The sequence below is a fragment of the Cyclobacterium sp. genome (genome assembly GCF_014762705.1).
Lineage (GTDB): Bacteria > Bacteroidota > Bacteroidia > Cytophagales > Cyclobacteriaceae > Cyclobacterium.
On record NZ_JABURL010000013.1, the window covers coordinates 57,672 to 115,342 of the forward strand.

Sequence of the window (57,671 nt, forward strand, 5' to 3'; positions counted from 1 at the left end):
CCAGGAAGGTATTGTTCAAACCCGCTGGAAGGAAAGGTGGAACAATCCTTATTTGATGCAAGAGTTGGCCACAACTAGTTTTGATCGGGTACAGGCAATGACTAAAATACAAGTGGGTTGGGAGATTGCTAAGGACCTGCGCTTTACAGGAAGATACCTACGAAGCCAATTAAACCAAAGAGCCGTAAATCAAAGACCATGGGATACAGTTGATTCAAAGAAAGGGAATTTTGACATACAAAACTCCAGTTTTAGAGAACAAAACTGGGAGGGTATTATTTCTTACAATACAACATTTGGAGATTTTGACCTACAAGCCAATGCTGGCGGAAATCTGCGATATAATTATAAGGAAAATATTCATAATTCGACAACTAACCTGGTTATTCCCGGCTTGTATACCATTAGTAATGGAGGTCCGGGTTCGGTCATTTATACCAACTTTTTAAGTAAAAAGAAAGTGAACAGCCTTTTTGGGCAAAGCTCAATAGGCTATAAAAATACGGTATATCTTGACCTGACGGCTAGAAATGATTGGTCAAGTACATTGCCAAAAGAGAACCGCTCGTATTTTTACCCATCAGCTTCTATAAGTGTGCTGATAAATGAAATGTTTGATATGCCAGCTTGGGTTAGTCTTGCCAAGATACGTGCAGGTTATGCTCAGGTGGGAAATGATGTAGATCCTTACCAAATTCAAAGATATTATAATTTTGGTGCAGATTGGGGAGATACCAAACGCGCCAGTATTGACAAGGTGGCTAAAAATGCCCAACTAAAACCGGAAATAGCTACGTCAAAGGAAATTGGAGTTGACTTATCTCTGTTTAATAATAGATTAACGCTGGATGCCACCTACTATACGATGGATAATAAAAATCAGGTACTTGGCATTAATACCCCCATTACTTCAGGAGCGAACAGCAAACTTATCAATGCAGGATTGGTAAGAAGCAATGGCTGGGACATCACGCTAGGCACCTCTATTCTCCGGCAACAGGATTTTTCATTTGATTTGGGATTAAATTTCACTAGAAATAGAACCACTATAGTAGAGCTGGCTGATGGGGTCGAATACTTTGGCTACAACCAGGGATACGCTTATTTCTATACCTATCCAGGGGATCAGGTAGGAGATATTTATCAAGCTCCTTACTTTAAAGTGGAAGATCCTAACTCTGAATACTATGGTCATGCCATCATATATAGTAATGGTAAACCTGAAAGGGATCAAAATCCAGAAAATTTTGAAAAAATTGGAAACTACAACCCTGATTTTATTCTGGGTATAAACCCCAGCATACAATATAAAAACTTTAGCATTTCTGCAGTTTTTGATTGGCGATCAGGAGGTGAATTCTATTCAGAGACGTTGCGGCAAGGAAAGAATGATGGCAGGTTTCCAGAATATATCAACGGAAGTGTAGATTATGACCCCAATGTAGACATTGTACAACAAATCAAAGATAACCCTGAGAAATTCTCACATGAATGGGTTGGAGGACGAGATGCTGAATATGGGGGCTTTCCTTGGCAAGACGAGCAACAACGAGAAGCCAGAAGCTATATCAATGCTGATGGAGAAAAAGTATATGTAAATGATGCCAGCTTTGACGTTGGTGTGAGGGAAGATGGCGAAGGAGGTTATATCGAGAACTTTGGCGGTCCGGGAACCATATGGCTAAGTCCCTATAATGCGCAAAAGGGCGCTGATAGATACCTGGCATCCGCTAATCTGTACAGCGCAACTTATGTGAAGTTAAGAGAATTGTCTATTACCTATCGGTTTCCGACGTCTATTGTAAATAAAATGAACCTTCAAAATATGTCTCTATCGCTGTTAGGCCAAAATTTATTTATCTGGACAAAACACAATGTATTCATCGATCCGGAAACGGCTTATGTCGCCAGGGGAAACAGGAATGAACCGGGGTATGAGTTTTACTCTGTCATTCCTCGTACCCGTAGCATAGGTGTGAAATTAAATGTTGGGTTTTAATTATAATAAATATTGATCATGAAGAAAATTATAATAATAATATTAACCATTACTTTCATTCCAATTCTAAACTCATGTAGTGATTTTGATAAATTGAATGTAAGTCCTAATGATGTGAACCAGGTTGATCCAAATTTTCTATTAACTACAAATACATTTAATTTGGCTAGTACGTATAGTGAGTTTGGTTATTGGGGTTCAAGGATTCCTTCCTTATTGCAGTATTATCAAGTGGGTGATGGTTATAAATCGGAGGAATTAAATGCGCTGTATTGGACGCCAGGACAAAGTAGTCCATGGGAATCTATCTACTCAAATTTAGTTGATGTCCAAGCGATGTCTGACCTCAGTATTGAGCAAGGAAACGTTTTTACGGAGGCAGTAGCTTTGGTATATCGGGCCGCATTAACGGACTTAGTCACAAAGATTTATGGAGATGCTCCCTTTTCAGAAACAAATCAGCTGGAGGAAGGAATTGTTTTTCCAAAATACGATCAGCAGAAAGAGATTTATGAAACCCTGTTGATTGATTTGAAAACAGCAAAAAATATGATTGAAGGGATTTCCGGGTCTGAAGTTCCTGTATTAGATGGGTATGACTTGTTGTACGACGGAAATAAAGATAAGTGGGTGAAATTTATTAATTCTCTCAGAATCAGGATGTGTTTGCTATTAAATAAAAAGAGGAATGAATTAGGTGTCGACATAGATGCAGAATTTCAGGATGCTGCTCAAAATGTTTTCATAAGTAGTGATGATAATGCTGTGCTGGATTACCTTGGAAATTCTGCAGCTACTTCTTTTCGGGGCGGGCAATTTAGGTCTTCTGAACTTACTTATGCTAGAAGAATGGGCTTAGGATTTCTTAATTCTTTAAGAGATCAAAATGATCCCAGATTGTATAGGTGGTTACGACCTGTTGAAAAGAAATGGGATAAGGATATTGCTGCAGCAACAACGATCCAATATACGGATCCGCTAGGACAGACTTTCCCAATTGAAGTATTGCCATACCCTACTGGTTATGATGATCTGGACACAAGTCTGTACGTTGGTCTACCAGTTGGCAGCCAGGCTTCATGGACAGCCTATAATGCCGGTCCTCAAGCCACATCTGTAGAGCCCAAAACTACTCCGTTTAATAGTCGTCTTAGCGATATATATTATCAAAATGCAAATCAATATGTTGGCATGAATATTATCACCTATTCTGAAGTTGAATTTATATTGGCAGAAGCAGCAGCTATTGGGGCATTTGGTGTCAGCGATGCAGAAGGTCATTATAAGAAGGCTATTGAAGCTTCTATGGGTGAATGGGGAATATTTGGTGACTATGTAGGAGGCTTTGATTTTGAAGATTTTTACAGTCAGGAAGAAGTCGATTTGAGCCAAGCAACAAATGAGCATGAGCGCATTATGACCCAAAAATACATATCAATGTTTTTCAGACCAGAGCCATGGTTTGATTGGCGTAGAACAGGTTATCCGGATCTTGTACCTCCTGCTGATGGTGCTCAGCCTGCAATTCCTATCAGGTACCATTATGATACGCCCACCCCTCCGGATCCTCAGTATGTTGAAAAATACAAGGAAGCTGTCAATCGTTTGGAAAAATCTCAATTTGTCCAGGTGCCAACAAATGACGATACCCGCTCACGAATGTGGTTACTGCAAGGTACAAATAAACCGTATTAATTATTTATTTACCTCCAATTAGTTAAAGAGGGTTTACTGAAACTGATATCAGTGAGCCCTCTTTTCTATATGAAAAGCAATTAAATGGCGCTGAGGTTGGTATAGCGGAGGAACCAACATGTCGGAGAGGAAGAAGAAATGAGGGATGGACGATGGCCCAAAGCTTGATTTTGAGTACCAAAAAAACTCCTCCCGCAAGCGATAAATTTACAATTCTAAGAGGAAAGTTTAAATCGATGGTTTCCTATTAACCCAAAACGTAACTTACATGCCATTGCCCAGGGACTGAACGTAAAAAGATGATCAAATAGGAACATTTTAGCGAAGAACCTATGATTTAAAAAATAACATTTCTATTGATGGTATGGGCGTGATTGGTTTCATTTTATAGCTTTTCATAGGCTGTTCTAAAATCATTATACATAGTAGTTACAATTTGTTTGGGGTCGCCGTCGGTCAAGCTTTCGAAAGAAATGTAACCAGTATAATTTACTTCTTTTAATATTATTGCAATCTTTTTCATATTAACAGGTTCCGCAACCCCATCCACATAAACCAATTCTTTAATAAACCAGTAATTTGCATATGGTGCCAATTTTTGAATTTCTTTATATGGATCGCCTTTTCTTAAACTACCAATATCCAAAATTAATCCAAACCAATCCGAGTTTACTCTTTTAAAAATATCGATGATTTCATCAGCTTCGTATAAAAAATCATTGTGGTGTTGCATACCTACCATAACGCCTGTATCTTCAGCATATCTAGCACACGCTTTAAAGTCTGACACCATCCATTCTTTAACCTCTTCTCTGGAATACCCTTCGTGTTTTCCATTTCCAGTAAAAATCCGCATAATGGAAGCTCCAAGTTTTGATGATACTTGCAACCAATTTTTTATCAATTCAATATCAGAAGCTCTTGAAGTTTTATCTGGATTCACAAAGTTATTCCTTACCCCGGTCCATGAAATATTTAATCCTAATTGTAATGCTTTCTTCTTTAACTGAAACAATGTTTTATCATCTGGTATTTCAGGATAATCAGTAAAATAATAGCCTGTTAAGTCAACTGCATTTAAACCTAGCGTAGAGGCAAACTCCATCATATCAAAAAATGTCATTTCACCACTTCTTAGCAAGGCATTGAAAGTATAGGCATTGATGCTATATTGTAATCTGGTCGGGGCTAAGGTTGTAATTAATGGGCTTGAGAACAGGCTGCGAGAACCTAATAAAATTGGTGAAAATGCCGCGCTACGTAATAAATTTCTTCTTTTCTTATTCATATTTACGATCCATTTTGGGGTGCTTAGCAAACATTTCCACTAACGACTAGTGCACAAAATTAGGCAATTGCGAAGCACCAAACCTCTTGTTAAGCACAGCGTTTGATACGAGCTAAAACCCTTGGATTTGCAGATATTTTGCCTATTTCATATACACCATCTGTGTGCCTTGAATGGTGAATATAGGTCAAAAAGTTAACTGTTCCAACGAGTGAAATCTGTACCGAAGCATTTCGGTAGCCTTAAGCGCGGGGATAACCCTAGTGCTGTCGGGTCATCCTGACCGGGACTATTGAAATCGCAACCGGTTATAACTCCAAAAGTTAAATAAAGAATAGATACAGGATAAAATGTCTTGAGACTTTTTACAATCCTAAAGATACTGATCTTTATTCGGTTCCGCCTACCGGGACTACAACAGATGGGTGCGACTATTTAAACATGAGCTTGATCTATTTTCATAATAAAACTATCATTCCGAGGCGCTTAGAGTGGGTGTGTGCGGAGCAAGCCGAGGAAATCTGCAGGAAAACCGGACTGTCACACCCTAGTACCCACAAAAAGGGTTCGCAGGGGCGATGTAGTTGGGTTTTAAGGGAGTCCTACTTTGGAACAGGGTAAATTTGGACAACTGGTAAGTAATTGCTCGGAAACAAAGGTCTTGTACAACCTTTAATTAGGCCATTTGTACATTCTCCCCTAAATAAATCTTTTGAGTTGTCCGGAAAATTCAGGCTTGATACCTGCACCCGCAAGAAAAGCCCGGGTTTTTAAGCTTAAGACTTTGGTATTTTATTTGAGGCAATTACAGGCAAACCACAAAGGATGTCAGCTCCAAAGGCCCAAACAAACGAAAAACTCAAGAAAACGCTCAATTTACCCCTATTGATTTTTTATGGGGTAGGGACGATTCTTGGTTTAGGTATCTATGTGCTTTTGGGAAAGGTAGGTGGGGAAGCCGGAATGCTGGCACCCTTTGCTTTTTTATTTGCAGCCATACTGGCTGGTTTCACAGGCCTGTCTTACGGGGAATTGTCTTCCCGTATTCCAAAAAGTGCAGGAGAGGTAAATTACATAGATGAAGCCTTTGGAAAAAAACACCTCTCCATGGCCATGGGTTGGTTGATTGTTTTGTCGGCCATGGTTTCTACAGCTACTGTTGTGAATGGCTATGTGGGGTATGTGCATGTATTTGTAGAGATCCCTGATTGGCTGGTCATTATCAGCATTACCCTCCTCCTGGGTGCTGTGGGGGCAAAGGGAATTTCAGAATCTGCAATTTTGATTACCGTGATTACCATTATTGAGATATCCGGACTTTTTCTGGTAATTTTCATCGCCGGTGATAACCTGGCCTCCTTTTCAGCCCGCTGGAATGAATTTATTCCGGGAGCAAACAGTACAGATTGGGAAAAGATTTTATTGGGTGCCTTCCTTGCATTTTTTACCTTTATAGGCTTTCAGGATATGGTAAATGTGGCTGAAGAAACCAAAAATCCCGAAAAGCACATGCCCATCGCAATCATGGTTTCACTTGTTATTTTAACGGTGCTCTATATGTTGGTTGCTGTAATAGCAGGTCTGGGATTATCCCCTGAAGAATTGAATCAAAGTGAGGCTCCTTTGGCTGATATCCTGGCCAAAGAAGGAGAGAATTATCCCAAAATCATCAGTGCCATTGGATTAATTGCCATCGTCAATGGTGTCCTGGTCCAAATAGTGATGAGTGCCCGCGTGCTGTACGGCATGGCTGAGAAAAAAATGGCTCCTGAAATTTTTGGCAAAGTCAATTCCAGGACCAATACACCTATTTGGTCAACTGTTTTTGCCACCTTTTTTATCCTGATCCTCGCCCTGTCTTTTGATCTTAAGAATTTAGCCATTGCTACCAACTACATTCTGATCCTGGTTTTTATTTTGATCAACCTTGCCCTGATAGCCATCAAAAAAAAAGAACCCCATCCGGAAGGAATCAAAACCTTCCCTATAGCCATTCCCGTTTTGGGTGCTATTTTCAGCTTTGGGATATTGGTTTTTCAAGCCTGGTCATCGATTTCAAACGCCTGAATTTTGGAAACTCTTTTATTATATATAGGAATCGTAATAGTTGCTTCCGCTGTAGTATGGCAGGCCAGTGGACTTTTGGAAAAATCGGCCCAGGCATTATCCAAACACTACCAATTACCTCCCCTGGTTCAGGGGACCATCATTACTGCGGTGGGTTCCAGTTTTCCCGAGCTTTCCACTACGGTGGTTTCCACGCTGATACATGGAGAATTTGATCTGGGTGTTGCTGCCATAGTAGGTTCAGCTATTTTCAATATTCTTTTTATACCCGGCCTGTCAGGAGTCCTTGCAGGCAAAATTTCAATTGACAGCATTTTGGTCTACAAGGATGCCCAGTTTTATATCACCTCCGTAGCCGTTCTTTTATTGACCTTTTCTATCGCCGTAATTTACTATCCGGTAGAATCAAATCAAATTGAAGGAGAAATCACGCGGGGTATAGCGCTTATTCCAATAGCTTTGTATTTTTTATACCTGTTTTTACAGCAACAAGACACCAAGGAATTTCAAAGGGAAATGAAGGAAAACTCCCGAAAACCAGTGGAAGAAAAAGGCATAGGGAAAGAATGGATGAAATTGCTGGGCAGTTTGGTATTGATTGTTGTGGGGGTAGAGGGATTGCTTCGATCGGCTATTTTTTTTGGCGACTATTTTCAGACACCCAATTTTTTCTGGGGAGTGACTGTTGTGGCTGCTGCTACCAGCATACCAGATGCATTTGTAAGTGTTAGGGTGGCCAGGGCCGGAAAAGGTAATGTGAGTATTGGGAATGTCTTGGGCAGTAATATTTTTGATTTACTGATTGCCATTCCGGCAGGCGTTCTTATTGCCGGATCTTCGGTTGTGAATTTTTCGGTAGCTGTCCCAATGATGCTTTTTCTCACCCTGGGAACCATCGTGCTGTTTGCCTTTTTACGCACGGGCCTCTATCTCAAAAAATGGGAAAGCTGTATGTTATTACTGCTTTATACCTTTTTTATCCTCTGGATGGCCCTGGAAAATTTCAATCTGGTCAACTGGGTGCCGGATTAAGTCAGGTACTTTTGTAAGCACTACGGACTGTGCCGATTATCTGTTGGAAGCCACTGGCATCCACAGGGAACCGGTACTCAGAGAGGGACCTCTGGGAATGCAGCAGCTGGGGGCATCCACTCAAGGGAAATTTAAAATCCTGGCTTTTGCCGGCAACACCGCTCCCGATCACATCGACCACCTGCACGGAATGTTTCATTTTATCAGGCTACTTGAAAGTAAAAGTCGATGACTACTATAGCTTCAAGTTTGAATTTTGGGAACAGGTGTTTTATTTGACAATAATATTGTTTTTAAAACCTGTTAATCATTCTTCAACAATCGTTTAGTTGGATAAAAATCTGGGTCCATAAAAATCAGTATCTTTAGGCGTTTTGAAGGAGTTTGAAGAGTTTGCTGAGGAATTCCCGTCGATTCCAAGCTGAATTCCCTCAAATCCCACTTTAAAATGACAGACCAACGAATGAAATAAAATCCAACAAAAGGGTATGCAAAGTTAATCGCAATACCAGGCTATAGCCCTTATTCCGAGGCGTATACGGCAGGCAGAAACCAACCCTAAAAAACCAGACCAGGAATGACAACATACATTTCAATTTTAAGAGGAATAAATGTAAGCGGTCAGAAACCCATCAAGATGGACGCTTTGAAAAAATTGTATGAAAACCTCAACTTTAGAAACATAAAGACCTATATCCAAAGCGGGAATGTCATTTTTTGTTCAACAGAAAATGACCCCAAAGAACTTGAAAGGATAATCTCATCAAAAATCGAAATTGAATTTGGCTTTGAAGTTCCTGTAATTGTTCTAAATGCCAAAACATTAGAAACCATCATTGAGAAAAATCCATTTGCAAAGGATGATCGAAAAGACAGTTCATTTTTACATGTCACCTTTTTGGCGGACAATCCAATTCCGTTTAGCAAAGAAAGTATCCTGGAAAGGAAAGCGCCTAACGAAGAAATAGATTTTACTCAAAATGCTGTTTATCTGTATTGTCCAAATGGATACGGAAAAACAAAACTTAACAATGGTTTTTTAGAAAGTAAACTAAAAGTAAAAGCAACAACACGAAATTGGAAAACAGTAAAGAAACTCCAACATTTAACTTTGGAAGAAAATGAAAAATAAATATTGAACCTGGCTACGATAAGTGCCATCAGGTGTTTTTTATTTGTGGATTTCCCCTTTCTATTTGGTAAATTTGATGTATGAATATTGGAGACAAAGTAAGGTTACTGCATGGAAAGGAAGAAGGAGTCATCACCAGGCTGTCTTCCGGAGGACAGGTGGAGATAGAAATTGAAGATGGTTTTCGGATTCCTGCCCTGAAATCGGAGGTGGTGGTCATTGATGCGGCCGAAAAGGAGTACTTCGACCGGGGGGAGGAAGGGGAGAAGGAAAGCTACATACAGCCCGTCAGGAAAACCGACCCTTCCTCCAAATCTGCGGGTATTTTTCTGGCTTATGTTCCTTATAATGACCAGATTCATGACCTGATCCTGATCAATCATACCAAAAAGCAATACTTGTTTTCGGTGGAGGAGCTCTCCGGGAACCAGGCCAAAAATATTGATGCTGGAGTCATTCAGCCGCAGTCCTTTCGAAAGATTACGGAAAAAATGCTGCAGGATTTTGAGCAATGGCCTGCCATGAAATTCATGTTGGTGCACCTCAATAAAAAGTTTGAGCTGCAGGAACAGGACACCGAGAGACAAGTAAAGTTTAAAGCCAATAATTTTTTTAAACACAAGGGCAAGGCTCCTGTAATAGACAAAGAGGGATTCCTGTTTCAGCTAAACGACCATGAAAAGGCCTTGAATGTTAAAAAGTTGAATGAAGAATTAAATCCAGTCGGAAAAGAATCCTATCCTCATTTGCAGGTTAAACGGCCTCCGGCATCCATAGATCTTCATATAGAAAAATTGAGCAGCGAACATGATTTAATGAGTAACAGTGAGATGCTGCAATTGCAAATGGAGATTTTTCAAAAAAACCTGAACGATGCACTGGCCAGCGGTATGGACGAAATCACTTTCATCCATGGTATAGGCAATGGGGTACTTAGAAAGGAAATACATCGTTTCTTAAGTCAACTCAATGGGATCAAATATTTCAAAGACAGCCAGAAAACCAATTTTGGCTATGGTGCGACCACTGTAAAAATTCATGAGTAGCCATGGCATCCACCTTACCTCAGATCATGCAGGCTTTTGACAGGTATTATGATGCCGGCAAGGCCGTATTTGGCGAGCTTTCAAAAAAAATAAGGTCCAAAAAAGCCCTTGAACTCGAAGATCAGTTGTTTTTTATCAGGGTGTTTTTGTTGGTATTGGATCGTGCCAATTTCAAGGAAAAGCAACGTGTAAACCAGTCCTTTGGGCCATTTAAGGAATTGTACAAGCAGCTCCGTAAGGTGCAGCACATCAAAATGATCCAGGAGGGCTATGACCTGCATTTTGGGGATAATAAAGGCCTTTATGCGGAATATGGAAAGGCCATTGCAGCGGATAAAAAAAGTATCTATACCCATGTATACGAAATTATCTTATCCATACCGCCGCAGGACTGGGAAAATTTGTACCATGATGTCTTACAATACGCCAAAGGCTTGTCTATATTGACCATCAATACAGCCATGACCCAGATTATCAATGAAGAAATAGAATACTTTTCTTTTGATGCCAAGACCAAACTTGACCCCCAATCCATTCATGATATTTTTAAAGGAATAAAAAAGGTAACCTGTCTGGAAAAAACCCGGTTGAATATTGGATTAAATACCATTTTCACTCCCTTGGTTCACGAACAGATCATTTTATTGGAAGAGGAGATGCTTGCCTGGCATAAAAACCAGCTGCTGCTGCAGCATTTGGGCAACTACCTGGCTAAAAAAGAGAAGGTAAGTAAAAAATACCATGCGGTACTTACTCAGATTCAGAAAACACACAGGGGCCTGACACAAAAGATCGAAGACAAGTGCAGGCAATTATTTGTGAAAATGCTTCATTAGACGGCTTCCAATGCTTTGGAGATGTCTTTTTTAAGATCCTCCGCATCTTCGATGCCCACACTTAACCTGATCAAAGAGTCAGAAAGCCCGACTTTTTCCCTTTCTTCCTTTGGTATACTGGCATGAGTCATGCTGGCAGGATGCCCGCAGAGAGATTCCACTCCTCCCAATGATTCTGCCAACACGAAAACATTGAATTTTTCCAAAACCTTAATTGCGTCCTCCAGCCTGTTATTGATCAGTGTGAAGGATATCATTCCTCCAAAATCCCGCATCTGTCTTCTGGCAATCGAATGATTGGGATGATCTTCAAATCCCGGCCAATAAACCTTATCTACCTTGGGGTGATTTTTAAGGTAAGCGGCTATGGTTTTACCATTTTGACTGTGCCTTTCCATCCTCAGGTGTAGTGTTTTGATCCCCCTGAGGACCAAAAAACAATCTTGTGGGCCGGGTACCGCCCCACATGAATTCTGCATAAATGCCAGCTCTTCCGCAAGCTTGTCCTCTTTTACCACTATGGCCCCCATCACCACATCAGAGTGGCCGGCCAAATATTTGGTAACAGAATGCATGACAATATCGGCCCCATCATCCAGAGGGTTTTGAAGGAAGGGAGTGGCAAAGGTATTGTCTACCCCAAGCAGAACCCCGTGTTTTTTTGAGATTTTACCCAGTTCCCGGATGTCGATGATGTTCATCATGGGGTTGGTAGGCGTTTCTGCCCAAATAAGTTTGGTGTTTTTATTGATCAGGGACTCCACCTGTGTGCTGTCCTCCATTTTGACAAAGTGGAATTTGATGCCGTACTTGGAAAAGACCTTGGTGAAAATCCGGTAGGTGCCTCCATACAAATCGTTTGTACTGATGACCTCATCTCCGGGTTTGAGCAGTTTGAGGATACAATCTATGGCCGCCATACCGGATCCAAAACACAAGCCATGGTTTCCGTTTTCCAGGGCGGCAAGGTTTCGTTCCAGGACCTGTCGGGTTGGATTTTGCGTTCTGGAATATTCAAAACCCTTGTGATCACCGGGTGACTTTTGTACATAAGTGGAGGTTTGAAAAATTGGAGTCATGATGGCCCCGGTACTTGGATCAGGTTTAATACCTGCATGAATCGCTTTGGTTCCAAATTTCATATATAGATAGAATAAATTAACAATCAAGTCTGATCAGGATTGAATTCATTGCATCCTGATCAGACTTGATTGAATTAAAGTTGGGATTTTTTTTAGCTTTGTCCAAAGATGAGTAAAAAACCGCCTATTTTCAAGCATTTCTCTGTTATCTATCGCAGAAACCCACTGGTTTTAGCTGCTATTTTTTGGGCGGGAATTGTACCTTCACTTGGAGCCTTGCTCCTGGTCCGATGGCTTTACAATAATTGGAGCAATTTGGACATTCCTTCTATTCTTCAATTTGAAACAGCCTTAACCTATAGTTTTATAGGGGCATTGATGATGGGCTTGGCATTGGTCCCGACTACCTTTTTTTCGGTGGTCAGTGGTTTTGTTTTTGGATGGACAGCTTTTCCATTTTTGGTTTTGGCTTATACCCTGGGCAGTGCCATCGGGTATCAGTCCGGGCGGTTTTTGGAAAAAAACAGCCTGGAATGGTTGCTCAAGCCTTATCCAAAGGCCAAAGCCATGATAGAAAGTAAAAAAGACCGCATGGGTTGGCTGATATTTTTTGTCAGGATAAGCCCGGTAATACCCTTTGCCGTATCAAATTTGGTTTTTGCGCTGATGGATACCGGGCTGAAAAGGGTGCTATGGTTTGGGTTATTGGGCATGCTGCCCAGAACGTTCCTGGCTTTTCTTACCGGGGCGTTGGCAGGAGATATTCAACAGGCAATCAAAGCCAAAACAGCCTCCTGGCAGTATATCGTTATTGTTTTTCTGTTGGTAATAAGTGTCTGGGGGATTTATGACTTTTTCGTAAACAAGGATTCACTGAAAAAAAATCACAGGTTCAAACGCTCCAGGGAGTAACCTTTCTTTTTAAGCAGTTGGATCAGCCCTGTATCCCCTGCCAAATGTCCGGCACCGACAGCGAAAAACATCGATCCTTTTTTCATCATTGTGGCCATGGGATCAATCCAATTTAAATTTCTTTGGTCCAGGAGTACTTCCTGATAATCTTTATATTCCGGACTTTCCGAAACCAATTCCAAAAGTGCCAGTATGTCTTCTTCTTTGTAAGAGGCGATGAGTTTTTTAAATTCTCTTTTCCCTTTTTCAATATTGTCGGCATAGGTGTAAAAACTCCGGTATTGTTCTTTCAGCGGGATAAGGTCAAAAAGCGATAGCTGATCGTTGACGGACTCCAAACCTACTATTTCCATGTCATTCGTTTTGGCCAGTGCCATAAGTTCACTTTCAAATGCCTTTGTTTCGCACTCAAGTAGATTGGGATATATCAGGGACATCAGCACCATGGGCCTCATTGTTTTGAGCATGTCCATATCCATGCCTGTTCTTTCTTTTAAAAATGTCCGGATTTCCTGGTATTCCTCCTCAGAAAGAAAATCCGTGATTTTTTGTCCGTCCTCATTGTATATATTGGCCATCATGGCCATTTGCAGGGAGGGATCATCCATATCGATTTCCAATACCAGTGCATTGGACTGGGCCAGTTTGTCACTTACCCGCTCACTCATGGCAAAGTCTTGTTCACAGATCAGATGGATGGTGCCAAAAAGGTAGGAGGAAGTACTCAGCCCATTGCCTGATATTTTCCAAAAAACGCCTTTTTCCTGGCCAAGGACCGAAAATGATCCGATAAGGATCAGCCCCAAAATAAAAATCGATCTCTTTAGCATAGTAATCCTAACTTTTACAACCTATCCACTGAAGGTGTTGTCCAGGTGGCGGTCACTTGATTTGACGTTTTCAAACTCCAAAAACTGTTCCCAAAACGGTTCTTCCGGCAAAGCGGCCCTCAGAAATATTTTTTCTTTTTTTACCGGATGAATGAAAACCAAATGAAAGGCATGCAGGTTAATGCTCAGGTCAGGGTTGGCTTTGGAAAAGCCGTATTTGACATCACCTCTTATCGGGCATCCTATAGCGGCCAACTGCACCCTCAACTGATGGGGTCGCCCTGTGATCGGACGAAGTTCCAACAACCAGTGGTCATTGAGCTTGCCCATTCTTTTATAGTTCAATTCAGATTTCTTGGATTCGGGGACCTCCTTATCAAAAGCTTTGGATATATTCTTTTCATTGTCTTTTACGAGCCAATGGGTCAGCTTAGCCATCTCTTCCCGGGGTTTCTTTTTGACTATGGCCCAATAGACTTTATGGATTTCCCTTTTTCGAAACATGCTTGTCATTCGTTCCAATGCCTTGGAAGTCCTGGCAAATACCACAATCCCACTTACCGGCCTGTCCAGCCGGTGTACAGGATGTAAAAAAACAGCTCCGGGCTTTTGGTATTTATTGGCGATGTAATCTTTGCAATAATCTGTCAGTGTCTTATCGCCGGTTTTATCCCCCTGCACCAAAATGCCGGCAGATTTATTGACTACCAACAAGTGGTTGTCCTCAAAAATAACATTAAACGGTCTTTTCATTTTCCTGCTAACCTTTAGGATTAAAGTTCTGAAGTATTGTGGAATTCGATGTCCGGAAAATTATCCTGTACCATCTGCAACCAGGCCTTGCTTTCGGCCATAAATACCAGTTTGCCATCTTTATCTTTGGCGATGTGTCTTTGCTTTGACCGGACAAATTCTTCCAGTTTCTTTTTATCCTTACTTTTGATCCAACAGGCTTTGTATAAATTCATTGGAACAAAGTCTGCAGAGGCATTGTATTCGTTTTTAAGCCTGAATTGGATCACCTCAAACTGTAATTGTCCCACTGTACCTACCACTTTTCTGGATCCGATTTCAAAGGTAAACAATTGGGCCACACCCTCCTCCATTAACTGCTGTAAACCTTTGTCCAGCTGTTTGGTTTTCATGGCGTCTTTATTGACCACCTCGCGAAAAATTTCAGGAGAGAAACTGGGTATACCCTTAAACTGCAGGTTTTCCCCATCTGTAATGGTATCTCCTATTTTAAGATTTCCGGTATCGTACAGGCCTACAATATCACCCGGGAAAGCCTCCTCAATGATTTCCTTGTCCTGGGCCATAAAGGAAGTGACATTGGAAAAGCGAAGGGCTTTGGGTCCTCTCACGTGATTGTAAGGTTTATTTCGCTCAAACCTCCCCGAACAAATTCTCAGGAAAGCAATACGATTGCGGTGTTTTGGATCCATATTGGCGTGGATTTTGAAAATAAAGCCGGTAAACTTATCTTCATCCGGATTTACTTCCCGCTCTTCGGTCTGCCTGCTTTTGGGGCCGGGGGCTATTTGTATAAAAGTATCCAGCATTTCCTTTACTCCAAAATTATTGACCGCCGAGCCAAAAAATACAGGAGCAACTTTTCCCTCCAGGTATTCCTTTGGGTCAAAATCAGGGTAAACCCCTTCAATCAGGTCTACGTCTTCCCTAAGTTGATCCGCCAGGGTTTTTCCTATCATCTCATCCAGTTCTCCTGAATTCAGGTCTTCGATGACAATCCTGTCATCACTAACTTTACGCTGGCTGGGGGTAAAAAGGTTCAATTGCTTGTCGTAAAGGTTATATACTCCCTTGAAGGATTTCCCCATGGAAATGGGCCAGGAGAGGGGTCTCACTTGTATGTTTAGTTTTTGTTCTACCTCGTCCAACAAGTCATAGGGGTCCTGTCCTTCTCTATCCAGTTTATTGATAAAGCAGATGACCGGGGTTTTTCTCATCCGGCAGACTTCCATTAATTTTTCGGTCTGAATCTCTACTCCTTTGACACAGTCGATGACCATGATGACCGAATCTACGGCAGTGAGTGTGCGGTAAGTGTCTTCCGCGAAATCCTGGTGACCTGGTGTATCCAGCAAGTTGATTTTCTGGCCTTTATACTCAAATCCCATCACCGACGTGGCCACAGAGATACCTCTTTGTTTCTCAATCTCCATCCAGTCGGATTTAGTGGCAGTATCAATTTTATTTGACTTCACAGCTCCGGCAGTTTTGATGGCACCTCCAAACAACAGCATCTTTTCTGTTAGCGTAGTTTTACCGGCATCGGGGTGGGCGATGATACCAAAGGTTTTTCTTTTGGCAATCTCTTGAGTTAGGTTCATGGCACTTAGGTGTTTTCAGCCTGCAAATGTACGGAAATCCGCTGATAATGTTAAAAATTATACCAGAGGCAGCGAATTTTTTACTTACTGACAGGTCAACTTTGTTTGTCTGGGCAATTTGAATTAATTTTGGCTTTGTCTTTTGCATACAATGAGTACATTCGAAAATTTCTTTCACCGGTTCTTCAAATTTATCTGGAATGCTATTTTTGTATTAACCTACCCGGTTTTAGCCACTTTTGGGCTATTATTTATTGGTATCACTTATTTCTTTTCATGGATATCCTCTTTTCTGGCCAAATTCAGCAGATCTGAGCCAAAGCATGAAGGAAAAATTACCTGGAAAAGTCTGTCGGAAGAATCCGACCTCATCGAAGGGAAGCTATACAAACAAATTATTTTTGGTCCCGAATGTTACCATCTGAGGAGAAGAGATGGTATACCCTCTGTTATTGAAGATCATGTTTTTGGGAAAAAAGTGAATGTGCTTAAGGAAGGATGGTTGTTGGAAAAATGGAATACCACAGACCTGGCCCTGATCCCGGATTTTGACATTTGCCTGTATCAGCCGGAGACGGATAAACTGACCAAATTGGCCCACATCAAATGTTTTGATTGGCACATCTCTGATAAACAGGAAGAATTTTTATGTTTAAAATGGTTTGATGGTACCCAGGGCGGTGAATTGAAGGTGGCCATTGCCTGATGGAGGAATTGAGAGATTTTTTGGAGGAAAAGGTGTTTTTGTATAACCGCCCTGAATTTATTGAGGTTGACCCCATTTCCATTCCGCATCGTTTCAGCAAAAAGCAGGACATTGAAATTGCCGGTTTTTTTGCTGCTGTATTGGCCTGGGGTCAACGAAAAACAATCATCAACAAAAGTATTGAACTCATGAAAATGATGGACAACAGCCCCCATCAATTCATGTTGCATCATTCTGAAGAGGACCTCAAGCCTTTTCTGCATTTCAAGCACCGTACTTTTAATGATGTGGATACCCTTTATTTTATTGATTTTTTCACCAGGTACTACAGAAAGCACGATAGTCTGGAAACAGCCTTTACCAAAGGTTTGTCAGCTGACCAGGATGTCATGCAGGTATTGTTGGATAATTTTCACGAATACTTTTTTGACGCCCCCCATGCTCCGCAAAGGACCAGAAAACATGTGGCAACTCCAAGACGAAAGGCAGCATGCAAGCGGATCAATATGTTTTTACGCTGGATGGTAAGAAAGGACAACAATGGCGTTGATTTTGGGATTTGGGATACCATTTCGCCCGCCCAGTTGGTCTGTCCCTGTGATTTGCATGTGGATAGGGTGGCACGAAGGCTTGGTTTGATCCAGAGAAAGCAAACCGACTGGCAGACAGCCATGGAGCTTACCCGAAACCTAAGGGATATGGACCCTTCAGATCCGGTAAAATACGATTTTGCCTTGTTCGGATTGGGGCTGATGGAAAAAAGGGAGCAAAACAATCGTATGGAATGAATTAAAGTGCAGTTATCTACAAATTTGTTTCAGTAGTTGGTTCCACCAAAAGGTATCCCGTGAAGAAAGCACGCCAATCTGGGAATGGTAGGCAGTGGGACGGCATCGCTTGAATGATGGAAAATACGCTCCTGATTTTTCCCGGATTTATGCTTGAAGAAATAACAGGGCTTATGGTTTCCAGGTATCAGGTCCTTTTCTCCAATCTTTTAAGGCCACCATGTCTTGGTCAGAAATGTATCCCTTGGCCAAAGCCTGAGGCAGCATGGAGTCATAGTCACTCAGGCAAATCAGTTTAACACCTTCTCTGTCAAAATTTTGTTTGGCCAGATCAAAGCCATAGGTAAAAATCGCAACCATTCCCAAAACATTAAACCCGGCATTTTTAAGGTCCCTTACGGCTTTCAGGGAGCTACCTCCGGTTGAAACCAGGTCTTCGACCACCACTACTTTCTGACCCGGGGATATTTTACCTTCAATCATGTTTTCCATGCCATGACCTTTGGCTTTGGAGCGCACATAAACGAAAGGAATATCCAGTTTGTCAGCAATCAAAACCCCCTGGGGGATTCCTGCGGTTGCGACTCCTGCCACCGCTTCTATGTTTAAGAAGTGGGTTTGAATGGCTTTTGTCAATTTCTCAAGAATGAGTTTTCTCACTTCAGGATAAGACAGGGAAAGTCTGTTATCACAGTATATAGGGGATTTCCAGCCGGAAGCCCAGGAAAAGGGATTTTTAGGAGAAAGCTTGATGGCATTGATTTCCAGCAGTTTTTTGGAAATGAGGGAAGCAGTATTGGGTTCATAAATTTCCATAAGTTAAAATTAACCAAATAATGTTTACTGATGGTTGTAGGGCCTGAAAAAAAAATGCATTTTTGAAAAAACTAGCCTTGGTTATGAAAATATTCATTAATGACAAGCCTTTGGATTTGGTAGCTTCCCTGGATTTTTTGCCAAAGAAATCTTTCGAATGCGTATATGATAACCCATCAGAATTACCGGCAACAATTGATTTTCATGACGATGTGCTGATAAAAAACCCATCCAAAGATATTATTGTTCGCCTACTTTATCTGATGCGGACCAGGAAATTAAAAAACCTGGATAGCATTACTCTGGTAACCAATGAAAAGAAGGCCCTGAAAAAATTTATCAAGAGCAGGTTTATGATCATCAAGGCAGCGGGAGGTTTGGTGACCAAAGAAGATAAAATATTGTTTATATACAGACTGGGCAAGTGGGATTTACCCAAGGGTAAATTCGAAAAAAAGGAATCTCCGGCTATTTGCGCCATCAGAGAAGTAGAAGAGGAATGTAACATTCAGGTTAGAATCAAGGAGCCTATTTGTAAGACCTGGCATACCTACACCCAAAACCGGAAAAGTATTTTGAAAAAGACCTATTGGTACAGCATGGACTGTTTGACTGATGCCAAAATGAAACCCCAAACAGAGGAGGGTATCCTGGATGTAAAATGGTTAAATCACCAGGATGCAAAAGTAGCGTTAATCAATTCCTACCCTTCGATGCGTTATTTGTACAAGCGATTTTTAAGGCTTCATCCAGCCATTCATCAGACTTTGTAGGGAAGGAATTTATCCACATTCCCACCATACCGGTGTACTTCCCGAATGATAGTGGAGCTGATGGCAGCGTATTCCGGAGAAGTAATAAGAAAAACGGTTTCCAACTCCTCATTCAGGTACCGGTTCATCTGGCTGATGGTGTTTTCGTATTCAAAATCAGTGGTGTTTCTAAGCCCTCTGAGCAGGTACCTGGCCTGATGGTTTTTGGCCAGCGAGGAAGTAAGTTCGTTGTAAACCACAACTTTTACATTGGGCATCCCGATATAGATGGATTGTATTTTCCCTACCATCAGGTCAATGTCAAAATACCGGTTTTTTTTGGTGGTATTGTGACCGATGCTGATGATGACTTCATCAAAGATGTTTAAGCCTCTGAGAACAATATCATGGTGTCCTTTGGTGTAGGGGTCAAAAGAACCAGGGAAAAGTGCTGTTTTTTTCATCGGACGGAATGTTGCTGAAGCCAATAAGCCTCTAAAAGCTGGGTGTTTTTTAAGTTTTCAGTGCCTTTTTGATACGTGATATTTTGAGTAGGACTGCTCTGCTGGATATTTTTGAAAAAACCCTGAAGATTTTCCAGGGAAGAATGAACCCAATCCAGATTTCCGAAAACACTAATCTTACAATGGGCCTGGTCAAAGGCCAATTGCTGTAGGACAATAAACAGGTACCGCAAAAGTGTTTGCTCTTCGTGAACAATAAACCTGTTAAACACCATCAGCTCCCCATCTTTGAATCCGGCAATATACATGCAGTTTGGTGCAGTGTGAATAAAAATCTCCTGTTTGAGCAAGTCTTTGTTGTTGTGGAGAAAATAATCCAGCACATGGGCTGCTCCATGGGAAGTCTCCATTTCGGGCAGTCTGCTGTCCAATAAATTGAGGAGGCCCTTGTCTGCCGCGCCAAGTACCTGTATGCTGTTATTAGAAATTCCGGAATAGATGACTTCGTCTTTTTCGGGATTTACCCTGGTGGCAAAATTCAGGTAAAGGGCACTATGGGCAGGGTTAAATAAAATCCCGGGCACAAGGGTAAACCTTTGATGGTGGAGGTATAACCTGCCGGAGGTGTTGGAGGCATTGATTAATTCATCACTGCCAACGATTTTTTCAAGTGCTTCTTCTTCATGAAGGGAATAAATGTTGGCAGCTACTACAGACTGATCCGATTGACGGTGAGCAATCACGGTCAACAGGCTTTCATATAAGAAAAGCGATAGATTTGATATGTCCTGCACATCAAATCTATCGCTAATGAATTTACTCTGGATATGATTGGTTTCTCCTGACAAGCTTACTCCCAGTTTCCTGAGGTAGAAGAATCCGTTCTGGAACCCACCCTCAAAGCCTTTTCATTGTTATTTCTTCTTCTATCAGGGTTGATCGGAGCCGGATCTCTGATTTCAAATACAGCGATTTCTCTGTTGCTTCTCTCGATTTTATCTGCGAAAAACTCAAAAGTCTTTCCACCTGATCCCGGAACCACATTCAAAAGGTCCAGATTGAATTCAGGATATTTGTTTTCGTTGAAAAGGGAATCTTGAACATTTACCGATCCCAGAGTATCAATTGTTACTGTGGTTTCTTCTTTGCCGTATTCCAGAAGCTCAGTAGTTTCTGTTCTTTGTACAATATAAATTCTGCCGTCTTCAATAAATTCCTTCAGTTCATTCCAGTTTGAGGCATATTCCCCCTTGGTAGCCTGGTAAGCAATTTGAGCATCTCGCAGCATTTCCAGCTTTTCGATGATCCTTTCTTCAGTTCTTTCAAGCATTTTTTCTTCTTCAACTACCTCATCCACTCCCAAATACAACCTGTATCCAAGGCCCAAAGCTCCCAGAAGAAATACAATCGATAAAATCTTACTCAACGTCATTTTAAATATCTTTAAGGCTTAATTAAATTAATACTAAGAATTGATGGTTTGTTTTAGAATGCTATTTTATGCAATTATTTTCAAAATTAAAATATCCTTTCCATATTCTTACATCATTCAGGGAATTAATTCTTCTGAAGACGGCATGTTTTTCATCCGGAGGGATTAATTTGATTTCATCCAGACTCAGGAATCGGATGTCCTCTATCAACTGCTGCTCATCACCTAACTCAGGATCGTAGCCCAAAATCAACTCTCCCTCTTTTTGAAAAACTTCAAAAAAAAGTTCGATTGCATGCAGGGGAGGAGATAGAAACTCATGGACGAATAAATATTCCCCCACCTCAATGCCAAGCCCGGTTTCCTCAAGGAATTCCCGCTGCAGGTTTTCCCTGGCATTCTGGCCGAATTTCATGCCCCCTCCCGGCACATTCCAAAATGATTTGCCACTTCCCATGCGGTGTTTGATCATAAGGACCTTATCACCCTGAATTAAAAGACCATTTACCCTGGCCCTTAGCCGGTTCCCGAAATTATCTGTGATGTCCTTTTTTATGTTAGGCATTTTCCTTTTAGTTTCGCAACAGATGCGTAAAGATAACCAAGCCATTTCAAAGCCTTCTGAAAAGATCAGGAAAATATTCCCCCACAGCCCTACTGTGGATCAGCAGGTTTTTTTTGACGCCATGAATGATTTTTTAAAGGAAAAGGTAGCATCGGCCTCTGCTTTTATTTTGAAGGGTTTTGCAGGAACAGGCAAAACTACGGCTCTGGCAGCCCTGGTCCGTATTTTGCCGGAATATGGACTCAGACCTGTAATGCTGGCCCCCACAGGAAGGGCAGCCAAAGTGATGAGCGCTTACGCGGGGAAAACAGGATACACCATACATAAAATCATATACCGCCCTCAGGAAAAAGCCGCTGATGGCTTGTATGGTTTTGAAGTACAAAAAAACTACTACCATAAATCTGTCTTTATTGTTGACGAAGCTTCTATGCTTTCCGATGACCGGTCCTCGGGTAAATCCCTGCTTGCAGATCTGATCAATTTTGTTTTTCAAAACCCCGAGAACAGATTGATGCTCATCGGAGATATGGCCCAGCTCCCCCCTGTAGGAAGCGAAGACAGCCCGGCTTTGGACAAGGATTACCTGATAAGGAATTTCAAGCTTGAAGTACAGGAAGCAGTATTGAAAATGGTTACGCGGCAGCAACTGGATTCTGGAATTCTGGCCAATGCCACCACATTAAGAGAGCAGGTGACAGCAAAAACTCCGAAAATAACGTTCAAATCAAAAGGCTATACTGATTTTTACCGGATGACAGGGGAGAGGCTTGAGGATGGCTTGAGATATGCCTACGATAAATTTGGACTAGACAATACCATGATCATTACCCGATCCAATAAGGCTGCGGTGCAGTACAACAGGTATATCAGGAATGCTATTTTTTATCATGAAGACGAATTGAGTGCAGGAGATAGGCTAATGATCGTAAAAAATAACTATACTTACATGGAGGAATCCCAAAAAGTAAGTTTTTTGGCCAATGGGGATTTTGTTGAAATACTTAAAATTCGTTCATTTGAGGAACTTTATGGCCTGAGGTTTGCTACACTGGAATTGAGACTGATTGATTATCCCGAAGAGCTGCCTTTTGAGGCCAGAGTAATATTGGATACTTTGCATTCAGAATTACCGGCTTTGGGCCATGATCAATGGAAGGAATTGTACGACATGGTATCTGAAGATTACCTGGATTTGGGTAGTAAAACCAAGATCAGAGAGGCTTTAAAAAAGGATCCCTATTTGAATGCCCTTCAGGTAAAATATGCCTATACGCTCACCTGTCATAAGTCACAAGGGGGACAGTGGGATGCAGTGTTTGTAGACCAGGGCTATTTGAAGGAGGGGCAAATTGATAAAAATTATGTAAGGTGGTTGTATACGGCAATGACCCGGGCAAAGGAAGAACTGTACATGGTGAACTTTCATCCCAGTTTTTTCATTTAATGCATACTGAAAGAGAAATTTTAAATTAATAATCTAATACCTATGAAAAAGTTATTGACATTCGCATTGGCCCTTGCCTTGAGTACGGCCCTGGCAATGGCTCAGGAAAAGACAGCAGATGGACCTGTGATTACCTTTGAGGAATCTTCCAAGGATTTTGGAGACATCACACAGGGAGACAAGGTAGAAAACGTATTTAAATTTGAAAACACCGGAACAGCACCTTTGGTCATTTCAAATGTAGCAGCAACTTGTGGATGTACGGTACCCAGTTGGCCCAAGGAACCCATTGCACCGGGAAAAAAAGGAGAAATCAAGGTGTCTTTTAACTCCGCAGGAAAGATGGGAAAACAAAATAGTGTGGTTCGGATTTACTCCAATGCAAGTGAACCCATTGAAAAAGTTTCCATGATTTCCAATGTACTTCCCAAAGGGACAAAATGATACTAAATCTTATTAATTGAATTTAAACCTGCTCAAGTTTACCTGGGGCAGGTTTTTTAGCTTATTGGTGGATGGCTTGCTGGATGATGCTGCTCAAGGAGCTGGCCCATTGGGCATAAATGTGTCTGTTGGGATGCAGTCCATCCTCCACTACATGGTCAGCAAAGCCTCCGATAGACCTGTAACTTTCCGTGATCTCCAGGTAGGGGATTTTGAAATCAGCCGCCTGCTGTTTTACTACCTGGTTGAAGGCATCAATTTCCCGGGAAATATCAGCTTTCTCCTGTGGGCTGGAATGTCCAAATGGCGTTACCCCCCAATCCGGGATGGAAATCAACACCAGTCGATTTGAATTTTCATGGAGCAGATCCAGGCTTATGGTTATCAATTCTTTCAGCTCATCCTTAAACTGGTCCAAAGCAAGTCCCCGGTATTGGTTATTTACCCCTATCAGGAGGCTGACAAAATCAAAGCTTCCTGTTTTCAGGTTTTTAGCCTTTAAGCCGGCCAGCAATTCCCCACTGGTCCAGCCTGTTTTTGCAATGATTTTGATTTCGGAGAAGTAAATGCCTTCATTTTTTAACATGCGCCCTGCCTGCATCGGATAAGTGAATTCCGGGGCCTCTCCTTCACCAATAGTGTAACTGTCCCCTAAAGCCAGGTAACTGAATTCACCGGAAATGAATTCGGGATTGGTTTTTGGGATTTTTTCAGGCATCTTATCTTGAATTACACAGGAAGAATTGAAAATTAAAACACTGAAGCAAAAAATAATGTGTGGCCATATTTTGGTTTCAGGATAAAACAGGTTCATAAGATAGTTTACTGGAAAATGGCTCCCCTGGTTTCCAGTATTCCCTGGTTGGCATCCATGGCCATTTTTGCACCAAAGGGCAGCAGGAACTGCTTGGGTACATGGCCGATCATTGCCCCTCTGAATGCTGGTATCTTATGCGGCAGCAGGTAATCGTCAAAAATCTGGTCCAGGGTAAGGTTGCCATAGCCGCCGCTGGGATCACAATCCGTGCATTGTCCAAAAACAAATCCCTGGATTTCCCTGAAAACGCCCATGAGCATCAGGGTACTCATCATTCGGTCTATCCTGTAAGGTTCTTCCCCTATATCCTCCAAAAATAATATCTTGTTTTTGAAGTCGGGAAGGTAAGGTGAGCCGGCCAGTGCAGTGAGTACGGTAAGATTGCCTCCTACAAGTTCTCCCTCTGCTTTGCCAGGGTGTATGGTTCGGATCCGGTTTTTCTTGATTACCAGGTCATCGGTTTCTTCCAATTCATTTTTATAGGTGATTGTGCCTCCGGTACCAAAGAAAACAGTGCGAAACTGGTCGGCATTGAAACTGTTCCAGCTTCCGGAACCATTGGGACCATGAAATGTAATCAATCCCGTTTGTGCATTGATGGCATTGTGCAGGGCAGTAATATCGCTGTAACCCATGATGGGTTTGGGGTTCTTTTTGATCAGCTCATAGTTTAATAGTGGAAGAATTCTGGCGGCCCCGGATCCACCTCTGATACAGACTACTGCTTTTATTTTTTTGTTTCCAAACATTTCATTCAGATCAGCAGCTCTTTCTGCATCGCTACCCGCCAGATGTCCCCTTCTTTCGCTCAGGGATTTCCCTTCGACCACCTTTAACCCCAATGCTTCCAGGGCTTCTTTAGCGAAGGTGAATTCCATGATATCAGCAGTAGCGGCAGAAGGGCTGACCAGACCTACCCAATCTCCAGGCTGAAGTTTTTTTGGTAATAGGGTGTCCGGATTGATTGGCTTGCTAGTGGTGGTAAAACCCGTAAAGGGCACAATCCCCAGGCCCAAACCAAGGGATTTGATAAACTGTCTTTTTTTCATGGCAGAATTTAAAAATTATCCCTGATATAAAGCAAGACTTTTTCCATTTGATTCCGGACCACGGAGGCTTTATGGGGGTAATTGTTGTTCATAAATGCAAAAGCATAAATTTTATTTTTTTTGGTTTTCAGAAATCCCACCATGCTGTGGTGATTGCTGATGGTACCGGTCTTGGCCATGACATAGGGCACAGGAGCCTGATAATTGTATTTGAGGGTACCGGTTCGTCCTCCTGTGGGGAGCATGCTAAAAAGTTCCTCATCGGGAAAAAGCCGGTAGATTTTCTCCGCCAGGGCTACCATGGTTCTGGGGGTAAATAGGTTGTGCCTGGACAATCCTGAACCATCCACCCATTGAGGGTCATCCGGCAGATCATACAAATAGGTTTTTTTCAGGTATTCAATTGCCTTTTCACTGTTCAATTCTCTATGTACTTCATCGGCGATTTGCAGCAGCAACTGTTCAGCAATAAAATTATCACTTTCCAGCAGCATTTCTTTGTACAATGCTTTGGTGGGAATACCTTTCAATATGAAATGATCAGGAGGAAGCTTTTCATTGGACAATAACACGGGAATTTCCCAGTCTTTGCTGGCGATCTCCGCAAAGATTTCTTCGGAAATGATAAAAGGAACCCTGATATCCCGGCCATTGTAGGTTCTGGGATTGTAAAAAAACCTGTTGCTGTGCCAGTCTCTTTGCACATTTTTTACCGGTTTTTCGGTGGTTTCTACGGTAAACAAGGATGGACTGATCACCGGTCGGTTGTTTACGTTTCTTGAATTGGCCAAATTACCATATAGGGGAAGAGGGGACTTTTCAGGAGAATAGGAATAATAATAATCATCCCATTGCCAACCAAAGCCAAAAGCCTCATCTTTCCAGTTGCTGGAAGAGTAGTAGACTGTATCGTAATCGGAGAGAAAGTTTTTCAATTTAGGGTTGGGCAGGGAAGGATATTTCCAGGAGGGATCTCCCGTACCCCATATGGTGACCTTATTTCCATCGGGCAGGAACCGCAAAAAGGTAGTACTGTCTCCCAGAACCATCAAAGATCCGAAAAAGGTAAAGAGTTTGGTAGTGGAAGCGGGTATGAAATACAAATGACTGTTTTTGTCATACCGGATTTGCTGGCTATCTAAATCATAGAGCATGAACCCAGTAAGGTGGTTGTCAAAAAATGTTCCCTCTCCAAGAAGTTGGTCCAGTCCGATAATGATCGATCTGGCGTCCTGGGAATTGACACCAGTATGTAAGGAACAAAGAATTAATATAGTCAGAAAAGTTTTTTTGCCCATGTTTTATGATTGATTTCCTTTGCCAAAACTAAAGAATAATAGCACCCATCCCAAAATAAAGGCCAGGCCACCCAAAGGGGTTATGGCTCCCAGCCAGGTCACCTGGCTAAGGCAAAGAACGTATAGGCTCCCTGAAAAGATCAAAATACCGGCAATAAAAAACCAGGCACTTGTGATCAACCGTTTTTTCTCCGGGTATAAATGGGTGAGTGCACCCAGCAGAAGTAAAGCAAGGCTATGGTAAAAATGGTAACTAACTGCAGTTTCGAAAGTATCCAGCCTACCTGTTTCTATAAGTAAGGGTTCCAGGGCGTGCGCACCAAAGGCACCAAAAACCACAGCCAGTGCGCCAAATACAGCTGCAATCTGTAATATTCGTTCTGTTTTCATGTGTTTATAAGTTGTTTCTAAAAGGTCATCACTTGTCCTGCCCTTCAGGAGAATCCCGAACCTGACTGCCAGCCAGGCAGGTATTTTATAATCATGACTTTATGTGTCGCTAGCGTCGGTTTCTGGTTATGGATTAGGTATAATTCCGGGCACCGAAAATAGCACTACCTATTCTGACCATGGTGCTGCCTTCATCCTGAGCGATGAGATAATCAGCACTCATGCCCATAGACAATTCTTTCAGTTGGACCTGTTCAGGAAGCACCATGCTTTTTAGTTTATCAAAAAATTGGGACAAGCCTTTGAATTCATTTCTTATGGTTTGCAAATTATCCGTATTGGTGGCCATTCCCATAAGTCCTGCTATATGGATGTTTTTCATGGTTTTGATTTCCTCTCCAGATAGAAAATCCATCAATTCCCTTTCATCCCAGCCGTATTTGGTCTCTTCTTTGGCAATATGAACCTGCAGCAGGCAGGGAATAATCCTATCCACCTTTTTTCCCTCTTTATCTATTTGCTTCAATAGCCTAAGGGAATCCACACTATGGATCAGATGGACATATGGAGCTATATATTTGACCTTGTTTCGCTGAAGGTGGCCTATCATGTGCCAACGGATGTCTTTGGGCAATTGATCTGCTTTTTCGGTCATTTCCTGCACCTTATTCTCACCAAAGTCCCTGATGCCAGCGGCATAAGCCTGCTCCAAAATTGATATTGGTTTGGTTTTACTCACGGCTACCAGGCGACAGTCCGGATTTTTGAAAGTACTAAGCGTTTTTTCTAAATTATTGATGATGTCGGGCTCTTCCATTTCGGCTTTTTATTCAGCAATTTTATGAATAGAAAACAAAGATATGGGTATATCGGGTACATTGCTACTTATAAACCTTTTGATAGGTAGCTGGTTTGCATAAAAATTAATTTATCTTAAAATCGGAATAATCCCAGGGCTGTAATCAAAGGAAAAATGAAGTTGAAAACATTGTTTGTATTGGCCGGAATGTTTACCGGTCTTGTGTGTAAAGGGCAAAATAAATCTTCTATACCCGAAATTAATGAAGAAAGAAAACGACTAGAAAGCAATGGAATGCTCGTTCTGGGTACATGGGCCCTGGGTAACATGGTCTGGGGAGGAATTGGAGCCTCAAGGACAACAGGTGCCAGAAAAGGCTTTCACCAAATGAACATGTATTGGAATACCGTCAATCTGGCGATCGCTGGTTTGGGGTATTTCAATGCCAAAAAGCACCAAACGGAGGGTAGCCTGTGGAAAAGCTTGCAGGCCCAGCAAAAAACAGAGAAAATCCTGCTTTTCAATGCAGCTTTAGATGCAGGCTATATGGCCGGTGGATTATACCTGAAGGAGAGGGGTAAAAGAAGGCAAAATGACCAGTTGGTTGGATTTGGGAATGCAGTCATCCTCCAGGGAGCTTTCTTACTCGTTTTTGATGGTATCCTGTACTCTCTTCAGGTAAAAAACAAAGCGAAATTCAAGCCCTGGATTGACAAGGTAAATATCAGTACCAGTGGAATCAGTTTCAAGGCTGAATTTTGACAATTGTAAAATAGAAAAATAAATTTTCCGGACTTTATTTATCAGTCATTCTTAAACTTAATTTCAGGAACAAACAGCCCGGGATAGGCATAGCAATCGCTTTAAGAATGAAAGCTATACGAATATCCATTTAGTTACAACTTCCGAATGCTTTCCCAATTTTGTTTTTTATATAGGGTTTTCCCGTGAAGATCCAGGGATATTTTACAGCCAAATCTAAAATCCGAAAGTTGTATTTGATTTTCTGGTGCGGACTAAAAATGCGTCCATACCGGTCTTTTTAATTTACTTGTCGATATTGGCGTTTTATGGATCATTTCCTATTCCCAAAAGTTCCTGATTATTTGGTTTTAAATCCTAGGCACAAACCTTAGAAGATAGATTTTTTTAACGACATCTGTTATCAGGTGACCGAAAATTAAAGTTATTCCATTTATTTTTGTAAAAAATCCAAGTTATTTTTTCCTTTTAGTTCGTTTATAGAGGATCCTTGTATGTATAGTTATTTTTTTTGCCCATACTGGTAAAATATACATAAGCAGTAGTGAATGACCGTTTATGTAATTTTTATTAACTCTATACCTAAAAAAATATTCATGACAATTCTTTTATTATTTACTGAATTATAATACATTTCCGATAAATATTGCTCATTTAAAGCATTTGTCAAATGTTATTGCCTGTGATCCCAGGAAATTCTGTGAGTACAAAAAGATCGGATTCTGAATTTTGTATGTCATGGATTTTCAGGTATATCCACTGGTATAAACCACCTTGGCTGTGATTATTTGAGTAATTGTCATTTTAAATCCAAAATCATCAGTTTAATGAAAAACCTATTACTTATTGTCTGCCTGAGCATGCTGGCCGTTTTAAGCGGCAATGTTCTGGCACAAACCGTATCCGGAAAGGTGACCGATCAAACAGATGGGCTGCCACTTCCTGGTGTATCGGTATTGATTAAAGGAACCTCTACCGGTACTGCTACCGATGTGGATGGAAATTACAGCTTGAATGTTCCTGGTGCAGAGACGGTGCTCGTCTTTTCCTTTCTGGGATTTCAAACTGTTGAAGAAACAGTTGGTAACCGCAGCACCATTAACATTAGCCTTGCCGAAGATGCTGCAGAATTATCTGAAGTAGTGGTTACTGCTTTGGGAATTGAGAGAAATGTCCGGGCACTGCAATATTCGATCACTGAAGTAGGAGGAGAGGAGTTTACCCAGGCCCGTGAAAACAACATTGCCAATCAGTTAGCCGGCAGGGTTGCTGGGGTAAATGTGAGCAATGTGGCTTCGGGACCAGCAGGTTCCTCCCGGGTAATCATCCGGGGAAATACTTCTCTTCAGGGAGGTAACCAGCCTTTGTATGTAATTGATGGTATTCCCATGGACAATACCAATTTTGGTCAGGCCGGTGTCTGGGGAGGAGCCGACCAGGGAGATGGTATGACCAGTGTAAACCCAGATGATATTGAATCCATGTCCGTACTGAAGGGGGCGAGTGCTGCAGCCCTATATGGGTCCAGGGCCGCAAATGGTGTGATATTGATTACTACCAAAAGGGGAACTGCCCAAAGAGGTATTGGTGTGGAAGTCAACTCCAATGTGGTCTTTGAAAGGATAAATAACCAAACAGATTTACAAACCCAGTTTGGATCAGGTAGGTTTCAGGGCGACCAGATAACAGGTGCCGCAGAAAGACCAACAACGGTACGTCAGGGTTATGACTGGGGTACGCAAGCCTGGGGAGAAAGGCTGGGCTCTGGTACCTCCATGCATTTTGATGGGGTTGAACGCCCATATGTGTATGCAGGTGACAACTGGAACCGATTTTATGAAACCGGAACCGCATTTACCAATAGCATTTCCCTTTCGGGTGGCAGTGATGTCCAAACCTTCCGCTTCAATGCCACAGACATGAGAAGTTCCTCCGTGGTTCCCAATGCAGGTTTTGACCGGTTGAACATGTCTATCGCCACGAATGGTAAATTTGGCAAGAAACTTACTTTTGATGCTAAGGTGCTTTATTCCAATGAAAGGACTAAAAACAGGCCAAGACTATCAGATTCTCCTGGTAATGCGTTTCAGTCCATTTTTGCCCTTCCGCCAAATGTTAATGTGGAATGGGGTAAGGGAGCTCCAAACCGATTGGGCACTATTCCAATAGGAACAGATCCTGCCTTGTTGAGTACATGGGGCTTTGCCGAGCAGGAGGAATACCTGATGACGAATAATCCTTGGGGACAAAACCCTTATTTTTCAACGCATCAGTTGTCTATTAACGATACCCGGGACAGGATCATTACCTCAGGTTCATTGAAGTATTCCATCACAGATCACCTTTACCTTTCCGGAAGAGCCGGAATGGACTGGTTTACCAGAAGGGGGACTACCTTGACCCCACAAGGAACTGGCTATGACCGAAATGGAAATATGAGTGAAAGTGAACGCAGGGTCAATGAAATCAACCTGGAGGCCATGTTGGGCTACAACAGGGAATTTGGCGATTTTGGACTGAATGCATTTATTGGAGCCAACAGGATGAGAAGAGAGGATGAAACCATATCAGCCAATGGGCAGGGTTTTAATGTTCCTTTTTTCCATGCGATCAACAATACAGTGACCCGGAATTTTGGCTATGGTTATTCCGGCTGGGGAATCAATTCTGTCTTTGGCTCTGCAGAGGTCAGCTACAAGAACATCCTATTCTTAACAGCTACCGGTCGAACAGATTGGTTCTCGGTTTTGGATCCTCAGTTTAATGACATTACCTACCCTTCTATAGGAGGTAGTTTCGTGTTCACCGATGCCATGACAGAATTACCAGTATGGCTGAGTTTTGGTAAGATCAGGGGATCATGGGCCCGGGTAGGTAATTCAACAGTGGGGCCTTATCAGATTCAAAATGTATATTCTCTACTAGGTGCTCCCGCAATTGATCACAGTGGCAACCAGGTAGCCATGGCTACCTTTGCAACTGCTGGAGGAAATGCAGGTACTATTCCAAACCGGTTTTTAAAGCCCCTGTTATCGACGGAGGTCGAAGTGGGTTTTGATGTTCGATTTTTTCAAAACAGGTTAGGGCTGGATTTCACCTATTATCAACAGCGCAGTACGGATGATCAATTGAATGCCCAGGTTTCCAGGTCTTCAGGATTTGGCTCTACATTGGTTAACCTGGGGGAAATGGAGAATAAAGGAGTAGAAATTCTACTCACTGGTTCGCCTATTCGAACCAATAATTTCAATTGGGATGTGTCCTTCAATGTGGCCAGAAACAGAAACAAGGTGATTTCATTGATAGAAGGTAGCGATATCCTGAATGTGGAAGAACCCAGGACAAGGACTGTTTTTGTGCAGCACAGAACCGGTTATCCCTTTGGTGTATTGGCTGGATGGGTGCAAAAAAAATCGCCTGACGGACAGCCTGTCTTTGAAGAAAATGGAGCCCCGGTGCAATCTGACCAAATGGAAGTTATCGGAAATGGTATTCCTGACTGGACAGGAGGCATAAACAACAGCATTACTTTCAAGGGTTTTAATCTTTCAGCTTTAGTCGATTTCAGAATCGGTGGTGATTTGTATTCCGGTACCAATGTCAGGCTTACTCAATGGGGACTGCACAAGCAGACCTTACAGGGAAGGGCAGGAGAGGAGCCACTCAGCGTTTCCGGTGTGATCCAGTCTGGTACCACAGCAGATGGGCAACCGATATATGAATCCTTTTCCAAAACACTCTCTCCCGGTGAAGCCAATAATTACTGGAGTCAGATGGGGAACAGGGTGCAGGACTACTTTATCTATGACGGTTCCTTTGCTAAGCTAAGGCAAGTGACTTTCGGATACAATTTCCCAAGAAGCATTTTGAGTAAAACGCCATTTACTAACCTGAATTTATCCTTTGTTGGCAGAAACCTGTCGATACTTTGGAAAAATGTGGAAAACATTGATCCTGAATCAGGATATTCATCAGGAAATGGTCAGGGTCTGGATTATTTCGGAATGCCTCAGACCAGGACATTTGGATTCAATGTTAGGGCAACGTTTTAATCATTAAAGGAAAAATACCATGAAAATTATAAATAAAGTTCTCTTTTTTGGTTTGGCAGTCAGTATTACGCTCTTTGGGTGTGATACGGATGATCTGCATGATTTGAACATCAATCCTCAGGCAGTAAATGAAATTGACCTGAATTTTATGTTCACCGCGGCTCAACTTGGATCCGCTTCAGGAGGCTCTGCCGGTGATAACCGCTACATAGACTGGCGGACCAATATCGGTATGACCGCTTACCTGATCCAGCATCTTGCCAATGCGGGTGGAGGAATTGCTCCGGGAGATAAATACACGGAAAATTTCGAATCCAACAATGCACCATTTGAATTTTTCTATGGAGATGCATTGAAGAATATTTCAGAAGTGATCCGGCAGACAGGTCCCGGCGGATACGATGAAGGGAATAAAATCAATACCAGAAATGCCGCAAGGATCATGCGGGTGCTTAATTTCCACCGGCTGACAGATTTTTACGGAAATATCCCCTATTTTGGTGCATTGCAGGGTATGGATGGCGTTTTCTTTCCGGAATACGATCCTCAGTCTGAGATATATCCCCACCTGTTGCAGGAATTGGAAGAAGCTACAGCAGCCATAAGCACATCCAATCCTGATGATGGTTTCGCCAAAGCAGATATCATCTTTGATGGTGATATCACAAAATGGAAGCGTTTTGGTTATTCGCTGATGTTGCGTTTGGCCATGAGGGTTTCTGACGTGGCACCGCAGTTGGCCAATGAATATGTGACCAAAGCCATTTCCGGTGGAGTAATGGAAAGTAACGATGACAATGCCTGGGTACCTATGTCTGAAGGACCAAGTCTATGGATCAATCAAAACGGGATCTCCAGGGCATTTTATCCCGGGGACGGTGGACAACCCGCCTATTTAAGTGAAACCTTGGTGGATTGGTTAAAAGGTGATGCCACCACTGCAAGCGAAGTGGATCCCAGATTGATGGTAATCAGCGGAGGAATTGCAGATTGGTCAGCCGTGGCCTGGACACCCTATAATACCAATCCTCTGGAACAAAAAGGTATGCCCAATGGATATGATGCTGCCGGCCTGGAGGAAATTGAGGGCGGTCCGATTAATCAGGTTGAAACCTATTCCAGAATCAATTACCTGATGCTGCAGCGAGACAGCCCCTATATGTTGATGAATTTTGCGGAATCCGCCTTTTTACAAGCGGAAGCATTGGAAAGGGGCATTGGATCAGGTATTTCCGGTACTGCGGAAGATCATTACAATGAGGGTGTAAAAGGAGCCATGCAGATGTACACCCCCTTTGATGAGTCCCTGTCCATTTCGGATGCTGAAGTAGAGGCATATCTTAGCAGACATCCATATGGAACTGAAAAGCCTGCCCTGGAAATGATTGGCGAACAAATGTGGGTGAGTAAGTTTTTCAATTGGTGGGAGGCCTGGTCAGACTGGAGAAGGACCGGATATCCTCAATTGACACCGACAAATTATCCCGGGAATGTCACTCAGGGACAGATCATGAGAAAGCTAAGGTATCCTGCAGCGGAAGTCGCAACAAATGAGAACTTTCAGTCTGGGGCAACATTGCCCGATATTTTCACCACCAGGGTGTGGTGGGACACAGCTGATTGATACAGTTAACCTAAGAAAAAATCTAAAAATTTTAAGGGGTGCCCAGTCGGGCACCCCTTTATTTTGGATAGATACCGTTTCCTTCTGACCCCATAAAGGCTCCCCAATCTGGTTTATTCCTGATCTTTATAGGTAGGTCAATCCGCTTGATTTTCATGCCAAGAAAAGACAAGATATCGGTATGACTGAAATATTGACAATGAATCAAATCCAGGTATCCATCCCCGTCCATATCCCCCAGCCAGGGGGTGGAAAATATATTTTTAAAACCTTTGGATTGGTCTAAAACGTGGATTTCATCGGAATTAAAATCCATTAAGAGCAACTTGTTTTCAATAACAAATGCAGATTTATCATCAATGGCACGGTCACAATCATATTCATTAATACTGAAAATCACCTCATCTCTGCCGTCTTTATTCAAGTCATAGGCTATCGGAGAAGAAAAACCGGTACATCCCAACTCTTTTTTATTTATCAATGCACCTGTTTTTCCATCTATCAACACTTGAATGGAGCCGGTATTTTCCGGCCATACGCCTTTGCTTACAAAAGTAAACAGATCGGGAATATTATCGGCAGTAAATTGACCAACCGCCAGGCTATTGCTGCTTTCGGTACCGGAAATTTGTTGTTGCCAAAGAACCTCAAAAGATTTCCCTAAAAGGGCAGTGATGGTACTGGCATGGGAAATGGCGACGATATCCAAAATACCATCCCGATCCAAGTCAGCCAGGACAGGGGGGGCGATGAATCCATGGTTTTGTTCTGTCACCAGGACCCGGGCATTTGAAAGATCATTGTTCATCAAATCTTTCAGCTTTGCGATAAAAAGGCTTCCGGAAATAGTTTCTCCACCGGTTCCAAAGACCACCATTGTTTCATTATTTCCCACTTTGTCCACTAGCAAAGGCGACATATAGGTTTCATTTCCATCTGGCATGCTGTCCGCAGCCAAAATTCTTCCCGATAGCGCGTCTATAACCATCAGGACTCCTGGATATCGTCCCACTGTTTCAAAGGGTGCAGCTCTGGCATTGCCTCCATTGCTAATGAGTAATTCAGGGATGCCATTCCCATTTTGATCTGGGACCAATACACTGTTGTTGAAATTAAACCTGGCGTGTTTCAAGATGGGGTGATCCAGGTAATTCCTGCTATCGTACTCCCATATCAGGTCTCCCGTTTGCCCGTCGATACTTTTGAGGTGTGGTCCCCTGCCGCCTATAAAAATGTCAGGAATTCCATCTTTGTTAACATCATGAAAAGTGGCTGACCCATATACCTGATCCACTGTGGACGCATTCCAAAGCAGTTCTCCATTATCACCATTTATGGCCAATATACCATAATCACTGGATTCGAATTCATTTTTCCCGGCACCCATTACAACATCCAGAATTCCATCTCTGTTTAAATCTACTGTGCGGGGAGAGGATTGGGATCCAATGACCGGAAAACTGGCTTCCCAAACCAATTCACTTTTATCTTTTTCCTGGCAGGAAAATACGGTACAGGTAATACAGGCAATCAAATAAATGGAACCTTCGAATAAGGGATTGTAATTATTCATTTTATCGATTAAAAATGTGCTTAATTCTACTCAATATAAATAATATTGGGAATAATTCTTAATCCAGGGGAGATGTTCCATTGCGCCATGATGATGGAAGAAATTTGGCTGACAACTCCAACTTCTATTGTGTTAACGGCTGAAAAAATGTAGATTTACTTACAAGATGGGGATCAGCTTTGGTCTCAAAGAGAATGCATTACTACTCAATAGAGAGAAAATGGAAAACCGTTCAAAACAGGTTTTAGGGGTTTTGTTGTTGATTATTTTACCTGTCATGGGAGCCTTATCCCAGGGTTTTGAAAAGTTGCCGGGTAGAAAAACAGGAGTCAAATTTCGAAATGACCTGAAGGAAGATCAATTTTCTAACATCCTAACTTACGAATATTTTTATAATGGTGGGGGTGTGGCCATTGGAGACATTAATAATGATGGACTGGAAGATATTTTTTTTACAGGAAACATGACTTCCAACAGGCTATATTTGAACCAGGGAGACTTTAAATTCCAAGATATTACCCGTTCTGCGGGAATCGGTGGAAAAGAGGCCTGGACTACTGGTACAAGCATGGCCGATATCAATGGGGACGGCTTCCTGGATATTTATGTGTGTTATTCGGGTAAGGGCTCAGCTGAAACCAGGAAAAACCAATTGTTCATCAATAAAAGGGATGGGACATTTGTGGAATCAGCCGAGGCATATGGATTGGCAGATCCTGCCAATAGTATACAAGCTTTATTTTTTGATTTTGACCTGGACGGGGATTTGGACCTGTACCTGCTCAACCACAATACCCAGGTGATCAATGAAATTGATTTTGATGCAAAAAGAAAAGATCGAAATGAGCTTTCCGGCGACAAATTGTTTAGGAATGACGATGGTTTTTTTAAAGATATCAGCGAACAGGCAGGCATAAAAGGGAATTCCATGGGTTTCGGTCTGGGGATAGCCGCTTCAGATATTACAGGAAACGGCTACCCTGACCTTTATGTGTCCAATGATTATATAGAACCCGATTACCTGTATATCAATAATGGAGATGGTACTTTCTCCGAAAGCCTGACCGATTATTTGCAACACATTTCCTATTTTTCCATGGGATCTGACATCAGTGACATCAATAATGACGGACAAGCCGATATCTTTACCTTGGATATGTTACCAGAGGACAACAAGCGGCAAAAATTATTGTATGGACCTGAAAATTATGAGCAATATGCGTTGATGGTTATGGAGGGTTTCTACCACCAAAACATGCGAAACATGTTGCATGTAAACCAGGGTTCAGGATTATTCAGTGAAGTTGGACAATTGGCCGGAATTTCCAATACGGATTGGAGTTGGGCCGCTTTTTTTGCTGATTTTGACAATGATGGCTGGAAGGATCTTTTTGTGAGCAATGGGTATTTCAGGGACTATACCAACCGGGATTTTTTAAAATACAAAGGAGATTATTATTTCAGCAAAGCAAGAGAAGGAGAAAAAGCGGATACACTTCACCTGGTGACCAGTATGCAATCCACTCCGGTCCATGACTACTTGTATAAAAATGAGGGAGGTACTATTTTCAGGGACTTGTCAGCAGAATGGGGGTTTGATGATCCGGTTTTTTCAAATGGAGCGGCTTATGCGGATTTGGACAATGATGGTGCACTGGACCTTGTTGTCAATCACCTTAACGGGACGGCGGGCATCTTCAAAAACAAACTTGCTTCAGGTAATAAAGCACCAAACTTTCTTCAAATTTCGCTTCGGGGAGTGGGAATGAATACCTCAGGAATAGGAGCAAAAATCACTGTTTATTCGAATCAGGAACAACAATATTTTGAGCAGCAGCCCACCAGAGGATTTCAGTCTTCTATCAGCCATAAAATACATGTGGGCTTGGGGCAAACAGACCAGGTGGATTCCTTACATATCGTTTGGCCCTTGGGCAAGGAACAGTGGGTAAGGGGAATAGCTGCCAATAAATTATTGGTTTTATATGAAAAAGAGGCTCAAACCAGGACTATTCAAGTTGCAGATAAAAAACCTGCTATTTTTACTCCCATTGTGTCGCCCATCAATTTTGAACATTCGGAGCCTGGTTACAATGACTTCAAGCGGCAGCCTTTACTTAGTCATATGCTTTCCCCTACAGGACCTGTATTGGCATTGGCTGATGTAAATAATAACGGTTTTATGGATGTCTTTGTGGGAGGAGCCGAAGGTATGCCGGGAAAATTATTTTTTCAGGTATCCAATGGTAATTTTATAGAATCCCAAGGCTTGGATTTGACTGAGGACAGTGGTAGTGCTACCTCTGACGCTTTGTTTTTTGATGCCAATGGAGATGGAAGGCCTGATTTATATATTGTGAATGGGGGTTATCACGATTTTACAAGGGATTCCCCTGAATTACAAGACAGGCTCTACATCAACCAGGGTGGAGGGAACTTTAAAAAGGATACTACTGCCCTTCCCGTACTTCGAAGTAGTGGATCAGTTGTGAAAACCATGGATGTGGACAATGATGGTGATTTGGATCTTTTCATAGGAGGAAGGGCCGTTGCAGGTCAATATCCAAAGGCTGCTGATTCATTTATTTTGCTTAATGATGGTTTGGGGAATTTTGAGGATAAAACCGAAACCCTCTTCCCGGAACTAAGAACAATCGGGATGATAACTGATGCCCAGGTCATCGACTTGGATGAAGATGGGTGGGAAGACCTGGTACTGGTAGGTGATTGGATGGCTATAAGTGTTTTTCTCAACCAACAGGGAAAGGGCTTTGAGAATGCTACCAATGCCTATTTTGATTTGCCTCTAACAGGTAAATGGGCTGCTGTCAAAGCTGCGGATTTTGATAATGATGGAGATCTGGATTTGGTTGTGGGTAATTTCGGGCTGAACAGCCAACTTAAAGCAAGTGAGCAAGAACCATTGAGTCTTGTTTATGGGGATTTTGATGGAAATGGGTCTGTGGATCCGATTTTAAATCATTACATTAACGGTACAGCCTACCCTTTTGTGAGTAGGGATGAACTCCTGGACCAAATGTATGGTATGCGCAGTAAGTTTACCGATTACGCTTCTTTTTCGGAAGCTAAAATCGATGATATTATTTCGAGTGAGCAGTTGAAAAGTGCTAGCCAATTGATGATCAACGAACTAAAAACCGTTTATCTTGAAAATAGTAATGGGAAGTTTCTGGTCAGAGACTTACCCATAACAGCCCAGTATGCACCAGTTGAGGCCATTTCTATTTTTGATTTTGATGACGATGGCAACCTGGATTTTATTTTGGGAGGCAATCAAAACACTACCCGGCTGAGGTTGGGTGTAATGGATGCCAATTTTGGCCAGTTATTCAGAGGTGATGGGAATGGAGGTTTTACCTATGTGAGCTCTATTGAATCGGGATTGTCTTTTATGGGAGATGTAAAATCTATGGAAATAATTGATCTTTCTTATCTTAAAATTCTTTTGGTGGGTATCAACAATCAGGGTGTTTCGGCCTACTTACTTAACCGGACCCTAGGGGATAAACCAATCAGAAGCCTTTCCAATCAAAATAAATAATCCAAAACGACAACAATTGAATGAAAATCAGAAAAATTAATTTAGAGGAAAACGAAATACCAGAAAATTGGTACAATATTATAGCGGATATGCCCAATAAGCCTTTGCCGCCCCTTCACCCGGGTACATTGGAACCCATAGGGCCGGATGCGTTGGCACCCCTGTTTCCGGATGCATTGATCCGGCAGGAAGTGACTACTGACAAGTGGGTCCCTATTCCAGACGAGGTACGCAACATGTACAGCATCTGGAGACCTACCCCCATGTACCGGGCCTATGGATTGGAAAAGGCATTGGATACCCCTGCCAAAATTTACTATAAATACGAAGGAGTAAGCCCTTCAGGATCTCACAAACCCAATACGGCAATTCCCCAGGCCTATTACAACAAGCAGGAGGGTATCAAGAGAATTACCACTGAAACAGGTGCAGGCCAGTGGGGAAGTGCCCTTAGCTTTGCTTGCCAGCACTTCGGAATCGAATGTGATGTTTACATGGTGAGGCTTTCCTATAATGACAAGCCTTACAGGAAAATGATGATGAATACCTGGGGAGCAAATGTCTATCCTTCCCCGTCTGACAGGACGGAGGCTGGCCGCAGGATACTGGCCGCAGACCCGGATTCGCCGGGAAGTTTGGGTATAGCCATATCCGAGGCAGTGGAAATGGCAGCCACCAGGGAGGATACAAAATATGCCTTGGGCAGTGTTTTAAATCATGTCAAACTTCACCAGACCATCATAGGCATGGAAGCCATCAAACAAATGGAAAAAGCAGGAAGCGACCTGCCCGATATTGTGATAGCTCCATTTGGCGGGGGTTCCAATTTTGCCGGATTATCCTTTCCATTTTTGAGGTTAAACCTGGAATCTGGCAAAAAGATCCGCTGTATTGCCAGTGAGCCTTCCTCTTGTCCCAAGTTAACCAGGGGTGTGTTCAGGTATGATTTTGGGGATACAGCAGGCATGACGCCCCTTTTGCCCATGTACACCCTGGGACATGATTTTATCCCCGCACCTATTCATGCCGGAGGTTTACGCTATCATGGAGCTGGGGTGATTGTGAGTCAATTGCTAAAGGACCAGCTTATTGAAGCCCAGTCCCATGACAATCTGGAGATTTTTGAGGCAGGCGTGCTATTTGCCAGGGCAGAGGGGATTATACCCGCTCCCGAGGCCAACCACGGAATTGCCACTGCTATCCGGGAGGCTAATAAGTGTAAAGAGGAAGGGGTTTCCAAAACGATCTTGTTCAACCTTTGTGGCCATGGGAATTTTGACATGAAGGCTTATGATGACTATTTTGCCGGTAAAATCAGACAGCATGAATTGAGCCAGGAGGAAATAGATGCCTCCATCGCCAAACTTGGGACCCCTACCATACCGGTTGGTTAGGTATTGAAGAAGCATGAATAAAAGAGCATTTATCAGGAAAGGGATGCTGGCATCTGCTACTCTGGGAGTGGGGCCCTCATCCCTTTTTTCTTTTGAGGGAGCAAGGAGTTTTTCTTCCCCTATCCCGCTAGTGGATACGCACCTTCACCTTTGGGACCTGTCGGAAATGGATTATCCCTGGTTAAAGGGAAAAGGTCTGCCATTAGAAAGGAATTATTCATTGGCAGATTACCGAAAGGCTACAAAAGGTTTCCCTGTATCAAAAATGGTATTCGTCGAATGTGGCAGGTCGCCAGATCAGTATTTAAAGGAAGTGGATTGGGTGCAGCAGCTTTCTGGGAAAACATCAGGAATAGCAGGTATGGTAGCCTATTTTCCCCTGGAGAAAGGAGAAGCCGGGCAAGGTGCCATGGAAGAAATGGCTCAAAGAAGTGTGGTCCGTGGCATCAGGAGGTCTCTAATGCATGGAAATATTGGCTTTTATCAGGGGGTTGGCTTAATGAAAACCTTTGATTGGGTTTGTGAATTGAATGTGGGCCCGGGACAGCTACCGCAGGTTCTGGCTTTGGTGAAAAAATTTCCGCAGCAGGTTTTCATGCTGAACCATATGGCCAATCCCGATATCCGGAATCAGGATTGGAATACCTGGGAGAAGGCGCTAAGGCCTTTTGCTTCTCAGGACCAGGTTTATTGCAAAGTGTCAGGTATACTTACTCGGACATCTGGAGTTTGGGAATTGCCGGATATTCAACCCTATTTCGATACTTTGCTGGAGATTTTTGGTCCGGAGAGGATCGTTTACGGTGGAGACTGGCCAGTGGTGCTCCAGGCAGAAACCCTTCACCGTTGGATGACTACATTCTATTCTCTTGCTCAGGCATTGTCGGAGGAGGAAAAAAATAAAATATTTCATAGCAATGCGGAATTGGTCTACAGGATTTAGGCCTTTGCTTCTGATTTCGGGTGATTTTCTTATTGAACACCAAATAATTTAGGAAGAATAGGGATTGATTTTTAAATTTAATCCACAAAAGAATAATTGAGTATGCTTGATAAACCAAATAAAGTAGAGAACACTGACTCCAGAAGGAGTTTCCTTAAAGCTTCCACCCTTAGTGCAGCAGGATTTTTTATTGTCCCCAGGTTTGTACTTGGAGGCAAGGGCCATGTGGCACCTAGTGACAAGGTTAATGTTGGTATGATAGGGGTAGGAGGAAAAGGGCGGCAAAATGCACTGGACTTGATGAAACTGGATGACGTGCAGATCACAGCTATCGCAGATCCTGGAGAGTATTGGGATTTGGCCAACTTTTACTACAGGTCAATAGCTGGAAGAGGCCCTGTGAAAAGAATGGTTGAGGATTTTTATGAAGACAGGACCAAAAACTACAAACTAAACGAATATCTGGATTTCAGGGAGATGCTCGAAAAGGAACAAGGCCTGGATGCCATATGCTGTTCCACCCCTGATAATACACATGCTGTTGTGACATACGCTTCTATGAAGCTGGGGAAACATGTTTATTGTGAGAAGCCCCTAACCCACAATATCAGGGAAGCCAGGATGATCAAAAAGTTGACAGAAGAGACGGGACTTGCCACGCAAATGGGAAATGTAGGACATAGTACCGACGGGATCCGGCAAACGGTAGAATACCTGAGGGATGGGGTCATTGGAGAAGTGAACGAAACGCATTCCTGGGTTCCTGCTTCCCGGTGGATACCTGAAATGAAAGCTTTACCTACTTCAGCCACACCAAAACCACATGGATTTGATTGGGATCTGTGGCTGGGACCATCTGCCGACAGGCCTTATCATGAATGGTATTCCCCCGTAACCTGGAGAGATTTTTGGGATTTTGGCTGTGGAGCGTTAGGGGATTTTGGCTGTCACGATATGGATGCTGCCACCTGGGCTTTTGAACTGGGCTATCCAGAGACCATAGAGGTGTTTCCCGCAGGTTTTAGCAATCAGGACATTGCTCCTTATGGGGAGATTGGGTATTATCATTTTCCAAACAACAATACTGGCAAACCCATTCAATTGACCTGGTATTCAGGAGGGGTGAAGCCTCCCTTGCACCCATCTCTGCCTGCTGGCTATCAGTGGCCTTCCCGTGGGACTTTATTTGTTGGGAATAAAGGTGTTATCGTGAATGGTGGTGACCGGGTCCCGCATGTTTTTCCCAAAAGCCTGGCTGAAAGTATGAAAAAACCTGATGAAACCATCCCCAGGTCAAATGGACATTTCAGGGATTGGGTAGATGCTATCAAAGGTGGTCCTGCTGCCAGTGCCAATTTTGAATACGGGGCTCATCTGACAGAAATCACCTTGCTGGGTGTTTTATCACTGAGAATGAAAGGCCAGAAAATCCATTGGGATGCAGCCAACCTGAAAGCTACAGGTTTGGATGAAGCAGATCCTTATATCAGCGAACCGGTACGGTCTGGCTGGGAGATGAGTTGATTGAGCCACCAAAAGGAAATCCCGTACATTAAATGCACGGGATTTCTCTATGAGCCTGTATCGGAATGTCCCGTTAATCCAATAGGAAATTATTGAAAAAGGTACTTTTTAAAATCATCCAAAAGAAGAAAAATACGATCCCCCAAAAAAGGTAAGGCCGGTAATAGTCCATGGTTTCCTTGTATCTGGATTCTATGATTTCAGCTTTTTCCAATTCGTCAATCCTTGCAAAAATATTCTCCAGGGCCTGATCATCTGAAGCCCGGAAAAACTCTCCATCTGTTATTCTGGCAATATTTCTCAGGGTTTCTTCATTCAGGTAACTTTCGATCATTTGGGGTCTTCCGAAAAAATCTGTGCCGTAAGGTACCATACCATCCTTTCCAACAGCAATGGTATAGGTTTTGATCCCCATGGCTTCCGCCAATTGGGCGGCAAAAACAGGGTCTACATTTCCTGCATTGTTATCCCCATCACTCAAAAGGACCATTACCTTGGATTTTGCCTCTGATTCCCGCATTCTGTTGGTAGCGGTGGAAACGGCACTGCCAATGGCTGTTCCTTTGGCATCCATCATATTAAAGGTAATGCTTTCTACCAGATCTGTTAAAAGTTCGTAATCTGTGGTCAGCGGGGCAAGGGAAAAGGCTTCTCCTGAAAAAATAACCATTCCTATCCTGTCTGCTACCCTGCCATTGATAAATTCGATGGCGGTTTCTTTGGCGGCTTCCAGGCGGTTTGGGGTAAAATCCTGTAAATCCATAGATTCAGAAATATCCAAAACAAGCATGATATCTATTCCCTCGGTATACTGCTCAACTTTTTCATTGGTGCGTTGTGGCCTGGCAAGCGCAATGACCACCATCCATAGCGCCAGTAGAAAGAATAAGGATGGTATCAGTCTCAGGTAGGTCCATGGATTATTTCTGGAGATCATTTTAGGAAGAGAAAGTTCCAGGACCGGTTTTTTCAGCAGTTTGATAAATTTTCTTATCAAAAGAATGAGCGGTATGGCCCAGATAAGGTGCAACAGGAAAAAATTTTCCCATTCATATGAACGGAATGTTTCCTGTGTAAACCAGGTCCATGAGATATAGGAAGAGATGTCATCCATGCTGTCGAATATTTTCTATTTTTTCTTCCAGTTGCTGCCTGGATACTTCAAGCAAGCTGTCACAGGCCTCCCGGATATGCTCGTCTATCCTGTTGGCATAAATGATCAGTTCTATTTTTCTGAAATCTTTGACAATGTCCGGGTTTTCAAGGTATTCCGAGATTTCCGTGGCTGTCCATTCCTTGTAAGGCAATCCGGTAAGATTTTCCAGGTAACCTTTCCAAAGTCCCAAAAGTTCGTCAGCCTCCTGGATTTCGGGTTGATCTACTAAAGTTTGCATGGATTGCTCCCAGTTGTTGAGAAAATGTTTCCATTTCTTATTTTCCCGATAAATTTTCCAACGTTTTCTGATGCCTCCTCCAAAGAAATATACTGCCAAAACCGCTAATATCACCAATGCCAGCAAACCAATGATCAGGTAGGGATAGTTAAAGGCCGTAGGGATACTCAGGTAGCTGTCATTTTGCTGGAAAGCCAGGTCTTCCGGCAATTCGTCTATGGTGAGTTTTAATGCAAGGGGCGCCGCCTCCGGAAAATGGCTGATACTGTCATATTTCAAGACTTCAAAAACCGGCAAGCGGAAAAGTTGAAGGGAATCCAAAGAAAAATTAGAAAGCCAGTACACCGCGCTATCCAGAGTTGTACTATCGGTGGTCAGCGAGGCAAAGGTTTGTTTCTCCAGAAATTCAAATTCCCCAAAATTGTACGTTGAATCGGGAAAAAGTAGGGGAAGGTCGCTTGGGTAACGTGCTTTTAAAACATAACCCACCCGTTCACCCAGCATGGCTGAATCCTGAAGGAAATAGCTTTCCACCGCAACATCCTGCCCCTTAACATCGGTAGCAAGCATCAGCAAAAAAAACACCGGGAAAAATACTTTTGTTACTTTATCCACGCTTCATGGTTTTATTTCTCAACTTAAATAATTCCATTAAAGGTAGAACAATGTCTTGTTGGGTGTCTATTTGCAGGTAATTGATTTGGTTTTTTTTACAGAAATCTTTTAGTTTTACACGGTCACTGGAAAAGGAAGTGGATATTTTCCTTGAAAACCCGCCGAAAGCAGTGTTTACCCAGGTTGTTTTTCCTCCTTCTTTGTCGAATACCGGAATGATTCCAAGTGATGGAAGTGCAGATTCGATAGGGTCCGTCATTTGTAGCACGACCAGGTCGTGCTTATTGGCCAAAGCTTTTAACGGTTTTTCATAATTTTCGTCGATAAAATCAGAGATGACAATGATGACGCTTCTTTTCTTTATCAGATTCAGACAAAAAGTAAACATGCCGTAAAGGTCAGTTCCTAAAGATCTATTCTTGTGGTTAAAGATTCCCTTGATAATTTTAACCGCCTGTCTGCTTCCTTTGCCCGGCAAAATGATCTTTTCTTTTTCGTCTGAATAGCTAATCAACCCCACTTGTGAACCTTCATGGATACCAGCAAGTGTCAAAACTCCGGCTATTTCCCGTCCCAGATCTATTTTCTTTCTTTCTTTGCTACCTATATCCTGTGATCCACTGATATCCAACAGAAAATAAACCGCCTGGTCTTTGTCTTCCTTAAAAGTTTTGACAAAGGTACCATGTCCTTTTGCAGAAACCTTCCATTCAATTGTTCTGATGTCATCGCCGTATTGATAGGGACGAAGGTCGTCAAATTCCAATCCAGCCCCTTTAAAAATGGATTGGTGATCACCCTGTAGGTGGCTATTGGCCACTTTTCTCATGGTGATTTCGTACCTTCTTAGTTTTTTTATTAGCTGGTTCATTTTTCGGTCTCAATCAGAGGCCTAATTTAGCAGTCTCTATTGAATAATAAAACGACTTTGCCTATACTTATTGTCAATTTTAAAAGGAAATAGGTAATTTTGGATTGTGAAATATACTTATCTAGCCTTTGCTTTTATTTTTGCTCTTGCTTCCTGCCAGGAAAAGGATGTACCCGAAAACATTTTGTCAGAAGATCAGATGGTGAATATTTTGGTGGATATTCATTTAACAGAGGGTTTTGTCCAATCGCTTTCCATTCCTTACGATTCCTCCAAAGTATTGTATCCGATTCTGGAAAAACAAATCTTCGAAAAATATGGTATTCCTGATAGTGTTTATATCGAAAGCCTGGAATACTATTTGAGAGACGTGTCCAAAATGGAGTATTTATACGAACGGACTATCGATTCGCTGACCGTAAGAGAGAAAAATATTCAGGAATAAATGAAATTGTATCCTTCAAACATGGAAGAAAAGATCAATTTTGATAAAATCAAGGAATTGATCAGAGATGAATGTACCAGTAGTTTGGGAGTTGATTTTGTCGGAAAAGTAAGTTTTTCCAGGGACAAAAAATTGTTAACCAAACTTTTGGAACAGACCGACGAATTCAGGCAAATACTTGTTTCCGGAAACCCTTTTCCTGCATCAAATTTCATCAACATTTACCCTTATCTGGAAAAGGCGAAAATAGAAGGGACTTTTCTTTTTGAGGATGAGTTTCATGAGATCAGGCTGGGGCTTAAAACCCTAGATGGATGCGTATCTTTTTTTTACAAGTATCATGAAGAATATCCCCAATTGCACCAATTGTTGGGCATGGTGGAGGAAAATATCCCTTTGGAAAAAAGTATCGCAAAGGTAATTGATGAGAAAGGAAAAATAAAAAACAATGCCTCTCAGGAGCTGAACCTTATACGCACCCAACTTGCCTATGAGGAAAATCGGATTAGGAAAGTTTTGGACCATATTTACCGATCCGTCAAGGCCCAGGGCTTTACTCCTGAGGATGCCTCTGTTACCGTCAGGGGAGGTAGGATGGTAATCCCTGTTCTTGCGGAATACAAAAAGCGGATCAAGGGTTTTATCCATGATGAATCAGCTACAGGTCAGACCGTATATTTGGAGCCGGCAGAGGTTTTGGATATCAACAATGAAATCAAGGACCTGGAGTATATGGAAAGGAGAGAGGTGCAGAAAATCCTTACCAGGTTAACCGACGAACTCCGGGCATACATTCCTGTACTCAGGCGGGCATTTTATTTTCTGGGCATGATAGACTTTATCCGTGCCAAGGCCAGATTTGCATTGAAAATCAATGCAGTTAATCCGGAAATGGGTAAAGAAAAGGAACTGTCATGGGTTAAAGCCAGGCACCCCCTTTTGGAAATGGCGCTGTTGCAACAGCAAAAGACCATAGTGCCGGTCTCTATCAAACTTGATCCGAATCATAGACTACTGGTGATCTCAGGGCCCAATGCCGGCGGTAAATCCGTAACGCTAAAAACGGTGGCCTTGGTGCAGTACATGTATCAATGTGGTCTTTTGGTGCCCATGGAACCCAACTCCAGGTGCTGCATATTTGACCAGGTCTTTATCGACATTGGCGATGAGCAAAACATAGAGAATGACCTGAGTACCTACAGTTCCCACCTGATGAACATGAAGTTCTTCACCCTTCATGCCAATAAAAACACCTTGTTTTTTATCGATGAATTTGGCACTGGAACCGAACCCCAATTTGGAGGGGCCATAGCTGAAGCCATCCTGATAGACCTGAATAAGTCAGCTGCCTTTGGAATCGTTACTACTCATTACGGCAACCTCAAACAACTGGCTTCAAAAAGTCCGGGAATGGTAAATGGTGCCATGCGCTATGATGTGGATCGGTTAGAGCCGTTGTATGAGCTGGAGATTGGCAAACCGGGAAGTTCGTTTGCATTTGAGATTGCGGGTAAAATAGGCATTCCAAAGGATATCATCCTGCACGCCAAAGCCCAGGTCGGGGAAACAAGGGTAAGGTATGAAAAACTGTTGCTGAAGGTAGAAAGTGAAAAGAATAAATACGAAAACCTGATGGCAGAGACGCAGAGGAAAGAACGGCTTTTGGGGCAGCGACTCCAGGAGTACAATTCCCTGAAATCTACCTTAGACGAACAACAAAAGAACATCATCAACGAGGCAAAGACCCAAGCCAAATTATTGATGGATGAAGCCAATAAAAAAATTGAGCATACCATCCGATCTATAAAGGAGTCTCAGGCGGATCAGGAAGCCACCCGGCAATTGAGAAAAGATCTTGATGCGCATAAAGTTGCCATCCAACCGGAAAAGCCGGTGGTTTCGCAACCAAAGACGATACAGGTATTGGGAGGGTCTATTGGGGTTGGGGACCAGGTAAGGCTTAAGGACAACGGTGCCCTGGCCGAAGTGATGGAGATCAAGGGAAAACAAGCTTCCATACTAATGGGGGATCTGAAGTCCAATGTGAAAATTAGCCGGTTGGAAAAAATTTCCAATACTTCTTTAAAGAAGGAAAAAAAGGCCATGGGAAAACGGACAACTTATGATACGACCAGTAAAATGGCAGAATTCTCGCCCAATCTGGACATCAGGGGAAAAAGGGGAGAAGAAGTCCTTCAGCTGGTTCAGAACTTTATAGACGAAGGATACATGTTGGGTATGGATGAACTTAAAGTCATTCACGGCAAAGGGGACGGCATTTTGAGGGACCTAACCAGAAACCTTATCAGGAAAATGTCATCCGTCACCAGCTTCTCCGACGAACATGCAGACAGGGGTGGGTCTGGAGTGACCCTGGTGCAGCTCAAACAATAATTTTTCCCATCAAATTGATCAGATCTTTACCTTTTGTAAGCTTGCCTGGCAATAAGAACCCAGCTTTTGCCCTTTTTCTTCCATACGGTCAGCACCCCCAGGTTGACAGGGGCGGGTTCACTGTCTTTGTTGTCTGTCCGGCCGATCAGGAAATGTCTGACCAATGCGGTATTGCCTGAAATATCCACTGTTTGGTTCTCAATATTGATTTCGGTAAAATTGGATACTCCGGATGTAAGTGCTTGAATAAACGCGGATTGATCTTCAATCAATCCATTGGAATGCCCATAAGTCAATTGAGGATGGGTCAGTTTTTGGAGTTGGGATTCATCGGCATCTACCATGGCTGAAGTCAATTCGGAAACGGCATTCTCTACAGCAGCCTGGTGTTTGGTCTGGGCAAAGAGCAAAGAAGATGAAAAGAAGCAAGTAAGAAACAGGTATTTGAGCATGGGTTTATCGGGTAAATTAAATTATTGGGTTATTCCATTAAAATAAGATCGAACACATAGAATCCTGCCAGGGCTGTCACCCTTGCATTCTGTGGTGCAGGCACTACCCATTCCAATCTCAGGTTATTTTGGTTTCTGGTAAAGGAAATTTCTTTATTGGCAGCAGGCTGTATTCCCGAAAGGATAATCTTATCCAAGTTTTCTCCTTCGAAGGCCCAATTCCCATTCGTGTCAAACAGCAGATTGCTGTTTTCGGTAATGTAAGATTTTCCTGTATTGTTGGCAATAAAACGGATTTCAAAATCAGCAAATTCATTCGTTTGCACTGTGCCATCTTTGGTGACCGAACCTCCGTTGCTAACTGTCCATGTCTGACTTCCCGAGGGCCCAGTAAGTCTTTCTATGGCTTGCTCTTCGGCTGTCTTTTCAGGTTCCCCGTTTTCTCCTCCATTACAAGCTGTAAATCCCATAAGGAGCAGGAAGGCCCAAAAATAATTCATCAATGCTTTCATACTTTTCAAACTAGAGGAGTAAATTTAATCAATTCCAGGGTTAATCAAATAATACCTTGCCTTTTATAATCCTCCAGACGAAGAATTTGTTCACAGAAATCATATTCTCTGGGATCATTGGAGGCGATGACAATACATTTATCCTTTCCAAACCGGGTGATCATTTCCCTATACCATTGTATTCCTTTTTCGTCAAGATTGGAGGTGGGTTCATCCAGAAGCACAAAAGGGGCCTGTGAAAAAAAGCAGATTCCCAATTTCAGTCTTTGCTTCATTCCTGATGAAAAGAAAGAAATAGGTTTATCAATGGCATTTTCCAGATAAAGTAGGTTCAAAAGTGCAGTTGTACCGATATTTCCTTCCGGTTTTTTGAATTGAAAATGAAAATTCAAAAACTCATTGAGGGTGAATTCTTCGGGTAACTCCAGGTAGGGGGCACTGATGACCAGGTGTTTGTATATTTCTTCGGGAGAAATTTCATTCTGGTCCTTTGAAAACACCAAATTTCCTTCCGTGAGAGGCATCTGTGCCGACAGACATTTGATCAGGGTAGACTTTCCGGAGCCATTATTTCCGGTAACGGCCATTCTCATTCCGCTTTTCAAGCTCAGGTCCAGGTTTTTAAAAATCCAATCTCTTTGAAATTTTTTCCCAGCCTGTTTTAGCTCAACGGACAGCATATCACTGAATATAACCTTTCATTACGCCCCTCTCTGAGGAGCGTATGAAGTTGACAATCTCATCCCGCTCTTTTGTGGCAGGAAGGTTGATTTCAATTTCCTCCAGGGCTTTGCTGTTGTTCCAGCTGTTTAAAAACAAATACCGGTAGACCTCCTGGATTTCGCTTATCGTTTTGCCTTCAAATCCCCTTCTTCTTAGTCCCAGGGAATTGACTCCGGCATAACTCAAAGGTTCTCTGGCAGCTTTTGTAAAAGGCGGAACATCTTTCCGGACCAGTGAACCGCCGGAAATCATGCTGTGCATTCCTATTTTAACAAACTGGTGTATGGCACTGCTGCCACCAACAAATGCCCAATCATCAATGTTGACATGTCCCGCTACCTGTACCGAATTGGCGATGATTACCCGGTCATGTATCAGGCAATCATGGGCTATATGTACATAAGCCATTAAAAGGCAATCATTGCCAATTTTGGTGGTCTTTTTATCCGCCGTTCCCCTGTTTATGGTTACAAACTCCCTGATGGTCGTATTATTTCCGATTTCTACCAGAGAGTCCTCACCTTTGTATTTCAGGTCTTGAGGAATGGCTGCAATAACGGCACCTGGAAAGATGCTGCAGTTTTCTCCAATTCTTGCACCTGGATAAATGGTGACGTTTGAGCCAATCCATGTACCTGCTCCGATTTCCACATCAGAATGGATGGAAGAAAAAGCTTCAACTGAGACATTATCTCCCAACCGGGCATTTTTGTTTATTTCGGATAATTTGCTGATCATGTGTCTTTTCTTACAATGCTGGCAGTCATTATGGCTTCACAAACCAAGGCATTTCCTACAAAAGCCTCCCCCTTCATTTTTGCGATTCCTCTCCGGATGGGATTGAGAAGTTCACATTTGAAGATCAATGTGTCACCAGGCAACACCATTTTTCTAAATTTGCAGTTTTCAATACTAAGGAAATAGGTCCAATAGTTTTCAGGATCTTCCACAGTACTGAGAACCAATATTCCTCCGGTTTGGGCCATGGCCTCTACCTGTAATACTCCTGGCATAACCGGATTGTTGGGAAAGTGCCCCATAAAAAAGGGTTCGTTGATGGTGACATTTTTCACCCCCGCCACCAATTTGTCATCAAGATAAATGATTTTGTCCAGCAATTGAAACGGATACCTGTGAGGAAGAATGTTGCTGATCTGGTTTATGTCCAGTACCGGAGGTAGTTTGGGGTCATAGTAAGGGATATTCATGGGGCCTGATTTTTCCATGGCCCTTTTGATTTTTTTTGCAAATGCCACATTGGCCGCATGGCCGGGCCTGGCAGCGAGTATCTGGGCTTTTAAAGGTCTGCCCACCAGTGCCAGGTCACCAATGACATCCAACAGTTTGTGTCGGGCCGGTTCGTTTTTATACCTGAGTTCTACATTGTTTAAAATTCCCTCTTTCTGAACTTCAACCTTTTGTTTATTGAACATTTTGGCCAGGCTTGACAATTCCGCCTCTTCGACTATGCGATCTACTACTACAATGGCATTATTCAGGTCACCGCCTTTTATCAGGTTATTGTTATAGAGCATTTCCAACTCGTGAAGGAAACAAAAGGTCCTGCACGAGGCAATTTCATGCCGGAATTGACTGATATCGGTAATAGAAGCGTGCTGGCTTCCAAGAACCGGGGAGTTATAATCTACCATTACGGTGACCCTGAAATCGTCCAGGGGCAAGGCTGCCATCTCCACTTCCCTGGCGCTGTCCTTGTAATGGATGCTTTCAGGTACTTCAAAAAATCTACGAAGTGCATTTTGTTCTTCCAGACCTGCATCTTCCAGGATCTCAATAAATTGAATGCTACTGCCGTCCAAAATAGGGGGTTCAGGCCCGCTAAGTTGTATCAGCACATTGTCTATTTCCATGCCTACCAGTGCAGCCAGCACATGTTCTACAGTAAAGACCCTGGCCCCGCTTTGCTCCAGGGTAGTGCCTCTGGATACATCTACCACATTGTCTACGTCCGCATCGATAACTGGCTGGCCTTCCAGATCCATCCTTTGAAACTTATAACCATGGTTTGGATTGGCCGGCAAAAAGGTCATGTTGGCTTCAATACCTGTATGTAATCCTACTCCTGATAGGGTGACTTGTTTTTTTATGGTATGCTGTTTTACTTTCATTAAAATAAGTTACTAAATGGCTGCGATGTCCCAATTAACTGACAAATTTATAGTTTTTTTTCCAGCTCTCTTAATTTGTCCTGAAGTAAAGGTAATTTTCTGAAAATGGAATATGATTTCAAAAACCCCTTTATGTCAAACCCAATGTATCCAAAAATCGTTTTTCCCGGTTCGGTGACCGATTTCATGATACCAGAGTTGGCTCCCACAGTGGTATTATCGGCAATCTGGATATGCCCCACAATACCGCATTTCCCAGCCAAAACGCAGTTCTTTCCGATGGTTGTTGACCCTGAGATGCCGGCCTGGGAGGCCACTACTGTATTTTCTCCCAGGCTTACATTATGGGCTATCTGTACCTGATTATCGATTTTAACTCCTTTACCGATATGTGTGGACCCCATTGTTGCGCAATCAATGGTGGTATTAGCCCCTATACTTACCCCGTCTTCCAATACTACATTTCCCAATTGAGGGATATTCTTGTAGGTACCATCAGGCTGGGGGGCAAAGCCAAATCCGTCAGCCCCTAGAATACTCCCCGCATGAACCTCACAGTCATTTCCAATTACAGTCCTGGAATATATTTTGACTCCTGGGTAAAAGGTGCAGTTATCCCCTATGGTTACTTCGTCACCTATGTACACCTGTGGATAAATTTTCACATTTTTACCGATACTACAATTTTTTCCCACGTAGGAAAAAGCTCCCCGGAAACAATTTGCCCCGATTTTACTGCTTTCATGAAAGTAATTGGGTTCCTCAATACCTGAAATCTCCGATTTCACCATCTTGGCATAGGTCTCCAGGAGTTTTGTGAAGCCGGAATAGGGATCCTTTACCCGGATCAGGGTTGTTTTATATTGCTTCTGGGGTTTAAAACTATCCGCAACGATGATAGCGGAACAGTCCGTATCGTAAAGGTGTTTTTCATACTTGAGGTTGGATAGAAATCCAATGCTTCCTGCTTTTCCCTCCTGTATTTTGTCAAGGCGATTGATTTTCCCAGAACCATCTCCTTCCACGCTTCCATCCAAAAGTAGTGCAATTTCATCGATGGTAAATTCCATTTAATTCTTAATTGTTTTACCGTAAAGTTAAATTTTTAGCATGACAAGCATAATATTTTTTCACTATTTTGCTCATGGCTTTTATATTTGGCAAATCCGCCGCCATGGCCACGTCCATTACCTCCCCCTTTTTTGTCAGGATCCAAATCTTGTCTTTGGCCAGGTATCCGTAATTGCTGATTTCACCGGAAGAAAAGAAATATTCCATATCCTGATTGGAAAAAGAATGTTTGCTTTGCACCTTTCGCTTCATGTGTCGAATCTCTTCAGCGGAAAATGGCTGATTGCCCAAATGTATTTTAAACAAGTTTCTGGTCAGAAACATATGGGAAATTTCCCGCAGGACAAAATCTTCTTCGTTTTTCCATAGTTTGATGGCACCCCAAACATCAAAATCATCCATTTGGGAAAAGTCATTCAGCCAATCCTTTTGCCCTTCTTTGGGATCATTGGACGGGTCTTTTTCCAGAAACAGGAGGAGTTCTTCGGATCCCGGCAGATTTATTCCGGCATTTTTCAGTTCCCTGGCCCTTAAAATCAGATTGATAAGCATTTTCTCAGCGCAAACAGTCGTTTTATGCAGGTATACCTGCCAATACATTAATCTTCGTGCACTCAAAAAATTCTCAATACTGTAAATTCCTTTTTCTTCAATGACTACCTGATCGTTTACGATGGTCATCATTTTGATGATACGGTCTGCCCCAATTGTGCCTTCTGAAACTCCGGTAAAAAAGCAATCTCGCTGTAAATAATCCAGGCGATCAATATCGAGTTGGCTGGAGACCAGTTGGTGAAAGAATTTTCTTTCGTAACTTCCCACAAATATTTTTCTGGCCAATGAAAGTTGGCCATGAAATTGCTTATTCAATGCATCAAAGAATAGCAGGGAAATGGCTTCATGATGTAGTCCTTTAAGAAGAATCGACTCCAAAGCATGGGAAAAAGGCCCATGACCGATGTCGTGCAGTAATATTGCCAAAAGGGCAGCTTCATATTCCTCTTCAGATATTTCAATGCCTTTATTGCGCAGTTGATCAAGGGTAATGCTCATCAAATGCATGGCTCCAATAGCGTGATGGAATCGGGTATGCAGGGCTCCCGGGTAGACCATATCCGTCAAACCTAATTGTTTGATTCTGCGTAACCTTTGGAAATAGGGGTGGTCTATTACGGCAAAAATCAATTCACTGGGAATATTGATGAACCCGTACACGGGGTCATTGATGATTTTATGGCTTTTCAATGTCCTGTTCATAAAGGCAACTTGCCAAAAGTAATTAATCTAAAAAGAATTAAACCAATTGATATGGAAAATTTCAAAATATTGTGGGCTGATGATGAGATTGACCTCTTAAAACCGCATATCTTATTCCTGGAGCAAAGGGGATATGATATTGTGACCGTAAACAGTGGACTGGATGCGGTGGAAAAGGTAGAAGCGGAAAATTATGACGTAGTGTTTCTGGATGAAATGATGCCGGGAATGACTGGCCTGGAAACGCTGCAACAGATCAAAAGCCTGAAACCTCAAATTCCTGTAGTCATGATAACCAAGAGTGAGGAGGAGCATATCATGGACGACGCCATTGGGGGTAAGATTGCCGACTACCTGATTAAACCAATAAATCCAAATCAGATTCTGCTATCTGTAAAAAAAATCCTTCAAAACAAGCAGCTTATCAGCGAGAAGACAAACCTTTCTTATCAGCAGGATTTCAGGAATATCAGTATGGCATATAATGATGCCATAGACCATGAAGAATGGGCAGACATCTATAAAAAACTAACCTATTGGGAGTTGGAGATAGATGAAACCGAAAATAAAAGCATGCAGGAGGTATTGGAGACGCAAAAAGTTGAAGCCAACGCAAACTTTGCCAGATTCATAAAGGAAAATTACCTGGATTGGTTGAACGTTCCCAATATCAGTAAACCTGTAATGTCTCATCAGGTAATGAAGGAACATGTTTTTCCAAAGATAAAGGAAGGCAAGCCTTTATTTTTTATCGTGATAGACAACCTGCGTCTCGATCAATGGGAAATGATTGAAAATCAACTGGGAGATTATTTTACAGTCAAAGAGGACAAAACCTATTATAGTATTTTGCCTACCACTACTGCTTTTTCCAGAAATGCTTTGTTCAGCGGATTGATGCCAATGGATATGGCCAAATACCATCCTGATCTTTGGGAAGGAGAGGATACGGATGAAGGGAAAAACAATAACGAAGCGGAATTTTTGAAAGTGAACCTGAAAAAAAACAGGCTTTCTATTCGTTCAAGCTACCATAAAATATTGCAGACCAATCAGGGAAAAGCTGTTTTGGATCAATTTCCCAATTTGATGAAAAACGATCTGAATGTATTGGTTTATAATTTCGTGGATATGATGTCACATGCCCGAACAGATATGAAGATGATCCGTGAACTGGCCCCTGATGAGTCGGCCTATCGATCTCTTACCAATAGTTGGTTTTTACACAGCTCCCTATTTGAACTATTTAAAAAAATCAGTTCGGCGGGTGCGGAGGTAATCGTAACCACTGACCACGGTACCAAGCGGGTAAACAAACCCTATAAAATTGTAGGTGATCGAAATGTGACCACAAACCTGAGGTACAAACAAGGGAAAAACCTTAATTTTGAATCAGGAAAAGTATTTGAAATCAAAAAACCCGGTGAAGCCAAACTCCCTCAACTGAATATCTCTTCCAGTTATGTGTTCGCTGTGGAAGATTATTTCTTTGCTTACCCCAACAACTACAATTATTATGTGAATTTCTACAAAGACACCTTTCAACATGGGGGGGTTTCTTTAGAAGAAATGATTATTCCAATAGTGCATTTACAGCCAAAATAAACGCTTTTTGAAAACAATACATTGCAATCATTTAAATGAAATTTCAAATTCCGCAGAATTAATCCTAGATTTATGCAGGGGAATTGATGTTTGGGTGTTTAAAGGGGAGATGGGGGCAGGCAAGACCACCTTGATCAAGGCTATCTCGGCCTTACTTGAAGTCAATGACCCGGTAAGTAGTCCCACATTTTCAATAGTGAATGAATATGCTAGCAAGGATGCCGGAATGATTTATCACTTTGACTTTTATAGGATTGAAGATCCTATGGAGGCCGTTGAAATAGGTGTTGAGGAGTATTTTGACAGCGGGCACTATTGTTTTGTAGAATGGGCAGAAAAAATTCCCTCGTTTTTGCCAGATGAATTTGCTTTGATTGAAATTGAAAAGGGGGAAAAGGAAATGAGAGAAATAAGTGTAAAAATAATCCATCAATGATAGGGGGATCAGGATTTTCCGAAATAGCCAGAGAAACGGGAGTGTTCACTCAAGAGGCTGTAGCCAGGGTGAAAAAAAAAGGTTCGCAGGTTTTGATCGGTATTCCCCGGGAAACGGCGGAGCAGGAAAACAGAGTAGTCCTTACACCTGAGGCAGTGGGTCTTTTGGTAAATAATGGGCAACGGGTAAAAGTTGAAACAAATGCGGGTATTTTATCCAAGTTTTCTGACAAGGATTATTCCGATGCCGGAGCATCCGTTGTTTACTCCAGCAAGGAGGTGTTTGATGCAGAT

General features: G+C 42.4%; 52 protein-coding genes (2 of these 52 cut by a window edge). 26 read left to right on the forward strand and 26 right to left on the reverse strand.

The window, feature by feature from the left end; genetic code table 11:
• On the forward strand, positions 1-1,999 hold the 3' portion of the coding sequence (locus HUJ21_RS01080) for a SusC/RagA family TonB-linked outer membrane protein (protein ID WP_291366583.1). The gene continues 1,391 nt to the left of window position 1, outside the view; 1,999 of the gene's 3,390 nt are visible here — the last part of the coding sequence; the start codon falls outside the window, past its left edge; the stop codon is at positions 1,997-1,999.
• A gap of 18 nt (positions 2,000-2,017) precedes the next feature.
• Positions 2,018-3,694, forward strand: coding sequence for a SusD/RagB family nutrient-binding outer membrane lipoprotein (locus HUJ21_RS01085; protein WP_291366585.1), 1,677 nt, complete (start codon positions 2,018-2,020; stop codon positions 3,692-3,694).
• Positions 3,695-4,079: 385 nt separating this feature from the next.
• Here the strand turns inward: HUJ21_RS01085 and HUJ21_RS01090 are convergent, their stop codons facing one another.
• The gene (locus HUJ21_RS01090; protein ID WP_291366587.1) at positions 4,080-4,982 is read right to left on the reverse strand and encodes a sugar phosphate isomerase/epimerase family protein; all 903 of its coding nucleotides are present in this window, start codon (positions 4,980-4,982) and stop codon (positions 4,080-4,082) included.
• 825 nt (positions 4,983-5,807) lie between these two features.
• Here HUJ21_RS01090 and HUJ21_RS01095 point away from each other — a divergent pair.
• The 6 genes from HUJ21_RS01095 (at position 5,808) to HUJ21_RS01120 (ending at position 11,095) form a co-directional block, all read left to right on the forward strand.
• Complete coding sequence (locus tag HUJ21_RS01095) at positions 5,808-7,049, forward strand: amino acid permease (RefSeq protein WP_291366588.1); 1,242 nt, start codon at positions 5,808-5,810, stop codon at positions 7,047-7,049.
• Between the two features lie 3 nt (positions 7,050-7,052).
• Entirely contained in the window at positions 7,053-8,081 is a 1,029-nt protein-coding gene (locus tag HUJ21_RS01100) for a sodium:calcium antiporter (RefSeq protein WP_291366589.1), read from the forward strand.
• Between the two features lie 43 nt (positions 8,082-8,124).
• The gene (locus tag HUJ21_RS01105) at positions 8,125-8,313 is read left to right on the forward strand and encodes a hypothetical protein (RefSeq protein WP_291366591.1); all 189 of its coding nucleotides are present in this window, start codon (positions 8,125-8,127) and stop codon (positions 8,311-8,313) included.
• A gap of 345 nt (positions 8,314-8,658) precedes the next feature.
• Positions 8,659-9,213, forward strand: coding sequence for a DUF1697 domain-containing protein (locus HUJ21_RS01110; protein WP_291366593.1), 555 nt, complete (start codon positions 8,659-8,661; stop codon positions 9,211-9,213).
• An 80-nt stretch (positions 9,214-9,293) separates the two neighbouring features.
• Positions 9,294-10,259 (forward strand): Smr/MutS family protein, encoded by a 966-nt coding sequence (locus tag HUJ21_RS01115; protein ID WP_291366595.1) that lies wholly within the window; start codon positions 9,294-9,296, stop codon positions 10,257-10,259.
• 2 nt (positions 10,260-10,261) lie between these two features.
• Positions 10,262-11,095: a hypothetical protein gene (locus tag HUJ21_RS01120; RefSeq protein ID WP_291366597.1), complete on the forward strand. Its 834-nt coding sequence runs from the start codon at positions 10,262-10,264 to the stop codon at positions 11,093-11,095.
• Here the strand turns inward: HUJ21_RS01120 and HUJ21_RS01125 are convergent.
• A complete protein-coding gene (locus tag HUJ21_RS01125; protein ID WP_291366599.1) occupies positions 11,092-12,237 on the reverse strand; it encodes a cystathionine gamma-synthase in 1,146 nt (381 codons plus the stop codon). The two genes, HUJ21_RS01120 and HUJ21_RS01125, sit on opposite strands and share 4 nt — an antisense overlap.
• 108 nt (positions 12,238-12,345) lie before the next feature.
• Between HUJ21_RS01125 and HUJ21_RS01130 the strand changes: the two genes are divergently transcribed.
• Complete coding sequence (locus HUJ21_RS01130) at positions 12,346-13,089, forward strand: VTT domain-containing protein (RefSeq protein ID WP_291366601.1); 744 nt, start codon at positions 12,346-12,348, stop codon at positions 13,087-13,089.
• Here HUJ21_RS01130 and HUJ21_RS01135 read toward each other — a convergent pair.
• Genes HUJ21_RS01135 through HUJ21_RS01145 form a run of 3 tightly spaced genes read right to left on the reverse strand, consistent with a single transcriptional unit; the run spans position 13,062 to position 16,273 of the window.
• A complete protein-coding gene (locus HUJ21_RS01135; protein WP_291366603.1) occupies positions 13,062-13,919 on the reverse strand; it encodes a TraB/GumN family protein in 858 nt (285 codons plus the stop codon). The genes HUJ21_RS01130 and HUJ21_RS01135 overlap by 28 nt on opposite strands.
• 21 nt (positions 13,920-13,940) lie before the next feature.
• Entirely contained in the window at positions 13,941-14,672 is a 732-nt protein-coding gene (locus HUJ21_RS01140) for an RluA family pseudouridine synthase (protein ID WP_291366605.1), read from the reverse strand.
• A gap of 20 nt (positions 14,673-14,692) precedes the next feature.
• The gene (locus HUJ21_RS01145) at positions 14,693-16,273 is read right to left on the reverse strand and encodes a peptide chain release factor 3 (protein WP_291366607.1); all 1,581 of its coding nucleotides are present in this window, start codon (positions 16,271-16,273) and stop codon (positions 14,693-14,695) included.
• A 151-nt stretch (positions 16,274-16,424) separates the two neighbouring features.
• On the opposite strand from HUJ21_RS01145, the gene HUJ21_RS01150 reads away from it, so the two are divergent.
• Together HUJ21_RS01150 and HUJ21_RS01155 are read left to right on the forward strand one after the other, a co-directional pair.
• Entirely contained in the window at positions 16,425-16,979 is a 555-nt protein-coding gene (locus tag HUJ21_RS01150; RefSeq protein ID WP_291366609.1) for a hypothetical protein, read from the forward strand.
• Positions 16,979-17,767: a TIGR02757 family protein gene (locus HUJ21_RS01155; protein ID WP_291366611.1), complete on the forward strand. Its 789-nt coding sequence runs from the start codon at positions 16,979-16,981 to the stop codon at positions 17,765-17,767. Before HUJ21_RS01150 ends, HUJ21_RS01155 begins: the two co-directional genes overlap by 1 nt.
• A 171-nt stretch (positions 17,768-17,938) precedes the next feature.
• On the opposite strand, the gene pyrE is transcribed toward HUJ21_RS01155, so the two are convergent.
• Complete coding sequence (gene pyrE, locus HUJ21_RS01160; protein WP_291366613.1) at positions 17,939-18,583, reverse strand: orotate phosphoribosyltransferase; 645 nt, start codon at positions 18,581-18,583, stop codon at positions 17,939-17,941.
• 83 nt (positions 18,584-18,666) lie between these two features.
• On the opposite strand from pyrE, the gene HUJ21_RS01165 reads away from it, so the two are divergent.
• On the forward strand, positions 18,667-19,356 hold the full coding sequence (locus HUJ21_RS01165; protein WP_291366615.1) for an NUDIX domain-containing protein: 690 nt from the start codon (positions 18,667-18,669) through the stop codon (positions 19,354-19,356).
• On the opposite strand, the gene coaD is transcribed toward HUJ21_RS01165, so the two are convergent.
• From coaD to HUJ21_RS01185, 4 genes are all read right to left on the reverse strand, one after another.
• Positions 19,344-19,799, reverse strand: coding sequence for a pantetheine-phosphate adenylyltransferase (coaD, locus tag HUJ21_RS01170; protein ID WP_291366617.1), 456 nt, complete (start codon positions 19,797-19,799; stop codon positions 19,344-19,346). The genes HUJ21_RS01165 and coaD overlap by 13 nt on opposite strands.
• Complete coding sequence (locus HUJ21_RS01175; protein ID WP_291366619.1) at positions 19,796-20,647, reverse strand: DUF3822 family protein; 852 nt, start codon at positions 20,645-20,647, stop codon at positions 19,796-19,798. Before HUJ21_RS01175 ends, coaD begins: the two co-directional genes overlap by 4 nt.
• A 2-nt stretch (positions 20,648-20,649) precedes the next feature.
• A complete protein-coding gene (locus HUJ21_RS01180) occupies positions 20,650-21,231 on the reverse strand; it encodes a hypothetical protein (RefSeq protein ID WP_291366621.1) in 582 nt (193 codons plus the stop codon).
• A 61-nt stretch (positions 21,232-21,292) separates the two neighbouring features.
• The gene (locus HUJ21_RS01185; RefSeq protein ID WP_291366623.1) at positions 21,293-21,796 is read right to left on the reverse strand and encodes an NUDIX domain-containing protein; all 504 of its coding nucleotides are present in this window, start codon (positions 21,794-21,796) and stop codon (positions 21,293-21,295) included.
• Between the two features lie 22 nt (positions 21,797-21,818).
• Here HUJ21_RS01185 and HUJ21_RS01190 point away from each other — a divergent pair, with 22 nt between their 5' ends.
• Both HUJ21_RS01190 and HUJ21_RS01195 read left to right on the forward strand, forming a co-directional pair.
• Entirely contained in the window at positions 21,819-23,243 is a 1,425-nt protein-coding gene (locus HUJ21_RS01190; RefSeq protein ID WP_291366625.1) for an AAA family ATPase, read from the forward strand.
• A gap of 42 nt (positions 23,244-23,285) precedes the next feature.
• On the forward strand, positions 23,286-23,687 hold the full coding sequence (locus tag HUJ21_RS01195) for a DUF1573 domain-containing protein (protein WP_166142298.1): 402 nt from the start codon (positions 23,286-23,288) through the stop codon (positions 23,685-23,687).
• Between the two features lie 61 nt (positions 23,688-23,748).
• Here the strand turns inward: HUJ21_RS01195 and HUJ21_RS01200 are convergent, their stop codons facing one another.
• The 5 genes from HUJ21_RS01200 to HUJ21_RS01220 all read right to left on the reverse strand — a co-directional run bounded on the left by HUJ21_RS01200 (position 23,749) and on the right by HUJ21_RS01220 (position 28,058).
• Entirely contained in the window at positions 23,749-24,405 is a 657-nt protein-coding gene (locus HUJ21_RS01200) for a GDSL-type esterase/lipase family protein (RefSeq protein WP_291366628.1), read from the reverse strand.
• A 104-nt stretch (positions 24,406-24,509) separates the two neighbouring features.
• Positions 24,510-25,553: an LD-carboxypeptidase gene (locus HUJ21_RS01205; protein WP_291366630.1), complete on the reverse strand. Its 1,044-nt coding sequence runs from the start codon at positions 25,551-25,553 to the stop codon at positions 24,510-24,512.
• 8 nt (positions 25,554-25,561) lie between these two features.
• Entirely contained in the window at positions 25,562-26,851 is a 1,290-nt protein-coding gene (locus HUJ21_RS01210; RefSeq protein ID WP_291366632.1) for a D-alanyl-D-alanine carboxypeptidase, read from the reverse strand.
• A gap of 3 nt (positions 26,852-26,854) precedes the next feature.
• Positions 26,855-27,241: a DUF423 domain-containing protein gene (locus HUJ21_RS01215; RefSeq protein ID WP_291366634.1), complete on the reverse strand. Its 387-nt coding sequence runs from the start codon at positions 27,239-27,241 to the stop codon at positions 26,855-26,857.
• Between the two features lie 133 nt (positions 27,242-27,374).
• Entirely contained in the window at positions 27,375-28,058 is a 684-nt protein-coding gene (locus HUJ21_RS01220) for a YggS family pyridoxal phosphate-dependent enzyme (protein WP_291366636.1), read from the reverse strand.
• Between the two features lie 156 nt (positions 28,059-28,214).
• On the opposite strand from HUJ21_RS01220, the gene HUJ21_RS01225 reads away from it, so the two are divergent.
• From HUJ21_RS01225 to HUJ21_RS01235, 3 genes are all read left to right on the forward strand, one after another.
• Entirely contained in the window at positions 28,215-28,802 is a 588-nt protein-coding gene (locus tag HUJ21_RS01225) for a hypothetical protein (RefSeq protein ID WP_291366639.1), read from the forward strand.
• Positions 28,803-29,629: 827 nt separating this feature from the next.
• Positions 29,630-32,854, forward strand: a complete 3,225-nt coding sequence (locus HUJ21_RS01230) for a SusC/RagA family TonB-linked outer membrane protein (protein WP_291366641.1) — start codon at positions 29,630-29,632, stop codon at positions 32,852-32,854.
• Positions 32,855-32,873: 19 nt separating this feature from the next.
• Positions 32,874-34,478, forward strand: coding sequence for a SusD/RagB family nutrient-binding outer membrane lipoprotein (locus HUJ21_RS01235; protein WP_291366643.1), 1,605 nt, complete (start codon positions 32,874-32,876; stop codon positions 34,476-34,478).
• A 58-nt stretch (positions 34,479-34,536) separates the two neighbouring features.
• Here the strand turns inward: HUJ21_RS01235 and HUJ21_RS01240 are convergent, their stop codons facing one another.
• Positions 34,537-36,051, reverse strand: a complete 1,515-nt coding sequence (locus HUJ21_RS01240) for an FG-GAP-like repeat-containing protein (RefSeq protein ID WP_291366645.1) — start codon at positions 36,049-36,051, stop codon at positions 34,537-34,539.
• Between the two features lie 220 nt (positions 36,052-36,271).
• Here HUJ21_RS01240 and HUJ21_RS01245 point away from each other — a divergent pair, with 220 nt between their 5' ends.
• From HUJ21_RS01245 to HUJ21_RS01260, 4 genes are all read left to right on the forward strand, one after another.
• Positions 36,272-39,613 (forward strand): VCBS repeat-containing protein, encoded by a 3,342-nt coding sequence (locus HUJ21_RS01245; protein ID WP_291366647.1) that lies wholly within the window; start codon positions 36,272-36,274, stop codon positions 39,611-39,613.
• A gap of 20 nt (positions 39,614-39,633) precedes the next feature.
• Positions 39,634-41,007 (forward strand): TrpB-like pyridoxal phosphate-dependent enzyme, encoded by a 1,374-nt coding sequence (locus HUJ21_RS01250; RefSeq protein WP_291366649.1) that lies wholly within the window; start codon positions 39,634-39,636, stop codon positions 41,005-41,007.
• 13 nt (positions 41,008-41,020) lie between these two features.
• A complete protein-coding gene (locus HUJ21_RS01255; RefSeq protein ID WP_291366651.1) occupies positions 41,021-41,950 on the forward strand; it encodes an amidohydrolase family protein in 930 nt (309 codons plus the stop codon).
• Between the two features lie 102 nt (positions 41,951-42,052).
• Entirely contained in the window at positions 42,053-43,474 is a 1,422-nt protein-coding gene (locus HUJ21_RS01260; RefSeq protein WP_291366652.1) for a Gfo/Idh/MocA family oxidoreductase, read from the forward strand.
• A 73-nt stretch (positions 43,475-43,547) separates the two neighbouring features.
• Here HUJ21_RS01260 and HUJ21_RS01265 read toward each other — a convergent pair whose 3' ends face one another.
• The 3 genes from HUJ21_RS01265 to HUJ21_RS01275 are packed head-to-tail and all read right to left on the reverse strand — an operon-like array spanning position 43,548 to position 46,354.
• Positions 43,548-44,588: a VWA domain-containing protein gene (locus HUJ21_RS01265; protein ID WP_166142322.1), complete on the reverse strand. Its 1,041-nt coding sequence runs from the start codon at positions 44,586-44,588 to the stop codon at positions 43,548-43,550.
• Positions 44,581-45,483, reverse strand: a complete 903-nt coding sequence (locus tag HUJ21_RS01270) for a hypothetical protein (RefSeq protein WP_291366654.1) — start codon at positions 45,481-45,483, stop codon at positions 44,581-44,583. The genes HUJ21_RS01265 and HUJ21_RS01270 overlap by 8 nt, the downstream gene beginning before the upstream one ends.
• Positions 45,476-46,354 (reverse strand): DUF58 domain-containing protein, encoded by an 879-nt coding sequence (locus HUJ21_RS01275; RefSeq protein WP_166142326.1) that lies wholly within the window; start codon positions 46,352-46,354, stop codon positions 45,476-45,478. Before HUJ21_RS01275 ends, HUJ21_RS01270 begins: the two co-directional genes overlap by 8 nt.
• A gap of 106 nt (positions 46,355-46,460) precedes the next feature.
• Between HUJ21_RS01275 and HUJ21_RS01280 the strand changes: the two genes are divergently transcribed.
• Positions 46,461-46,799 carry a DUF4296 domain-containing protein gene (locus tag HUJ21_RS01280; RefSeq protein WP_291366655.1) on the forward strand — a complete coding sequence of 113 codons (339 nt, stop codon included), beginning with the start codon at positions 46,461-46,463 and terminating at the stop codon, positions 46,797-46,799.
• Complete coding sequence (locus tag HUJ21_RS01285; RefSeq protein ID WP_291366656.1) at positions 46,800-49,193, forward strand: endonuclease MutS2; 2,394 nt, start codon at positions 46,800-46,802, stop codon at positions 49,191-49,193. It abuts the gene before it with no gap.
• A 26-nt stretch (positions 49,194-49,219) separates the two neighbouring features.
• Here HUJ21_RS01285 and HUJ21_RS01290 read toward each other — a convergent pair whose 3' ends face one another.
• The 7 genes from HUJ21_RS01290 to HUJ21_RS01320 are packed head-to-tail and all read right to left on the reverse strand — an operon-like array spanning position 49,220 to position 55,337.
• Positions 49,220-49,645: a nuclear transport factor 2 family protein gene (locus HUJ21_RS01290; RefSeq protein ID WP_291366658.1), complete on the reverse strand. Its 426-nt coding sequence runs from the start codon at positions 49,643-49,645 to the stop codon at positions 49,220-49,222.
• A gap of 29 nt (positions 49,646-49,674) precedes the next feature.
• Positions 49,675-50,157, reverse strand: coding sequence for a hypothetical protein (locus HUJ21_RS01295; protein ID WP_291366660.1), 483 nt, complete (start codon positions 50,155-50,157; stop codon positions 49,675-49,677).
• A 44-nt stretch (positions 50,158-50,201) separates the two neighbouring features.
• Positions 50,202-50,837 carry an ATP-binding cassette domain-containing protein gene (locus tag HUJ21_RS01300; protein ID WP_291366661.1) on the reverse strand — a complete coding sequence of 212 codons (636 nt, stop codon included), beginning with the start codon at positions 50,835-50,837 and terminating at the stop codon, positions 50,202-50,204.
• Position 50,838: 1 nt separating this feature from the next.
• A complete protein-coding gene (lpxA, locus tag HUJ21_RS01305) occupies positions 50,839-51,618 on the reverse strand; it encodes an acyl-ACP--UDP-N-acetylglucosamine O-acyltransferase (protein WP_291366662.1) in 780 nt (259 codons plus the stop codon).
• On the reverse strand, positions 51,615-53,009 hold the full coding sequence (locus HUJ21_RS01310) for a bifunctional UDP-3-O-[3-hydroxymyristoyl] N-acetylglucosamine deacetylase/3-hydroxyacyl-ACP dehydratase (protein WP_291366664.1): 1,395 nt from the start codon (positions 53,007-53,009) through the stop codon (positions 51,615-51,617). The genes lpxA and HUJ21_RS01310 overlap by 4 nt, the downstream gene beginning before the upstream one ends.
• Positions 53,010-53,056: 47 nt before the next feature.
• On the reverse strand, positions 53,057-54,079 hold the full coding sequence (gene lpxD / locus HUJ21_RS01315) for a UDP-3-O-(3-hydroxymyristoyl)glucosamine N-acyltransferase (protein WP_291366666.1): 1,023 nt from the start codon (positions 54,077-54,079) through the stop codon (positions 53,057-53,059).
• 16 nt (positions 54,080-54,095) lie between these two features.
• Complete coding sequence (locus tag HUJ21_RS01320; RefSeq protein WP_291366668.1) at positions 54,096-55,337, reverse strand: HD domain-containing protein; 1,242 nt, start codon at positions 55,335-55,337, stop codon at positions 54,096-54,098.
• Positions 55,338-55,388: 51 nt separating this feature from the next.
• Between HUJ21_RS01320 and HUJ21_RS01325 the strand changes: the two genes are divergently transcribed.
• The 3 genes in view from HUJ21_RS01325 to HUJ21_RS01335 are tightly spaced (at most 7 nt apart) and all read left to right on the forward strand, a layout consistent with a single transcriptional unit that may run on beyond the window.
• Complete coding sequence (locus HUJ21_RS01325) at positions 55,389-56,942, forward strand: PglZ domain-containing protein (protein WP_291366670.1); 1,554 nt, start codon at positions 55,389-55,391, stop codon at positions 56,940-56,942.
• A gap of 7 nt (positions 56,943-56,949) precedes the next feature.
• A complete protein-coding gene (gene tsaE, locus HUJ21_RS01330) occupies positions 56,950-57,378 on the forward strand; it encodes a tRNA (adenosine(37)-N6)-threonylcarbamoyltransferase complex ATPase subunit type 1 TsaE (RefSeq protein ID WP_291366672.1) in 429 nt (142 codons plus the stop codon).
• A protein-coding gene (locus HUJ21_RS01335) for an alanine dehydrogenase (RefSeq protein WP_166142347.1) crosses the window boundary here: on the forward strand, positions 57,375-57,671 show its 5' end (the start). The gene runs 924 nt beyond the window's last position; only the first 297 of its 1,221 coding nucleotides appear in the window; its start codon is at positions 57,375-57,377; its stop codon lies off the right edge, out of view. Before tsaE ends, HUJ21_RS01335 begins: the two co-directional genes overlap by 4 nt.

Coding starts and splice junctions, on each gene's coding strand:
- HUJ21_RS01085 (WP_291366585.1), top strand. CDS start 2,018: ATGAAGAAAATTATAATAATAATATTAACCATTACTTTCATTCCAATT.
- HUJ21_RS01090 (WP_291366587.1), bottom strand. CDS start 4,982: ATGAATAAGAAAAGAAGAAATTTATTACGTAGCGCGGCATTTTCACCA.
- HUJ21_RS01095 (WP_291366588.1), top strand. CDS start 5,808: ATGTCAGCTCCAAAGGCCCAAACAAACGAAAAACTCAAGAAAACGCTC.
- HUJ21_RS01110 (WP_291366593.1), top strand. CDS start 8,659: ATGACAACATACATTTCAATTTTAAGAGGAATAAATGTAAGCGGTCAG.
- HUJ21_RS01115 (WP_291366595.1), top strand. CDS start 9,294: ATGAATATTGGAGACAAAGTAAGGTTACTGCATGGAAAGGAAGAAGGA.
- HUJ21_RS01120 (WP_291366597.1), top strand. CDS start 10,262: ATGGCATCCACCTTACCTCAGATCATGCAGGCTTTTGACAGGTATTAT.
- HUJ21_RS01125 (WP_291366599.1), bottom strand. CDS start 12,237: ATGAAATTTGGAACCAAAGCGATTCATGCAGGTATTAAACCTGATCCA.
- HUJ21_RS01130 (WP_291366601.1), top strand. CDS start 12,346: ATGAGTAAAAAACCGCCTATTTTCAAGCATTTCTCTGTTATCTATCGC.
- HUJ21_RS01135 (WP_291366603.1), bottom strand. CDS start 13,919: ATGCTAAAGAGATCGATTTTTATTTTGGGGCTGATCCTTATCGGATCA.
- HUJ21_RS01140 (WP_291366605.1), bottom strand. CDS start 14,672: ATGAAAAGACCGTTTAATGTTATTTTTGAGGACAACCACTTGTTGGTA.
- HUJ21_RS01145 (WP_291366607.1), bottom strand. CDS start 16,273: ATGAACCTAACTCAAGAGATTGCCAAAAGAAAAACCTTTGGTATCATC.
- HUJ21_RS01150 (WP_291366609.1), top strand. CDS start 16,425: ATGAGTACATTCGAAAATTTCTTTCACCGGTTCTTCAAATTTATCTGG.
- HUJ21_RS01155 (WP_291366611.1), top strand. CDS start 16,979: ATGGAGGAATTGAGAGATTTTTTGGAGGAAAAGGTGTTTTTGTATAAC.
- pyrE (WP_291366613.1), bottom strand. CDS start 18,583: ATGGAAATTTATGAACCCAATACTGCTTCCCTCATTTCCAAAAAACTG.
- HUJ21_RS01165 (WP_291366615.1), top strand. CDS start 18,667: ATGAAAATATTCATTAATGACAAGCCTTTGGATTTGGTAGCTTCCCTG.
- coaD (WP_291366617.1), bottom strand. CDS start 19,799: ATGAAAAAAACAGCACTTTTCCCTGGTTCTTTTGACCCCTACACCAAA.
- HUJ21_RS01180 (WP_291366621.1), bottom strand. CDS start 21,231: ATGACGTTGAGTAAGATTTTATCGATTGTATTTCTTCTGGGAGCTTTG.
- HUJ21_RS01185 (WP_291366623.1), bottom strand. CDS start 21,796: ATGCCTAACATAAAAAAGGACATCACAGATAATTTCGGGAACCGGCTA.
- HUJ21_RS01190 (WP_291366625.1), top strand. CDS start 21,819: ATGCGTAAAGATAACCAAGCCATTTCAAAGCCTTCTGAAAAGATCAGG.
- HUJ21_RS01195 (WP_166142298.1), top strand. CDS start 23,286: ATGAAAAAGTTATTGACATTCGCATTGGCCCTTGCCTTGAGTACGGCC.
- HUJ21_RS01200 (WP_291366628.1), bottom strand. CDS start 24,405: ATGCCTGAAAAAATCCCAAAAACCAATCCCGAATTCATTTCCGGTGAA.
- HUJ21_RS01205 (WP_291366630.1), bottom strand. CDS start 25,553: ATGAAAAAAAGACAGTTTATCAAATCCCTTGGTTTGGGCCTGGGGATT.
- HUJ21_RS01210 (WP_291366632.1), bottom strand. CDS start 26,851: ATGGGCAAAAAAACTTTTCTGACTATATTAATTCTTTGTTCCTTACAT.
- HUJ21_RS01215 (WP_291366634.1), bottom strand. CDS start 27,241: ATGAAAACAGAACGAATATTACAGATTGCAGCTGTATTTGGCGCACTG.
- HUJ21_RS01220 (WP_291366636.1), bottom strand. CDS start 28,058: ATGGAAGAGCCCGACATCATCAATAATTTAGAAAAAACGCTTAGTACT.
- HUJ21_RS01225 (WP_291366639.1), top strand. CDS start 28,215: ATGAAGTTGAAAACATTGTTTGTATTGGCCGGAATGTTTACCGGTCTT.
- HUJ21_RS01230 (WP_291366641.1), top strand. CDS start 29,630: ATGAAAAACCTATTACTTATTGTCTGCCTGAGCATGCTGGCCGTTTTA.
- HUJ21_RS01235 (WP_291366643.1), top strand. CDS start 32,874: ATGAAAATTATAAATAAAGTTCTCTTTTTTGGTTTGGCAGTCAGTATT.
- HUJ21_RS01240 (WP_291366645.1), bottom strand. CDS start 36,051: ATGAATAATTACAATCCCTTATTCGAAGGTTCCATTTATTTGATTGCC.
- HUJ21_RS01245 (WP_291366647.1), top strand. CDS start 36,272: ATGGAAAACCGTTCAAAACAGGTTTTAGGGGTTTTGTTGTTGATTATT.
- HUJ21_RS01250 (WP_291366649.1), top strand. CDS start 39,634: ATGAAAATCAGAAAAATTAATTTAGAGGAAAACGAAATACCAGAAAAT.
- HUJ21_RS01255 (WP_291366651.1), top strand. CDS start 41,021: ATGAATAAAAGAGCATTTATCAGGAAAGGGATGCTGGCATCTGCTACT.
- HUJ21_RS01260 (WP_291366652.1), top strand. CDS start 42,053: ATGCTTGATAAACCAAATAAAGTAGAGAACACTGACTCCAGAAGGAGT.
- HUJ21_RS01265 (WP_166142322.1), bottom strand. CDS start 44,588: ATGGATGACATCTCTTCCTATATCTCATGGACCTGGTTTACACAGGAA.
- HUJ21_RS01275 (WP_166142326.1), bottom strand. CDS start 46,354: ATGAACCAGCTAATAAAAAAACTAAGAAGGTACGAAATCACCATGAGA.
- HUJ21_RS01285 (WP_291366656.1), top strand. CDS start 46,800: ATGAAATTGTATCCTTCAAACATGGAAGAAAAGATCAATTTTGATAAA.
- HUJ21_RS01290 (WP_291366658.1), bottom strand. CDS start 49,645: ATGCTCAAATACCTGTTTCTTACTTGCTTCTTTTCATCTTCTTTGCTC.
- HUJ21_RS01295 (WP_291366660.1), bottom strand. CDS start 50,157: ATGAAAGCATTGATGAATTATTTTTGGGCCTTCCTGCTCCTTATGGGA.
- HUJ21_RS01300 (WP_291366661.1), bottom strand. CDS start 50,837: ATGCTGTCCGTTGAGCTAAAACAGGCTGGGAAAAAATTTCAAAGAGAT.
- lpxA (WP_291366662.1), bottom strand. CDS start 51,618: ATGATCAGCAAATTATCCGAAATAAACAAAAATGCCCGGTTGGGAGAT.
- HUJ21_RS01310 (WP_291366664.1), bottom strand. CDS start 53,009: ATGAAAGTAAAACAGCATACCATAAAAAAACAAGTCACCCTATCAGGA.
- lpxD (WP_291366666.1), bottom strand. CDS start 54,079: ATGGAATTTACCATCGATGAAATTGCACTACTTTTGGATGGAAGCGTG.
- HUJ21_RS01320 (WP_291366668.1), bottom strand. CDS start 55,337: ATGAACAGGACATTGAAAAGCCATAAAATCATCAATGACCCCGTGTAC.
- HUJ21_RS01325 (WP_291366670.1), top strand. CDS start 55,389: ATGGAAAATTTCAAAATATTGTGGGCTGATGATGAGATTGACCTCTTA.